The sequence below is a fragment of the Phytohabitans aurantiacus genome, assembly GCF_027923225.1.
Lineage (GTDB): Bacteria > Actinomycetota > Actinomycetes > Mycobacteriales > Micromonosporaceae > Phytohabitans > Phytohabitans aurantiacus.
In genome coordinates, this window is record NZ_BSDI01000007.1 from 56,796 (window position 1) to 112,064 (window position 55,269).

Consider the following 55,269-nt stretch of genomic DNA (forward strand, 5'->3'; position numbering starts at 1 on the left):
TACAGCCGTAGCCACCTCATCGGGCGCTCCTGCTCAGCAGCCCGTCGAGGTCTTCGCAGGCCAGGGCGGCACGCCGCACCGCCGCGACGCGGGCCGCCGCCTCGCTCTCGGGCAGGCTCCGCAGGCCCCGCCACAGCGTCACGGCCTCGGCGTTGACCTCGGCCTCCTCGTCGGCGTACTCGGCCACCGGCTCCCGGCCCATCAGCCAGTACCCGGCCGCACGCGCCACCGGCGTGCTGCTCGCGCCGACGCAGCCGTGCGTGTTCGCGCCCGCCGCGTACAACATCGCGGGCAGCACGGTGGCCTTGTGCGCGAGGTGGCCGTACTTGTCGACCCGGACATTGACCAGCACGACGTCGGCCCGCCTCGGCGGCGACGTATCGGGATAGTAGGTGGTGGTGTCCTCGTGCACGGTCGTCGGCGGGTCCGGCAGCTTCGCCAGCATCGCCAGGGCCTGCTCGGCCAGCGGGGTCACTTCGGGCAGCAGCCCGGCGTGCACCCGGCTGACGCACACTCGGGGAGCGTTGTCGGCGCACACCAGCTCCTGCGCGACCGGGTCGACCGGGTGCGCGACGAACTCGTCGTCGCGCGGAATGAGCACGATCGCCACCACGGCGCCGAGCACCGCCGGCAGCAGCGCCGCCACCCGGCCGCGCCAGCCGCCGGAGGCGAGCAGGAGCGCGGCGGTGCCGGCGAGCGCGGCCAGCCAGACCGCCTGAGCGGCGCTGACCCGCCCGTACACCGTCTGGTAGTCGGTGTACTGGCCCATGCCGTACATCGGTGAGAACACCAGGGACAGCCACTCCCGTTGACCGGCGCTGAGGGCCATCAGCAGTCCGATGCCGGCCACGGCCAGCGCGGGGGCGGTCACCGGAGACGGCAGCAGGCGCCCGATCGCCAGCCCGAGCCAGGCCGCCGCGACCATCGCCAGTCCCCCGACGGCCGCGATGACGAAGGCGGTCGCCGGCAGGTAACCGGCCGTGCCGATGATCCACGGCACGCCCACCGCGATCATCGCCAGGTAGGCGCACACGACCGCGACGCCCATCGCGCCGAGGGTCGGCATCATCCGCTGAGCTCGCGGTCGCGCGGTGCTCGCGAACAGCTCGGCCACCTTGGACCGGTGCTCACGGCGGGCCTGCCAGGCTCCGGCCGCCAGCGCCAGCGGCCACAGCAGCACCAGGTACTCCCGTTGCGCCATGGCCAGCGACATCCACCCGGTGGACCACCGTTGCGGTGCGGCGTAGAGCAGGACGGCACCGGCCAGTACGAGGATGAGTACGGCTCCCACAGCGGCGGAACGGCGCAGTTCGATACCCAGGATGCGCCTCACTTGCCCGCCTCCGCCCGGTGCCGGCGCAGCAGCGCCGAGTATCCCCGCTCCGCGGGGCTGTCGCCGGCGTCGCCGGCGCCGCCCTCCGCGATCAGGCTGTCGGGCGTGCCCTGGTGCACCAGCCGACCCTCGTTGACCAGTACGACGTCGGTGCAGGCGGCCACCACGTCCTCCACCAGGTGCGTGGAGACCAGCACGCAACTGTCGACGCCGATGTCACGCAGCAGCTCGCGGAAGTCGAGGCGCTGCTCGGGATCGAGACCGACGGTGGGCTCGTCGAGCAGCAGCACCTCCGGGTCGTTGACGATCGCCTGCGCGATGCCGGCGCGGCGCAGCATGCCACCGGACAGCGTCTTCATCCGCGCACCGGCCTTGGCGGTGAGCCCCACCCGGTCGATCGCCCGCTGCACCGCGCCCGGCACCATCGTCTTGGGCATCTCCTTGAGCCACGCCATGTACTCGACGAACTCGCGCACCGTGAACCGCGGGTAGAACCCGAACTGCTGCGGCAGGTATCCCAGCCCACGCCGCACCCGGCGCAGGTCGGCGCGGCCGTCGACCGACTCGCCGAGCAGGGTCAGCCGCCCACCGGCCGGCTTCACGACCGTGGCCAGCGCCCGCATCAGCGTGGTCTTGCCGGCGCCGTTCGGGCCGAGCAGGCCGTGGACGCCCACGCCGAGAGCCAGGTCGAGCCCGTCGACGGCCAGGTGCCGTCCGGCGCGTACCCGCAACCCCTCGGCCTGTACCGCCCAGGGATATGTGGTGGGGGCCGTCTCGGCCGCGCTCACCATGCGCATCATCGATTCCTCCAAGAGACTCATGAATGGCTGGACAGTCGCCGGAAGCTGTCGGCGCGCGCGCCGATGAACCCGGCCAGCGCGACGGTGGCCAGCGCCCACACGCCGGCACTGCCCGGGCGCAGAACCACGGGCAGGCCAGCGGTGACCAGGCTGGGCAGCACCACGGCCAGCACCCACACCGCGACGAGCCCGACCGCGGCGCGGCGTACGCCCACGAGCGCGCCCAGCGCGATGGTCGCCGCGGTGAACGCCAGGCACGGCAGCAGCACCAGCGCCAGCGACAAGCCCGTGCCGGCACCCGCGAGAACGAGCGCCGGGACGACCACGGCCAGCACGGCCACAGTGCGCCGCAGCAGCATCGTCAGGCCGGCGGCCGGCGTACCGGCGATCAGCTCCCAGGCCGGATCCTGGCGCCGGCTCCAGGCGACCGCCACCCCGGGCAGCGGCGCCACCGGCGCGAGCAGCAGCACCAGCGAGGGCAGGCCGGGTCGCACCGACTCCAGCAGGACCGCGCAGCCCAGTACCACCACCGTCATGGTCAGCCACGGCAGCAGCGCCCACACCAGCCACCGGCGCCGCACCGCCGACCACGGCCGGTGCGGGCGGACCGGTGCGGGCCCGGCGGCGATGCCGCGGTCCAGATCGGCGGCGACCCGATCGAGCAGCGTCCGGGTGTCGCCCGTGGTGCTACCGGCCAACCGGGCGCGGCAGTCCGCGCACGTCTCCAGATGCACCTCGACCGACCAGACCGTGGCCTCGTCGAGCCCCGGCCCCCCGTCGGCGTAGCGGGCGATCACGGCAAGGTTCGGATGCGTCGTCACGACAGCGCCTCCCGCAGAACGATCCGAGCACGACGCGCGCGGGACTTCACCGTGCCTTCGGGCACACCCAGCAGCAGTGACGTCTCCCGAACCGAGAACCCGTCGAGCACCAGCGCCCTCAGCACCTGCCGCAACTCCGGCGGCAGCACCAGCAGCGCCTGCTCCAACTCCTGACCGACCCGCCCGGCCATCACCTCATCTTCGGCGGCCGGCGCCGTCGCGGCCTCCATCGGCACCGGCGGCGCCTGCGCCTGCCGGGCCCGCCGGCGAAAGGCGTCCACCAGACGGTTGGCGGCGATCGTCCACAACCAGCCAACGGCACTGCCCTTGGCGGCACTGCCAGCGAAGCTACCCGCCGCCCGCCAGACCGCCAGATACGTTTCCTGCAACACGTCGGCGACCACTTCGGCGTCGGCACACCGCCGCCGCAGCCGCACCGCCAGCCACGGCGACGTCCGCCGATACAACTCGTCGAACGCGCGCCGGTCGCCACCAGCGGTGCGGCGCACGAGTTCCTCCTCGTCGACCGCGTCCAGGCTTCGTCTCACACCAGAAAAGACGACCCCCACCCCTCACCCGGTTCTCCAGCACATGTGACCCCGGTCACCCCTCCCCCTTCCGCCCACTCCCGGCTGTCCCGGCACTCCCGTCGCTCCCGGCACTCCGGTCGCTCCCGCCGCTCCGGCGCTCCCGGCACTGCCGTCGATCAAGGGCAAAGGCACGTGGTTCGATCTCTTTCCGCGTGTATTCGCCCTTGATCGATGCGACTTCCCTTGATCGACGGCGAGGACGGAACCTACGCCGCGCCGCGCGGAGCGCGAGCCCACCCGCGGCCAGGCGCGAGCGGAAGACGGCGTTCTTGCGGCATCCGGAGCCCTCAGCGCTTCCCGCAATTTCGAGCTACCGCGACGCTCGTCGCGGGCAGGACCGTCGCTCCCGCGGCCTCACCCGCCGCGGTTCACAACCCGGCTCAGATCGCCGACGACGAGCATCAACTGGAGGGGCAGTTCCTTGTCTTGGTGGCCAACCTCCGCGACGATCCCGCGGGCACCGACCTGCCAGACGTCGACTTCGAAGAACCACCCTGCCAGATACTCGAACAGCGCACTGCCCGGCTCGTCTGGTGGGTTATCGTCGAAGTACGGTCGCAGATCCTTCCGCTGTGGCACTCCATAGTGGACGGAGATGGCTTGCGCCAGCCTGGCACGGTCGGCTTCGAATTCGGCGAGCACCGGACCGAAGACCTCGTCGCGGGTCTCGTCGTCCCAGAAGTCCTGACTCACGCGCAAATCAACGTGATGCGGCTCCGGCGCACTCCCACCGCCGGTTTCAAAAGGCTTCAGCAGCAGCTCGTCCAGCGTGGCGATCCATTCATTCACCCCGGCGACACTAGCTCAGGGGCGCGCGGTCGGCGGCGGCGAGGCGGGCCGCCTCGCGCTCAGCGCTCGCGTTCGGTGTGCCCGCACGGGAACCCGCCAGCTTCGCCCGGACGTGCTCCGCGACCGTGATCGGGGCGTACCGCGCCGGCTCGCCCTCGGCCAGGCAGGTGGGCAGCGTGGCGATGACGGCGTCGATGTTGCCATCGTGGAAGTACGCCGCCGAGCGCCGCCGCCGGATCGTACCGTCCACAATGGGCGGCTTCACACGGTGCAGTGTTGACAGCCAGCGTTCGTTGGTCCAGCGGGCGGTAAGGTCGCCGAGATTGACCAGCAGCGCGCTCTCGTCGGGGCACACGTCGTGCCACACGCCGCGAGTGTCGAGCACCTGCAGCCCGGCGATCCGATCGGCCCACAGCACGGTCACGATGCCGTAATCGGTGTGCTCTCCCATCCCGATGAGGTCGCCGTGGCCGGTGTAAGTATCGGGTGGCAACGCGTAATTGTTCATCCGCAATACGTCAAGCGAATGGTCCGTGAACGCGTCGAAGAAACCCGCCGGCAGCCCCAGCGCGTCGGCGAAGACCCGGGTCAGCGTGCGGGCGACCCGCTGGGCCTCGGCGAAGTAGGCACCGACCTGGCTGGCGAAGGCGTCGAGCTCAGACGGCCAGACGTTGTCGGCGTAGTCGGTTTCCGGCAGTGTCAGATGTGGATACGTGCGCGCCGGTACGCCGACGTTGAACGCCTCGAAGTAGTCATTCATGCGGGCCGCCGACTCCACACCCAGGCTCAGGCTCAGCGACTCGGCCTTCGGCGGGGTGTAGCCGCGGTTGATCGCGGGCGGGCAGCGGTACCCGTTCTTGACCTCCAACGGCAGGCCGAAGAACCCGTCGATCGCGCTCGCGAGCCCGGCGGTCACGTGCTCCGGCACGCCGTGGCCGCGGATCTGGAAGAAGCCGACCGTGCGGCACGCCTCGTCGATCTGCGCCGCGACCCGCGTGCGAGCCACATCGTCCCCGCCCCGCACGTACGGCCCGATATCCACGCTCGGCACCACAAACGACCGCTCCACCATGACCTCAGCGTAACCCTCCATGATCACCGCGTCGCGAATATAACCCCTGGATTATCGGTCACCCTGCGAAGCCGGCGTTGTTCCGCCACCCGCCAGCCTCAATGCTGGACCTGAGCGGCACATCGACGAGGCAGGGAGACCGATGAACGACATGCGGGCCATCGCGGATCGGGTCGAGATCGAGGCGTTGCGCGCGGAGGTCACCGACGCGGTGATGATGCGCGACTACGACCGCGTCGCATCACTGTTCACCCCGGACGGCGCCATCCGGTGGCCGCACATCAGCAAGGAGTTCGTCGGCCGGGAGGAGATCCGCGCCGGCATCGAGTGGGGGCAGGGACTCTGGGAGTTCTTCGTGCAGCACGCCCACCCGGGCATCATCCGGCTTGACGGCGACACCGCTGCCGGCCGCGCCTACATCCAGGAGTTCGGGCGGATGCACGACGGTAGGTCGCACCTGAACTATGCCCTTTACCACGACCGATACCAGCGCACCGCCGACAGCTGGAGGTTCAGCGAGCGAGTCTATGAGGTCAGGTACTTCGACTCCACCGCGCTGGCCGGCTCGGCGCCCTCCGCCACAAGTTAGGCGATCGGCGTGTCGTGCCGGCGTGTCGTACTTCGGGGCGGTGATCTTCGCACGGATGTACGAGAATTGATGTGTGCGAGAGGCGTTGGAGCAGCTGAGGGAGATCGCCGGGCAGTGTGCCGGCGCCCCGGTGTGGTCGCTGCCCGACGCCGACCTCGTCTGCGCTGTGCGCGCGGTCCATGACGCGGAGCAGATGCTGGCGGCGGTCAAGCTGCATCTGGTGCGGGAGATCGACGGCCGGAGCCTGCCCATCGCGCAGGAGGCGGCCAGCACCGCTGTGTGGTTGCGCGCACGTCTACAGGTGAGCATCAATACCGCACGCCGGATGGTTGATTTGGCGCGGGTGCTGGATGAGCGGCCGGTGCTGGATGCCGCGTTGTCGAGCGCGGCGGTCAACGTCGAGCAGGCGCAGGTGGTTGCCAAGGCGGTCCATGACCTGGCTGGCGAGGTGTCGCCGGATGTGGTGGATCTGGCCGAGAAGACCCTGATCGCAGAGCACGCCGACCAGGAACCGGCCGTGTTGCGAAAGCTCGCCGACCGGATCCTGGCGTATGTGGCGCCAGAGGTGGCCGAAGACGCCGACCGGCGGACGGCGGAGCGGGATGAGAAGCGGGCTGAGCAGACGCGGGCGTTCACGTTGACCAACAACGGTGATGGCCGTTTCCGGGTCACCGGCTGGCTCGACGCCGAAGCTGCCGCGATCGTCGACGCCGCGTTGGATCCGCTGTGCAAGCCTGACCTTGACCGCACACCGGCCCAGCGGCGGGCCGACGCCCTCGTGGAAATCTGCCGACTCGCCCTGCGCACCGAACAACTGCCGGACAACGGCGGTGACCGGCCACAGATCGCCCTCACCGTGCCGTATGACGTGGTCCGTAAGCAACTGAGCCACGGGCAGCTCGACACCGGGGAGCGGCTCACGGCGCAGCAGGTGCGGCGGCTGGCCTGCGACGCTCGCATCCTGCCGGTGGTGCTCGGTGGTGACGGGCAGATCCTCGACGTCGGGCAGTCACGGCGACTGTTCACCGGGCCGCTGCGGCGGGCGCTGGTCGTCAGGGATGGCGGATGTGCGTTTCCGGGGTGCGACCGGCCGCCACAGTGGTGCGACGCGCACCATATTCGGCATTGGGCAGACGGTGGACCGACCAGCCTCGGCAACGGTGTGCTCCTGTGTGGACATCATCATCGGCTCAACCACCGTGGGGAGTGGCAGGTGCGGATGGCCGGCGACGGCAGACCCGAGTTTATTCCACCAGCCTATGTGGACAGTGAGCGTAAGCCCCGTCGCAATGTCTACCACCGGCGGACGTAGGAGCACGTGGGGGCGCGGAGGGTTAGGCCGCGGGAGCTACGGTCTTGCGCGCGACGGACGTCGCGGTAGCTCGAAAGCTCTGTAAATCTCAGCGTTCGGGTTCGAGTACGCGGTTCACCCTGCCCAGTGCTTCCTCTGGACAGACCGGTGCGGTCGACCGGAGTCGAGGCCGTTAGTACGAACGGACCCTGACCTGGTGGCCGTCCTGCTCGACGTGGATGGTCAGGCGGCGCCGAGGGTCTCCGGCGACCTCGGCGCTGTCCAGGCTGGCGCCCACCTCGACGGCGCTCGGGTGCACCCTCAGCAGCCGGGCCACATGGTCCTTGGCCGCGATGACCGGCACGTGGTCGCTGCCCCGCGATCCCGCCGGCAGGACGTAGACCGGCGCGACCCGGTTGGGGAACCGGTCGGTGGCGTCCACCTCGTCGACGGTGAGCACAGTGGACCCGTCGACGGTACGGGACAGCCCGCATCCGTCCACATAGATCAGATCGCGCAGGAAGGTTCGGCGGTCGGCGTGGGATGCCGCCCCGTAGCCGTACAGCGGCAGCAGGATCTCGACCATCCGCATCGCCGCGAGCACCCGGCCGTCCATCTGCAGCTGAATGTCGATCTCCACCAGCAGCGGGTTGTCTTTGTCGAACCCGGCGAACCGCGCCTCGGCGACCACCGTGCCCGCATCCGGCAACGACTCGAAAAGCTCCAGACCGCGCAGCCGGTGCGGGACTCCGACCCACCCGCTGGTCACCTCCGGCGCCCAACGGGACAGGTCATGGTGCGGGATCGCGTGCAGCGCCGCGTCCAGCAATCCTTGGTTCAACTGCCCTCGTGGTACCCGTCCGCGGCCGGCGTCGAGCACGCCGGTACAGCCGGTCGGGCCGATCCACACCGATGTCAGGTACTGGAAGGCCGGCCCGTGGAATATCGCACCGGTCTCGTACGGGATCGGAGCCGGCGCGGCCCCCGCCAGCGGCGCGAACGGCGCGGGGCGCGCACCTGGCGTGCCCAGCTGTACCGTCCCCGTCGCCACCACATCGAAGGCTGGATCGACGGAGCTTTCCGGCGCGGTCAGCAGGCGCACCCGCGGTCCGTCCAGCTCCACACGTAACCGAACCGGCTCCTCCACCGGCAGCCAGCGCCGCAGCCGCACGTCGTACACGCCGAGCACGTCCTGCCCGGAGTACGATGCCGCCGCCGAGGCCAGCGCGTCCACAATCGACATCATCGGCAGCGTCGGCACCGTCCACGATGGGCAGTGGTCGTTCACCCAGGTGTCCCGTGCCGGGTCCAGCACCCGGTCGACGTGGAGGCTCGGATCGTCGGGGACGACGCGCACACCGAGCCCCGTGGCGTGGTAGATGCGCCGCCCGTCGACCCACAGCCAGGCGTCGGCGACCGCGTACCGGCCGCGCGCGTCCTCGGCGTACTCCAGGATCTCCATCTCCACCGTCACCAGGCCGTCGCCGGGCACGACCTGTCCCCGGTACCGCCAGGTCAGCTCGCGGCCCGGCATCACCGGCTCGAACCGGGGCCGTCGCAGGCCAACCAGCGCGCCCCGCCGCACCAGGTAGTACCGCAGCAGCTGGCACATGGCCTCGATCCCCAGGGACCCCGGCCAGACCGGGTCCTGGAAGAAGTGGCACTTGAAGAACCACTCCCCCGCGTCGACGTCCTTCTCAGCCCGCAGCAGCCCGAGCCCGGCCCGGCCGCCGTCGGGCCGGTACCCGGTGACCCGGTCCAGCATCAGCAGCATCGGCCCGGCCAGACGCACGCCAGCATCCGGCAGCGGGACCACCTCGCCGCCGTCGAGCCGGTACCGGTCCAGCTCCTCTGTGGACGGCGGCATGCCGACCTGGTTGTCGAACGCCTCCTGCGGGAAGAACCCGAACACCGCGGTGAGCTCGAAGACGGGCACCCCATCGGCCAGGCAGCGGATGCCGAACCGCTCCACGACGACGTCACCTTGCCGCGCGACGCTGAGCAGCTCGACCTCGCTGCGCAGGCACCGGGTGCCGGGCCGCACCTCGCCGAGTACCGTGCCGGCGCCGTCCAGGTTCCGGAAGCGCAGGTCGGCGTCGGCGTCCCGGATGCTGCCAACGTAGGCCGCCAGCCAGCCGCACGGCTGCAGTACCACCTCCATCAGCACCGCCATCGGCATCGTGGGGCAGTCGTTCTGCTCGAAGAACCACACCTGCTCCGGTACGTCGTACTCGGCTACGGCCCGGGTGCCGACGCCCAGCTCGCCGGGCGCACCGTCGACCGCGACGATCCGGCTGACCATCAGGTACGGCGGGCCGGGCAGCCGGCACACGCGCGGGCTGGCGTCGACGGAAGCGTCGCCGACCACTTCGGACGGCCGGCCCCAGGCGGAAGCGAGCAACTGCCGGTACCCGTGCACGACCGTGCCCGGTGGCTCGTCCCGGTGTTCCGCCAGGCCGCCGAGCAGCGCCAGCGGGACCACCTCGCCGGTGGCCTGCACGCGCGGCGGTCCGAGCTGCCGCCAGTGCTCCAGCGGCCAGTCCGCCACCAGCCGCAGCGCCGCACCCCGAGCGTGCAGGACGGGTACGCCGTCCACTGTGCACAGGTCCCGACGTGGTCGGGCACGACGCACCGGTACTCGTCACGCAGCCCGCCTATCACGCGCCGCCAGCCGTAGCTCCAGCTCGGATTGCCGTGCAGCATCAGCACCGGCGGTCCGTCACCCTCGTCGAGGTAGTGCTGGCGATATCGTCCGTGGTCGAACCATCGAGAAACGAACGGGTAGTCCGCGGGCCGTGGGCCCGATAGCGGCCAGATATTGACGTCTGCCATGACATCGCCCCCGCGGCCACGCTAACCCGGAGCCGCCGTGAAGTCCACGTCTCAACAAGGCACAGCATTGCGCGATGCGGAAATGAAGCTGATATGAAACAGCCGTTGGGCAACATCGATCGAGGCTTCCGAACCGCACGAAGGTCACCTACCCGGGAAGATGTCCGCGAGTCCACAATGGTCGGTCGTGCCGGCGGCCGCGTGCGGCGGCGCCAGCGTCGGTGATCTGTCCAAAATGGACGACTGCGCGGAGGCGGCGCGCCGCTCCTGGGGCCGCTCGCGACGGCCCATCCGTCCCGTGTACCGTCGAAACGGTGCTGCGTGGTGCCGCCCGGCTGGCGGGCCAACTGATTGTGATCGCGTGCCTCGGATACCCCCTGGGCGGCTGCTCCGGCGGGCCCGCGGGTCCGGCGGCCAGCGCACCGCCGACCGCGCCGGCGGCCCCACCGAGCGCGCCGGCGGCGACCGACGCGTCCCCGAGCCCGGCGGTCACCCGCATCGGAAACGCCACCGCCGCGCCACCGTGGCTGGGAACGCGCCCCCTGCCGGTGGGGCCCGACGGGGTCGTCGCCGCCCAGGACACGCCACCCGAGCTGCGCAACCGGTCGATCATCACCGTCGACGACCTTCCGCCGCCGGCCGACGGCCGCTTCCACGCGACCGTGACAGCGGTACCGGCCAGCGTGCTCGCCCGGTCCAGCTGGACCAGGAAGTGCCCGGTGGCCGCGACGAGCCTGCGGTACGTCACGGTCGGCTTCCGCGGCTTCGACGGGCGCGCCCACACCGGCGAACTGCTCGTCAACGCGCGGGCCGCCGACCAGCTCGTCACCGTGTTCAGGAAGCTCTTCGCCGCCGGCTTCCCGATCGAGCGGATGCGGATCACCAGCGCCGCCAAGCTGAACGCGGCGTCGACGGGCGACGGCAACACCACCGAGTCGTTCGCCTGCCGGCCGGTACGCGGACAGGCGGCCTGGTCCCAGCACGCCTACGGGCTGGCCGTGGACCTCAACCCGTTCCAGAACCCGTACCAGAAGGGCCGGGTAGTGCTGCCGGAGCTGGCCACCGCCTACCTCGACCGGGGCGATGCTCGGCCCGGGATGGTGCGGCCCGGCGGTCCGGCCGTGAAGGCCTTCGCCGCGATCGGCTGGGGCTGGGGCGGCGACTACGGATCGCTCAAGGACTACATGCACTTCTCCGCCACCGGCGGCTGAACTACGCCGCTACCGGGGCGGCCACAGGGCGTCGATGCGGGCCACCGACCGGTCGATCTGGGCGGCGGTGATCTGGCCGGCCTTGACCATCGACACGACCTTGTCGACGATCCGCTCGACGATCGCCGTGTCGTAGACCGCCTGGTTGCAGTAGACCAACTGGTCCACGCCCGCCTGCAGCGCGTACTGGAGGGCCTCGTCCCGGTCGTAGCGGCTGGTAACGGCGACCGCCTGCATGTCGTCGGTGACGACGACGCCGTCCCAGCCCAGCTCGCCGCGCAGCATGCCGGTGACCACCGCGCGCGACAGCGACACCGGCCGGTTCCGGTCGAGCTTCTTGTTGAGGAAGTGGGTGACCATGACCGTGTCCACGCTGCCGGTGTTGATCAGCTTCCGGAACGGCTCGATCTCGGTGCGCGTCCACGTGTTCGTCACGTCGACCGCTTCGAAGTCGGTGTTGCCGGTGGCGCTGCCCAGCCCGGGAAAGTGCTTGATCGACGTCTTGATGCCGGCCCTGCGGTACGCGGCGATGGTCTCGGTCGCGCACGCGACCACGACGTCCGGATCGGCGGAGAACGCCCTGTCCAGCAGCGCGACCGCCGGGTTCTTCGGATTGACCGCCAGGTCGACGACGGGTGCGAAGTTGAGGTTGACCCCGATCCCCGCGAGGCTCCGCGCCATGCCCTCCGCCCAGCCACGGGTGACCGCCGCCGAGTCACGCGCGCCGATCTCGGCCTGCGACCGGGTGGCCGGAAATCCGTTCGACGGCCCGAGCCTGGCGATCTTGCCGCCCTCCTGGTCGATGGCCACGATCAGCTTGGCGGGCGCCGCCTCCCGCAGCGTCCTGATCAAGGCGGTGACCTGCTGCGGAGAGTTGATATTGCGCCTGCCGCCGGACTGCTGGTCACGGTCGAACAGGATGACACCACCCAGGCCCTGCTCACTGATCGCCCGCATGATCCAGTCGCCGGATCTGACCTGGTCGCCACGGAAGCCCACGATCAGCATCCTGGCGATCTTCTTACGCAACGCCGCATTATCAAGGCTGGGCGACGCGGCCGGCGTGCTCGCGGGCCCGGCCGGCGCACTCGTAGCGCTGGGCGCCACCGGTGGGGTCGTGCCGCCGCCGTCGCCACACGCGCCCACCCCGGCAGCCACCACGGCCGACCCGATGCCCGCCAGCAGCCCGCGGCGCGTGACCTCACGCCCCGTCACCGCCCCCACGCTACCCGCAGCGTCCGCGCCATACCGGACCTAGACCAGACATTGGGCTGCCGCGACGTCCGCCGCGGGCGAGACCGCTGCTCCCGCGGCCTCACCCTCCGCGCACCCACAACCCACCGGCCGCCCCCAGGTGGGGTGGTGCTGCGCAGCCTTGCTCTGCTTCCACACAGAAAACGCCCGGCGTCCGGACAACGGACGCCAAGGTGCCGCAACGTGCGGCACCCCGGGTCGGCACGCCGATCAAGGGCAAATGCACGTGGTTGGATCGCTAAACCGCGTGCATTCGCCCTTGATCCATGCAGTTGCCCTTGATCGGCGCGCAGAGCGCAGGGCGCGGCGACACACCGCCGCCAACCCCTCAAACCCGGCGGCCAGCCCCAGCCACGACGGCGCGCCGCCTCACACCCGCGGACCTCTTTCGTCTCACGACGCCCACCGATCGCGGACACCCGCCGATCAAGGACATTCGCACCGATCAAGGCCGAATACACGCGGAAAAGAGATCGAACCACGTGCATTCGCCCTTGATCGACGAGCAGACGGGCCGAGCGGCGGCGAGGGGCACAAGCGGAGGGGCGGGGCTAGAGGTGGTCGCGGCGGCGGGTCAGGGAGGCGATCTCGGCGGTGTTGCCGGCCAGCTCGATGGCCCGGTCGTACGCCGCGCGCGACTGCTCGCCGCGACCCAGCCGGCGCAGCAGGTCGGCTCGGGTGGCGTGGTACGCGTGGTAATCCGCCAGCTTGTCCGCGAGCCGGTCGACGGCGGCCAGTGCCACCTCCGGACCGTCGAGCTCGGCGACCGCGACGGCCCGGTTGAGGGCGACGATCGGCGAGGGGTCGAGGCGGACGAGCTGGTCGTACAGGGCGACGACCTGCGACCAGTCGGTGTCGCGGGCGTCGCGGGCGGACGTGTGCACGGCGTTGATCGCCGCGAGGATCTGGTAGCGCCCCGGGGCCTCCCCCGCGGCGAGACGCTCGCGGACCAGCCGGTGCCCCTCGGCGACCAGCGTCGCGTCCCAGGCAGCACGGTCCTGCTCGTCGAGGGTGATCAGTTCGCCGCTGGGCGATACCCGGGCGGCGCGGCGGGCCTCGATGAGCAGCATCAACGCCAGCAGCCCGGCCACTTCACCGTCTCGCGGTATCAGGGCACGGATGAGGCGGGTAAGCCGGATCGCCTCGGCGGTCAGGTCGTGCCGTACCGGATCGGTGTCGGAGCCGGTCGCCAGGTAGCCCTCGTTGAAGACGAGGAACAGGACGGCGAGCACACCGGAGACGCGCGCCGGAAGATCCTCCGCGGACGGCACCCGGTACGGGATGCGAGCTCCCTTGATTTTGGCTTTCGCGCGGGTGATCCGCTGCCCCATGGCGCTCTCCTGCACCAGGAAGGCTCGGGCGATCTCGGCCACGGTCAGGCCACCGACCATGCGCAGCGTCAACGCCACGCGGCTCTCCATGGCCAGCGCCGGGTGGCAGCAGGTGAAGACCAGCCGGAGCCGCTCGTCGTCGATGGCGCCGAGAGGCTCGGGAGGGTCGTCGTCGTACAGCATCTGAGCCTCCTTCTGCTTGTCGTCACGCCTGCTCTCGCGCCGGATCCGGTCGATGGCCTTGCGGCCCGCGGTGGTGGTCAGCCAGGCGCCGGGGTTGGGCGGTACGCCGTCGGCCGGCCACCGCTCCACCGCGGTCGCGAACGCCTCGGCGGCCGCCTCCTCGGCGATGTCGAGGTCACCGAAGCGCTTGGCCATGGTGGCGACCACCCGCGCCCACTCCTCACGGTGAGCCTGGGTGATCGCCTCCTGGACGTCGGCCACGTTCACAGGAACGGCCGCACCTCGACCCTCCGGTTGCAGGCTTTCGACCCCTCGGCGGCGAGCTTGAGCGCCACGTCCAGGTCGGGAGCCTCGAAGACCCAGAAGCCGGCGAGGTACTCCTTCGTCTCCACGAAGGGCCCGTCGGTGAACAGCGCGTCCCCGCCGCGGTTGTCGATGACGGTGGCCGTGGCGGGCGAGTTGAGCCCGCCCGCGAAGACCCAGTGGCCCTCGGCCTTGACCCGGTCGTTGAACGCGTTGATGGCGGTCATCTCGTCCGGGGTGGCCGAGTTGGTCTTGTCGTCGACCACGGAAACCATGTACTGCATCGGACGATCATCTCCTAGCCGTGATGCCGTTAGGGGTGGCCCTCTCACCCCTGCTACGAACGGCTCAACCCCGATCCGACACCGGTGCCCGGATTTTTTTCGAGGAATCCGTCATCGGGGGAAGAAGGGCAGGTCGATGTAGACGCGATCGGCCGCGGCGAGGATCTTCGCGGCGTCGTCGACCGGCGGGTGGATGTGCTGGTTGATCCGCTTCTTGACGGCCGCTCCGTCGACGCCCGAGGCCATCACCCGGCGGTCCCAGCCCCGAGTGAAGATCGCGCCGGCGCCGCCGAGGTCGAGGCAGGTCACGTACGGGCCGGGGGTGAACTCGCGCAGCGGTACGCCGAGCAGGTCGGCCGCCGCGTTGTACCCGGCGACCTTGCCCAGCGGCGTGGCGTGCTGGCACGCCTGCATGACGGTGTGCTCGGCGTCGAACGCCGCCGCGGCGGTGTCCCCGGCGACGAACACCTCGGGCAGGGCGCGCAGCCACCGGTCCACCGGCACCCGGCCGAGAAGGTCGAGCCTGCCGGAGACCTGCCGGGTGAGCTCGCTGGCCCGCATCCCCACCGACCAGACCACCGCGTCCGCCTCGACCGTGGTGCCGTCGCCGAGCACCGCGTACCCGTCGCCGACCCGCGTCACCGTCGTACCCAGGCGGCGTTCGACGCCCAGCGTGTCCAGTGCCGCCTCGATGTGCTCGCGGGGCCCCGGGCCGAGCTGGTGCCCGACCACCTCCGAGCGGTCCACCAGCAGCACCCGGCCCCGGGCTGCCAGGGCGGTCGCGGCCTCCAGGCCGACGAACCCGGCGCCGACGACCACGGCGGAGTACCCCTCGCGGCCACGCAGGTGCTCGGTGAGCCGGCGAGCCCCGTCGAGGGTGTCGATGTCGAAGAGGCGTTCGGCGCCGGGCAGGCCCTGGGGCGCGACGAGTTTGCTGCCCGCCGCCAGTACCAGGCGGTCGTAGCGGACCTGCTCGCCACCGGCCACCACCACGCGGTTGCCGGTGTCGATGGTGCTCACCGTCGCCCGCAGGTGCTCCACACCGATCGGTTCGAGTATCCGGCGCAGTTCCACCGTGGCCAGGTCCGGCTCCGGCTCGTACAGGCGCGGTCGCAGTACCAGATGCTCGTTTGGCGCGATGAGCGTGACGCGCAGGTTTGCGTCTCCCCGCGCGAGCGCCGCGCCCGCCGCGCCCCAGGCGCCGGCGAACCCACCTCCGATGATCACTACGTGTGCCATCCTGCCGTCCTCTCCGCATCGCCTCCGGAAATCGGAGGGTCCGCAGGGAGTCAAGATGGCGGGCTCAGATGTGACCGAGCTTCTCGGGATTGGCCAGTCGCCTGAACTCCGTGATCCGCCCGTCGACGATCTCGACGGTGTCGAGCCAGACCAGCACGCCGCCGTGGTAGGTCGCCAGGGCCGGGCGCCCGTTCACCTCGACGATCCGGAACGCGTCCGGGCGCCTGATCTCGACCTGCCGCACCGCCAGCATCGCGATCGGCTCGGCGCCGTGGACCGGCCGGCGCGCGGCGGTCACCTTGCCGCCGCCGTCGGCGACGTAGACGGCGTCGGGGTCCAGCAGGGCGACCAGCCGGTCCATGTCGCCCGTGTCGGCGGCCGCCTTGAACGCCCTGAGTACCCGCTCAGTCTCGGACCGGGAGGCCCGCGGCCGCTCCTCCACCGCGGCGACCCGCGCCCGCGCCCGGGAGGCGAGCTTGCGGGCGGCGCCGGGCGTGCCGCCGAGCACCTCGGCGATCCGGTCGAATGGGAAGTCGAACACGTCGTGCAGCACCAGCGCGACGCGTTCGGCGGGGCTGAGCGCCTCCATGACCACCAGCATCGCGGTGCTCACCGACTCGTCCATGACCACCTGGGCGGCGGCGTCGGGCCCGGTCAGCAGCGGCTCGGGCAGCCACGGGCCCACATAGGACTCACGGCGGACCCGCGCCGACTTCAGCACGTTGTAGGAGGTGCGGGCGGCCACGGTCACCAGCCACGCCCGCAGATCCCGCACCCGCGACAGGTCGGCGGTGGCGGCGCTCAACCAGACGTCCTGCGTGACGTCTTCGGCCTCGGTCACGGTGCCGAGGATCCGGTACGCCGCCCCGAAAACAGCCGGCCGATGAGCCTGCCAGTCCGCCTCCGCCAGCGCCACCGTGGAATTCTAAGGGGGTGAGTGTTGATCTGATCCTGCTCGACGGGGTGTCGTACCGGGGGCAGGAGGTCGCCGGGCAGCGGATGCGTGGGCTGCTCGCGCTGCTGGCCGGCGATCTGCGTACCGGCTGCAGCACCACCCGGCTGGTCGACGGGCTGTGGCCGGACGAGCAGCCCGCGAACCCGACCAAGGCGCTGCAGGTACTGGTGTCGCGAACGCGGGCGCAGCTCGGATCGGGGCTGATCGCCAGTACCGCCACGGGATACCGGCTGGCCCTCGAGGAGGACCAGATCGACAGCAGCTCCGTGCTGCTGCGCGCCGCGGCGGGTACCCGGCAGTTGCGGGCCGGCGACCACGAGGCGGCGCTGGCGCACGGCGAGGCCGGCCTGGCGCTGTGGGACGGCGCGCCGCCCGACGGTGCCGCGGTCGACGACCCGGTACAGGCGCTGCGGGCCGAGCGGGTGACGGCGTACCGGTCGCTGCGCCGCACCCGGGCGCTGGCCCTTGCCCGGCTGGGCCGGCACGGCGAAGCGGTCGAACCCCTCGCCGCGCTCGCCGACGAGCTGCCCCGCGACGAGGAGGTCCTGCTGGAGCTGCTGCGCTGCGAGGCGGCCACGGCCGGGCCCTCGGCGGCGCTGGCCCGCTACGACACCTACCGCCGCTCGCTCCGCGACGAGCTCGGCACCGACCCCGGCACGGCGTTGCGAGACGCGTACCAGCGGCTGTTGCAGGGCGACGCGCCGGTGGTACGGCAGGGTGTCGCGTCCGAGCCGAACCCGCTGCTGGGCCGCGCCGAGGACCTGGCCGCCGTGGCCGCCACGGTGCGCCGGTCCCGGGTCACGTCGATCGTCGGACCGGGTGGCCTGGGCAAGACCCGGCTGGCCAACGCCGTCAGCCGGGACGCCGAGCAGCGGGTCGTCCACGTGGTGCCGCTGGCCGCCGTCACCGCCGACGAAGACGTCGCCCGGCAGGTGTCCACCGCTGTCGGCGCCATCGAGCCGCCGCCGTCCGCGCCGACCGCCGCGCCGGACGTGGTCGGCCGCATCGCGGCCGCGCTGGGCGCCGGTCCGGCCCTGCTGGTACTGGACAACTGCGAGCACGTGATCCGCGGCGCCGCGCAGCTGGTACAGGCGCTGGTGTCGGCGTTGCCGCAGCTGCGCGTGCTGACCACCAGCCGCACGCCGTTGGGCCTGTCGTCGGAGTCGGTGTACGCGTTGCCGGAGCTGAGCCTGCCGACCATGGCCGAGCTGTTCACCCAGCGTGCCAGGGCCGCCCGCCCCGGTGTCGAGCTACCCCCCGACGCGGTCGCCGAGGTGTGCGGCCACCTCGACGGGCTGCCGCTGGCGGTGGAGCTGGCGGCGGCGCGCGTGCGGGTGATGACGGTGGCCGAGATAGCCGGCCACCTGAGCGACCGGTTCGGCCTGCTGCGCGGCGGTCCGCGCGACGCGCCCTCGCGGCACCAGACCCTGGACGCGGTCGTCGGCTGGAGCTGGAACCTGCTCGATCCGGCCGGCCAGGCGGCGATGCGCGCGCTGTCGGTCTTTCCCGGCGGGTTCACGGTCGACGCCGCCCGGCGCCTGCGCGGCGGCGACGTCCTGCGGGCGCTGGAGGACCTGGTCGACCAGTCGCTACTCAAGGTCGTCGACACCGCTTTCGGCGTGCGGTTCTCGATGCTGGAGACGGTGCGGGAGTTCAGCGCGGCGCAGCGGGCGGTGGCTGGCGAGGACGACCGGGTCGCCGACGGGTTCCTGGGCTGGGCGCGGGACTTCGGGCTGGCGCACTACGAGGCGGTGTTCGGACCGGCCCCCGGTCCCACGTTGGCGCGGATCAGGGCCGATCAGGACAACCTGTCGCAGGCCCTGCGCCAAGCCATCGCCCGGGCCGACGGCGCCACGGTGGCGTCGACGACGGCTGTCCTGGCCAGCCTCTGGGTGGTCAAGTCGGACTACGCCCGGATGCTGGCGCTGGCCCGCGAGTCCAGCTGGGTCCTGTCGCACTACCGGCCCGGCCCGGACCTCGTGGAGGTCACCCGTGCGGCCGCCGCGCTGTGCACGGGGTTCATGTTCAGCGCCGAGCGGCCGCGGGCGATGCGGTCGCTGGTCACGCTGCGCCGGCTCCCGCCCGCACCGCCGGACACCCTGCTCCGGGCCACCGCGGCCGTGCTGGCGGCGTTGCCGGAGCTGCTGGCCGACGGTGGCGCGGGGCTGCACGAGCTGTGCGAGGCCGGCGAGCCTCTCCTGGCGGCGAGCGCCAACGCGGCCGCCGCCTCCTTCTGGGAGTACCAGGGCCAGCTCGACCGCGCCCTGTCCGCCGCCGAGCGCGCGCTCGCGGGCTATGAGGCCGGTTCCGCACCGTGGGCGCTGCTGGTCTCCCATGCCCGGGTCGCCGACCTGCACGGTCAGGCCGGGCGGGCGGCCGCGGCGCTACCCCACCTCGAGATCGCGACGCGGATGCTGGACGAGGTCGGCATCCGCGGCGAGGCGCTGGGCGTCCGGCTCGGCCTGGTACTGGCCAACCTGCAGGTCGGCGACGTCGACAAGGCCGAGCGGCTGCTGGCCCTGTTGGGGCCCGACCAGCCCGAGGACGCGGTAGAGGTGCGCTCCTTCGACAACGCCGTGCGCGCGGAGATCCTGCTCGCCCGTGGTCAGGTCGACGCGGGCCTGCGGATGTGGCGGCGGGTGGCCGGACTGGTACGCGAGGCGGTGGACCGTGGCGACGTACCGGGCATCGAGGGCTGGGCCCTGGAGGTCGAAGCGGCGACCGTGATGGCCCACGTCCACCACGACCGGCTCGCCCTCGTCGCACCGCTCGCCGACGCGCTACCGGCCCGGCTGCCCCCGCTGCTGGCCACGCTCGCCGTCGCCCGCACGTACCTGCTGGGGTTGCCGGTGGCCGGCGCGCTGCTGCTCGCACTGGCCACAGTGGACCTGAAACGGGGCGCGGCCACCTCCGGCGCGCGGCTGACCGCGCTGGCCGAACGGTTCTACTTCTTCCGCGGCTACCGGTCCAGCATGGCGCACGAAGTGATCCGCCGGGCCGCCGAAGACGCCGACAAGGCGGCGTACGTGGAAGCCATGTCCACGTACGCCGCCCTGAGTAACGAGGAGCTGCCCGAGGCCGCGCTGGCCGCCCTGCGGGATCGCACTCAGTCCTGACGGTTGTAGAGCTTGCGCGCCCACAGGTAGCCGACCAGCGCGATACCGGCCGACCAGGCGACGGCGCCGAACCCGTTGGCGCCGATCCCGGTACCCAGCAGCAGCCCGCGCAGGGTCTCGATGACGGGGGTGAACGGCTGGTAGTCGGCGAACCAGCGCAGGCCGGCCGGCATCGAGTCGGTGGGGACGAACCCGCTGCCCAGCAGCGGCAGGAACACCAGCGGCTGCGGCATGTTGCTGGCGCTGTCGATGGTCTTGGCGACCAGGCCCATCGCCACGGTCAGCCAGGTGAGGGCGAAGGCGAGCATCGCCAGGACACCGGCCGCCGCGAACCACTCCACCACGTTCGCGTCGGACCGGAACCCGATGGCGAACGCGACCGCGAGAACCACCGCCACCGCGAAGAAGGTCTGCAGCATCGCGGCGACGACGTGGCCGGTCAGTACCGATACCCGGGCGATGGCCATGGTCTTGAACCGGGCCACGACGCCTTCCATCATGTCCATCGCGACCGAAACCGCGGTGCCCATCGCCACCATGGCCACCGCCATCAGGATGATGCCCGGGGTCACGTAGGCGACGTACTCGCTGCGGCCGCCCGATCCGGCGCCCAGCCCGTCGCCCAGCGTGCCGCCGAAGACGTAGACGAACAGCAGCAGGAACACCACCGGCAGGCCGACCAGTTGGATGGTCAGCGACGGGTACCGCCGCATGTGCTTGATCCGGCGGCGAACCATCGTGGTCGAGTCCCGCAGCGCGTATGACATCGTGCTCATCGCACGGCCTCCTTCTTCTTCTCCGTCAGCGTGAGGAACACGTCGTCCAGGTCAGGGGTGTGCACGGTCAGCTCCTCGACCTCGATCGAGGCGTCGTCCAGCCGGGCGAGTAGGGCGCGCAGTGAGTGGACGCCGCCGTCGTGCGGTACCTGCAGCACGAGCGCCTCGTCGTCGCGGCCCGCCACGCCGAGCGTCCGGGCCGCCAGGTCGAGCTCGGCCGGGTCGGTGAAGCGCAGGTTGACGTGCCCGCCGGGGATCTGCCGCTTGAGCTCCTCCGGCGTGCCCTCGGCCACCAGCTGGCCCTGGTCCAGCAGCGCGATCCGGTCGGCGAGGTGGTCCGCCTCGTCCAGGTACTGGGTGGTCAGGAAGATCGTCACCCCGCCGGCCACGAGTTCCCGGATGATCTGCCACAGGTCGCGGCGGCTGCGCGGGTCCAGGCCGGTGGTCGGCTCGTCCAGGAAGATCACCTGCGGTGAGCCCACCAGCGTCATCGCCAGGTCCAGCCGGCGCTGCATGCCGCCGGAGTACGTGGAGGCCGCCTTGCCGCCCGCCTCCACCAGGTCGAACCGCTCCAGCAGTTCCGCCGCCCGCCGGCGCCCCTCCCGCCGGTCCAGGTGATGCAGGTCCGCCATCAGCAGCAGGTTCTCCTCGCCGGTCAGCAGCTTGTCCACCGCCGAGAACTGCCCGGTCACCCCGATGGCCGCCCGTACCGCGTTCGGCTCCCGTACCGGGTCGTGCCCGGCCACCCGCATGTCGCCGCCGTCGGCGCGGATCAGCGTCGACAGGATCCGCACGACCGTGGTCTTGCCGGCACCGTTCGGGCCGAGCAACGAGAAGATCTTGCCTTGGGCCACGGACAGGTCGATGCCGTCGAGCACGACCTTCTCCCCGTACTTCTTGCGCAGCCCGCGAACCGCGATCGCCGGCTGGGTGATGTTCGCTGTCATGCCCGGAACGGTCCCCCGTGCCGGTTTCACGGTGGCAACGCGGCGGCTACACGCCATGTTCTCCCAGGTCAAAGGCGTGTAGGTCTTGCGAACACCGATGAAATCGGCCTACAGTTCGAACACCTGTACGCCAGTCTTCTCCTGGCGCGCGCACCACCGCGATCAGAGGAGCCTGATGACCACCGGCCCCGCCGAGCACGTGCCACCGCCCGGCGACCCCACCACCACGGCCCGGCCGCGGCTGACCGACCTGCCCACCGGCGTCACACCCGCCGGCGCCGTCACCGCACGCCCCGGCGCCGACCGGGGCTATCCCGCCCCGCCCCCATTGGCAGAGCTCCTGCCTGGCGGCGTGTTCCGCCGCGGCTCCAGCGTCGAGATCCTCAACTCCGGCTCGTTGATGCTCGCCGTCATCGCCGCCGCCATCGCCGACACCCGCTCCTGGACCGCCGCCGTCGGCATGCCCGACCTCGGCTGCCTCGCCGCCGCCGAACACGGCATCGACCTCAAACGCTTCGCCCTCGTACCCCACCCCGGCGCCCACTGGCCCACCGTCGTCGCCGCCCTCGTCGACGGCTTCGACGTCGTCGCCGTCCGCCCACCCTCACCACTCACCGGCCCAGAACACCGCCGGCTGGCCGCCCGCGTCCGGCAACGCGGCGCACTACTGATCGCCACCCAACCCTGGGACAACCCAGACGTCACCCTCCGCGTCACCAACCAACGCTGGTACGGCCTCGGCCAAGGCACCGGACGCCTCAAGTACCGCACCGCCACCGTGACCATCGAAGGACGCGGCGCCCTCAACCGCGCCCGCGAAATCACCCTCTGGATGCCCTCCCCCAACGGCGACCCCATAGCCACCTACGACGGCACCGGCGAACAGATCTCCCCCGCATCCCCAGCCATCCGCACAATCGCCTAACCCCCACGCGCCGCACCCCACCCGCGCGCACCGCCCCGCGCCCGCGCCCGCCCCGTCCCGCGCGCCGCGTCCCGCCCCTGTCGCCCCGCGCGTTGCGTCCCGCGCCTGCCGCCCCGCCCGCTGCGCCCCGCGCGCGCCACGCCCGCCAGCCCCGCCCCGCCGGCTCCGCGCGCCCCGCGACCGCCGGCTCCGCGCGCCCCGCGACCACCGGCCCCGCGCGCTGCGTCCCGCGCCTGCCGCACCGCCCGCTGCGCCCCGCGCGTCGATCAAGGGCGAACGCACGTGGTTCGATCTCTTCTCCGCGCGCGTCCGCCCCCAGACCAGCCCGACACGGCGTGTCGCCACGCCCGTCTCGCCGATCAAGGGCGAACGCACGCGCTTTGATCTCTTTTCGCGTGCATTTGGCCTTGATCCATGCAGATGGCCTTGATCGGCGAGCACGGACCGGCGCCGGCGACGCACGACCGTTACCGTGACACGCTCGCTCACGCTGGGAGAACAGCGATCAAGACCCAGAGCTACCGCGACGTGCGTCGTGGTAGCGGCCGTGGCTCCCGCGGCCTCACCCCGCGCGTCCCCACCAGCCCACCCCCACCCTCGGCCTGCGGCCGCCGAGATCGGGCAACCGCGAGCGCGGCTTGGTCGTGAATCGACGGAGGGCAAGGCCGCGGGAGCGACGGCATGGCCCACGGCGCACGTCGCGGTAGCCCAAATCCCGATCCTGATCTGATCGAATCCGGCGGCACGCCCCCCAACGTCCGGCAGACCATCGCCGATCAAGGGCATTCGCATGGATCAAGGGCAAATGCACGCGGAAAAGAGATCCAACCGCGTGCATTCGCCCTTGATCGGCGCGCCGGGCGTGGCGACACGCCGTCACGGGCCGGCCTGGGAGCGGACGCGGCGCGGAAAAGCGATCCAACCGCGCGCGTTTGCCCTTGATCGGCGCGCCGGGCGTGGCGACACGCCGTCACGGGCTGGCCTGGCGGCGGACGCGGCGCGGAAAAGCGATCCAACCGCGCGCATTCGCCCTTGATCGGCGCGCCGGGCGTGGCGACGCGCCGTCACTGGCGGGCGGCGGCGCCAGGGAGGGACGGGCGCGGGCTGGGTTGCCCCTCTTTCACCCACTTGTGGGTGGCCACACCGGACAGCAAAAAGCAGGGAGACCAACTCCCTGCCCTCTTTAACGTATAGCGCACCCGGGGCCTTGCGGCAAGACCCGGGTCGTGCAGCAGAATTCCGGCCTAAGCCAAATCGGCGCATCAATGGGGGATTCATGTTTGACGTGATCATTGCTGGCGGCGGACCGACCGGCATGATGCTGGCCAGCGAGCTGCGGCTGCACGGTGTGCGGGTGCTGGTGCTGGAGAAGGAGATGGAGCCGACCAAGCAGGTTCGCGCGCTCGGCCTGCACGTGCGCAGCATCGAGGTACTGGACCAGCGCGGCGTGCTGGACCGGTTCCTCACACACGGCAAGCAGTATGCCCTCGGTGGCTACTTCGCCGGCATCGCCAAGCCGTGGCCCGACCGGATGGACACCGCACACTCGTACATTCTCGGCATGCCGCAGACCGTCATCGACCGCCTACTGGCCGAGCGCGCCATCGAGCTCGGTGCCGAGGTGCGGCGCGGCAGCGAGGTGGTCGGGCTGACCCAGGACGGCGACGGGGTGACCGCCGAGCTGGCCGACGGCACGCGGTTGCGCGGCCGCTATCTCGTCGGCTGCGACGGCGGCCGCAGTACCGTTCGCAAGCTGCTCGGGGTCGACTTTCCCGGCGAATCCGCCAGCGTCGAGTGGTTGCTGGGTGAGCTGGAGGTCACCGCGTCACCGGAGACGATGAGCGCCGCGGCGATCGAGCTGGGCAGCCCCGCCCTACGTTTCGGCCCCGCACCCCACGAGCCGGGCGTGTACCGCATCGTCATGCGCGCCGAAACGGTGAGCGAAGACCGCATGGTCCCGCCGACCCTCGAAGAGTTTACGCAGCGGATGCGGGCGATCGCCGACACCGACTTCGGCGCGCACTCACCGCGCTTCCTGTCCCGCTTCGGCGACGCCACGCGGCTGGCCGAGCACTTCCAGGTCGGCCGGGTGCTGCTGGCCGGCGACGCGGCGCACGTCCACCCGCCGTTGGGCGGGCAGGGGCTCAACCTCGGCATCCAGGACGCGTTCAACCTCGGCTGGAAGCTCGCCGCCGCCGTCAACGGCTGGGCGGCGGACGGGCTGCTCGAAAGCTACGAGGCCGAGCGCCGCCCGGTGGCCGCGGACGTGCTGAACAACACGCGCGCGCAGTCCGAGTTGCTGTCCACCGAGCCGGGTCCGCAGGCGGTGCGCAAGCTGCTGACCGAACTGATGGACTTCGAAGAGGTCAACCGGTACCTGATCGAGAAGGTCACCGCGATCGGGGTTCGCTACGACTTCGGCGAGGGGCACAGGCTGCTCGGCCGCCGGCTGCGGGACATCGGGTTGAAGCGGGGACGCCTCTACGAGCTGACGCACGCCGGCCGCGGCCTGCTGCTCGACCAGACCGGCCGGCTCTCGGTGGCGGGCTGGGCGGATCGGGTCGACCACGTGGCCGACGTCAGCGACGACCTCGACGCGCCCGCCGTGCTGCTGCGGCCGGACGGCCACGTGGCCTGGGTCGGCGACGACCAGCACGACCTGCTCGACCACCTGCCCCGCTGGTTCGGCGCCGCCGCCGGCTGAGCTTCACGAGTCGCGGTGGCGCGGCACCCGGTACCGCTCGGCGAATCCGGAGTCCTGGGCCCACAGCGCGGGCGTTCCCCACAGCGCGACGCTGATCGCGGCCTCGTCGGGTGTCGTGATTGGACAGCCGGGCGCGAGATGGTGGTGGCGCGCGCGGGCCTGGTGCAACAAGCGTTCGCCGGCGGTGGTCTGCCGCGGGATCTCGCAGACCGCGGCGAAGATCGCGAACGCGGGGATCAGGGTGCCGATGGTGAGGACGATCGCCACCGTCGACTGTGGATCGTATGACCACACCAGCGTCGTCAGCGTGAGGGCGACGCCCCACCACACGATCGCCAGCAGCAGGGCCAGCGCCGCCAGGCACCCTCGCTCGCCGGCCGAGACCGCGCCGGGCGTGGCCACGATCCAACCCGCCCGGCGCACGCGGTGGGCCAGCGGGTCGAGCAGCGGCGAGACCGCGTCGTGCAGGGAGACCGGGTACCGCCAGCGCTGCTCAGCCGCCCGGTGGATGGCGACTTCCAGGGCGGGGCGATCGGTGGGCCGCGGGCCGGTGGCGGTGAGCGTGCCGTCCGCGTCGGCGTCGATCAGGGCGGCCCGGCGCAGGGCGGCGACCGCCGGCCCGAGCGCAGCCAGCGCCGACCAAGGATGGCGGCACCCACGGGCAGCGCCATCGCGGCGAGCGCGATCGCCGGCGTCATGGCCGAGATTATGACCCCAACCACGAGGGAGCCGCGAGCTGCCGCGTGTCCGCTGGGAGCGCATACGCGTCATGCTGACGGAGGCACGCCGGGCGGGTGTCGACCGAGGATCGGTGTATCCGATCGATCCAGGAGGTTCTCCCATGTTTATCGCCATCCTCGACTTCCACACCACCGCCACCGACCGGCCGACCGCCCTCGCCCAGCTCGACGGCGAGAGCGCAGAGGTTCGCGCCATGCCGGGCAACATCGCCTTCCGGGTCTACGCCTCGCGCGACGACCAGACCGGGGTCGCCGTGGTGCACGAGTGGGAAAACGAGACCGCGTTCGCCGGCTACCTGGGCTCGGAGGCGTTCGCACGCTCGGGTGCCGCGCTCCGGCCGATGATGACCGGAGCACCGGTGAGCCGGCGCTTCAGTGCCGCACTGCTGGAAACCGTCGCGTGAGCGGCGCCCCGGCAGGCCAATCCTAGGATTGGCCGGTGACACGCAAGGCGTACAGCTTCGTCCGCACCTTTCCGGCGGAGCCCGCGCGGGATCTCCGCGTGGATCGCCACTATCTCCTGTGCGCCTCCGCCGGTGCCCTCCGCCTTGAGGCGGAGGGCGAGGCGTGGTTGCTGCCGCCGGCGCGGGCGGCCCTGATCGAGGCGGGCCGGCCGATCAGGGTGAGCATCCCGCAGCCGGTGACGACCGCGTCGGTCCTGTTCGACGTCGGCTTCGCACCGGTACCGCCGGCGCCGCTGTCGGTGTTCGACCTCGACACGCTGGCACGGGAGCTGGTGCGGGAGTGCGGCGCGTGGGGCGTCAGCGACGACCCTCTCCCGGCGTACGCCGAGACGCTGTTCGCCGCGCTGGCCGCGGTGGCCTGGCGGCTCGCCGAACAGCCGAGCCCGGTCGTCGTGCCGGCGGGGCGATCGCCGGAGCTGCGCCGGGCCCTTCGCCTGACCGAGGAGCGGCTCGGCGCCGATGTGCGATTCGAGGAGGTGGCGGCCGAAGTCGGTCTGGTACCGCGGTCGCTGGCACGCCGTTTCGAGGATGAGACCGGCATGACGTGGCGAGCGGTCCTGCGCCGGATGCGGGTGCTGCGTGCGATCGAGCATCTCGCGGCGGGAGACACCCCGGTCACCAGCATCGCGTTCCTGGTCGGCTACACCTCGCTGTCCGCCTTCAACGCCGCGTTTCGGGAGCTGACCGGCCGCACGCCCACCCAGTACCGGGCCAGCTTCCGTCCCTGATACGCCGTCACGAACGGTTGGACTTGGGCTGCCAGCCGGCGGGTGGGTCTTCGCCGACCAAGCCGTCGACGGCCTCGCGGAGCAGGTCGGCGTGCCCGGTGTGCCGGCCGTACTCCTCGATCAGGTCGCAGACCAGCCGGCGCAGGTTGGCGTGCTGCCCGTCCGGCGTGTGCACGTGGACGAGCTGGTCGAGTCCGCCGTCGGCCAGAGCCGTGGCGAGCGTGGCACGGGACCGTTCGATCGTGCTGTCCCAGAGCGCGTAGAGCTGTTCGGGGGTGTCGTCGGCCGCCGAGCGGAAATCCCAGTCGGTGTCGTCGGTGTCCCAGTCGACGGCGTCCCACGGCGCCGGCAGCGGCGCGCCGCTGAGCTTCGGGCCGAACATCTGCTCCTCCGCTCGCGCGAGGTGCTTGAGCAGGCCGCCAAGCGTCAGCTCCGAAGGACCGAGGCGGGCCCGCAGGCCGGCGGCGTCGAGGCCGTCGGCCTTCCAGCGAAATGTCGTACGCAGGCGGTCCAGCGCACCCACGAGGTGCTCGGCCTCGGTGCCGGCCAGCGGCGGCTCCCACCAGTAATCCGGGTTGGTCATGGGAGCCACCGTAGAAGCTATTGCGGACATTCTGCGTCCGGATCTTGCCTACTCGACGACCAGCTTGACCGGGATGTTGCCGCGGGTGGCGTTGGAGTAGGGACACACCTGGTGGGTGGCCTCGACGAGCGTGCGGCCCACCTCGGGCGACACCCCGTCGGGCAGCGCCACCCTCAAGGTCACGTCGAGCTGGAAGCCGCCCGCCCCGTTGGGCACGAGCTTGACCTCGGCGGTGACCGACGCACCCGTGGCGTCGACCCGTTGGCGCCGTGCCACCAGGCCCAGGGCTGAGGTGAAGCACGCCGCATAGCCCGCCGCGAAGAGCTGCTCGGGGTTGGTGCCCTCACCGTCGCCGCCCAGCTCCTTCTGCAGTACGAGCTTGACGTCCAGCTTGCCGTCGGACGTGGTGGCCCGGCCGTCGCGACCCGTGGAGGTAGCGACCGCGGTGTAGATGCTCATATCTTCCTCCCCTACCAGACAGACAGATCTGTCTGCCGTCGTTAAAGGAGAGACTAGACAGACCTGTCTGGTACTGTCAACCCGTGAGCACGCCCACCCCGCAAGGTCCGGCCCGTAACCGCATCCTGGCCACCGCCACGCGGTTGTTCTATTCCGAAGGCGTGCACACGGTGGGCATCGACCGCATCATCGCCGAGGCGGCCGTCGCGAAAGCGACCTTCTACCACCACTTTCCGGCCAAAGACGAGCTCGTCCGCGCCTACCTCGAAGCGGAGTTCGCACGCCAGCGCGGCGCCATCGACGCGCTCCGGGCCGCCATCGGCGACCCCATTGCCACCCTCGTGAAGATCTTCGAAGGCCTCGGTGACAACGGCGCCAGCGCCGCGTTTCGTGGCTGCCCGTTCACCAACGCGGCCGCCGAGTACCCGGACCCGGCCCATCCGGTGCGGCAGACCATCGCCGAGTACCGCCGCTGGTCACACACCCTCTTCCACGACCTCCTGGCCGGCAGTGGCCACCCCGACGCCGACCGCACCGCCACGATCCTCATGATGATCCGCGACGGCATCGTGGTGGGCAGCGACCTCGACGACCCGAAGGCACTCCGCCCCGCGATCGGCGAGGCGGTCGACCGCGTACTCCAGCGCTGACCCCGGGTTAGGTTGAGACGTGTCCCGCGGTCGAGACCGGCCCGCTCGTGTCCAGGACGTGCACGAGCTGGCGATGCGCATGCCCCACGTCACCGTCGACTACGGCACCGGCGACAACCCGATCTACCAGGTGGGCGGAAAGTCGTTCATCTTCTTCCGCAACCCCCGGCCAGACGCCGTCGACCCCGACACCGGGAAACGCTATGACGACGTGATCGTCTTCTGGGTGGAGTCCGAAGCGGACAAACAGGCGCTGATACAGGACGAGACGTCGCCGTTCTTCACCACCGCCCACTTCGACGGCCACCCGTCGGTACTGCTGCGGGCGAGCCGGATCGGCGAGCTGACCCGAGCCGAGCTGGCCGAGCTGGTCCAGGACGCCTGGCTGTCCCGCGCCTCAGCGCGCCGGGCGGCCGCCTGGCTGACCGCACACCCGCCGGCCTAGGTCGCACATGGAGATACGCGCGGACGACGACTGTCGCCTGTGGACAGCCACCGCCGGTGATGGCGACCCACTGGTTCTCTGCCACGGCGGGCCGGGCATGTGGGACTACTTCGACGACCTCGCCGGCATCCTGCGCGCCACGGCCCGGGTCGTCCGGTGGGACCAACGCGGCTGCGGCCGCTCCCAGCGCGACGGCCCCTACTCGGTAACGCGATCCATCGCCGACCTCGACGCGGTACGCGACCAGTTGGCCGGGCCGCGAACGGCGCTGCTGGGCCACTCGTGGGGCGCGCACCTGGCGCTGCGGTACGCCATCGAACACCCCGAACGCGTCAGCCACCTGATCTACGTCTCCGGCACCGGCATCGACCCCGAACGCGCCTGGCACCCGCACTACGAACGGAACCTGCGGCTGCGACTCGGAACCCACCTGGACCGTTGGAAGGCGCTCGGCGACCGCGACCGCACACCGGCCGAGGAGCGCGAATGGGCGACGCTGCAGTGGTCGGCCGACTTCGCCGACGACAGCAAGGCGCTGAGCCACGCCGCACGCATGGCCACACCGTGGCTCGGCATCAACTACGACTGCAACCGGGCCATCAACGCCGAGGTCAAGCAGGAACTGCGCACCAACGACCTCGCGGCGCGGTGCCGGACGCTCGATGTACCTGTACTCATCGTTCACGGCACCGAAGACATCCGTCCTCAATGGGCGGTCGACTCCCTGCACGAAGCCCTACCCCACGCCGAACGCGTAACCCTCACCGGCGCCGGACACCTACCGTGGGTCGAGGCCCGTGACGCCTTCAGCCGAGCCGTCGCCACGTTCCTGGCGGGAACCACGCCCGGCAGATGACAGGTTTCTTGCGGCCAGGCCCTGGGCCTGCCCGGTGTGTACGTCGATTACCCACTCCCAGCCTGGCTTGGCCGTTGGGCCGAACCGCGGGTCACTGACGTCGTCATCGTCACGCAGGGCCCGCACGTACGCCCGGTCCTGGTCGATCTGCGCGCGTAGCTGCTTGGCTCCGCCGGCGGATCCGTGGCCCGGGACGAAGAAATCGACGTCGCTCGCCAACCCCTCGAACAGTCGCAGTGTGGCGAGGTAGTCCTCGATCGGATCGGCGGCGCTCAGATCGAGCATCGGAACCAGCACATCAGAAAGCATGTCGCCGGCGACGAGAACCCCCGGTTCCTCGACCAACAGCGCGGCATGGCCCTGGGAATGCGCCTGATGCTCGATGACCCGGACCGTGGGGCCATCCCAGGGAATCCGCACGGCTCCGGCGGGCAGATCGGTGATGAGGCCGAAGAGGTCCAGCGGCACTTCCTCGGCGATCTCCGGCGGCAACCCCTCGGTGACACCGGCTTTCCAGTCCGCGTTCGACCGCAGGTCTCGCATATCGGCCGCGCAGCGGGCTGTGCCGTAACGGGGCGCGTCGCCGAGTTCGGCGTGCCAGAGCACGTGGTCCCAGTCGGGATGTGTCGAGAAGCCAGCCACGACGGGCTGATCCAACTCACGAAGGTCGTTGGCGAGGCAGATCATTTCGCCGCTCGTTATTCCGGCGTCGACGAGCAACACCCTCCGCGACCTGCCTCAGCATGAGAACGATCATACGAGGTGGTGGTCGTAGGCGAAGGCGGCGGCGGATGTGCGGGTGCTGACGTCGATTTTGGTGAAGATGTTGCTGAGGTGGCGGCTGACTGTCTTCTCGCTCAGTACGAGCAGTTTGGCGATCTCGGGGTTGGTCTTTCCGGCCGCCACCAACCGTAGGACCTCGACCTCACGTTCGGTCAGTCCATTGGGGAACGTCGGGTGGATGAGCGCGGCCACCTCTCGGGCGGCCGGTTCGGCACCGAGGTCGGCGAAGGCGCGCTGCGCGGCGGCGAGTTCGGCGAGTGCGGTTTCGTCGTCACCGAGTGCGCGCAGGGCTCGCCCGAGCAGCGTGCGGCAGTACGCGATGTCGTAGCGTGCCTCCAGCCGTTCCCAGACGGTTCGCTCGCGGCGGAGCAGCGGTAGTGCAGCCGCCGGATCGCCGGCGGCGAGTGCCACGTCGGCGCGGGCGTGGTCGGCGCGGGCCTGGACCGGTGGGCAGCCGAACGTCGCGGCGATCGACCGCAGCTCGTCGGCCAACCTGGCCGCCTCGTCGTGGTGGCCGCCGGCGAGGAGGATCCGCACCGCGGCCGGCAGCAACGCCGACCGGTGGACCGGGCCGGCTGTCTCGCTGAGCCTGCGTCGCGTCGCGGCGACGGCCGCCGCGGTGCGGCCTTGGGCGAGCCACAGCAGCGCCAGCCCGGGCTGGGGTTCGTACCCGAAGGCGGATGCCCGCTCGTACGCCTTCGCGGCCGCGTCGAAGTCTCCCCGCATCCGCAGCACGTCGCCGCGTTCGGTCATCGCGAGCCCCGCGGCGTCCATGGTGCGGGCGTCCTCGTACCGCCGCACCGCGAGGTCCAACTCGGTGAGGGCCTCGTCGAAGGCGCCCTGCGCACGCATGATCTGTCCACGGTGGACGGCGCACTGGCCGGTGAACGCGACGAGACCGGACTGTTCGTCGCACCAGGCCGTCAGCGCGGACGTCCACCGGGCGGCCCGGTCGAAGTCGGAGATCTCCTGGCAGCCCTCGATCATGGTGCAGTACACGTTGCCGGCGAAGATCGTTGAGACCTCGCCGGCCGCGACGCCCACCATGGCCTCGTCCAGCAGCGCCAGACCCTCCTGAACGCGCCCGAGGTACAGGAGGATCCGTCCCTGGCCGGACAGGCCCATGGCGACGAGATCGGGGTCCGTGTAGCGCCGGCCGTAGTCGGCCACCTGCTCGGCCAGTTTCAACGCGGTGCCGAGGTCACCGGCGAAGATGTGCCGGAACATGACGTGGATGAGCACGTAGCCGCGCTCGACGAGATCGCCGGAGACGCCGGCCAGCAGGCGCTCGGCGCGGCCGACCCACCCGCCGCCGACCGCGGCCTCGCCGCTGCTCTGCAGCACCAGCCCCAGCCAGAACGCCACCCGGACGGCCGCGGGCACGTCGCCGGTGTCGATGTGCAGCTGGTAGGCGCGCTGCAACGCCTGCACGCAGTCGTTGCGACGGCCCACGAGGTACGCTGCGGTGGCCAGCCGGCCGAAGTCGTCGGCGTCGAGCGAATCACCGCTGGCCCGGGAGAGGCTGCCGTACGCCGCCAGCCACTCCCGGCGGTCGTAGGCCGCCCTGGCTCGCAGGAGATCATCGACCACGCTCATGGCTGCCCCCAGTGGATCAGCGTACGCCTTCCGCGTCCGCCACGGCGGTGCTTGCCGGCGCGTCGCCCGCGCGGGCGACGATCTGGCGCGCGACATAGTCCGCGTCCCGGCCGATCCCCGGAAAGACCATCGAGGCGAAGGCGTACTGGAACGACAGGCCGCAGAAGAACAGGCCCGGTGCCAGGTCGACGACGCCGCGGTACTCCACCGGCCAGCCGCGCTCGTCCATGACCGGTAGCCGGATCCAGTCGAACACCTGCCGGAATCCGGTGCACCAGACGACATTGCTGACGGCGAGCACGGTGCCGTCGTCCAGTACCGGCTGGCCGTCCACGACCCCGGTGACGCGGGCCGGTGTCCGCGTCACGCCGCGACGTTCGAGGTCCGACGGCTTGATCCGCAGGTGTGGCCCGCCGTGGAACCGCACCTCCGGCATCGCCTTGCGCCCCATCGGCGTGCGGCGTGTCAGTACGTGCCGGAAGACGAAGATCACGACCGGCAGCATCAGGTGCGCGCGCCGCGACTCCGGACGGAACGGGATGTTGCCGCGGCTGGGGCCGCACAGGGTCGTCGGGCGCGTCGGGGCGAGCTCGTAGGCGATGTCCTGACCGGAGTGCGAGGCCCCCACGACCAGCGCCGGTCCCGGTTGCAGTTGCGCGGGCCGCCGGTACTGGCTGGAGTGCAGTTGCGTGATCTCCGGAGCCAGTTCAGCGGCGAACTCGGGCACGTTCGGCGTACGCCCGAAGCTGCCGGTCGCCACGACGACGTTGTCGCAGCTGATCGTCGCGCCGCCGATCGTCGCCTCGTATCCGCCCTGTGGCCGCGGCCGGAGCGCGTCGACGCGCGTGTTCGTGCGCACCGGCAGGTCGAAGTGCAGCGCATAGCGCTCCAGATAGTCGCCGACCTCGTCCTTGCCCGGAAAGTGCCAGCGCGCCGCCGGGAACGGCATGCCGGGCAGCCCGTCGTACTTGGCCGGCGTGTACAACCGCAGCGTGTCCCACTGCTGCCGCCAGTTGTCGCCGATCCGCTGGTTGCCGTCGACGATCAGGAACTGCCGGCCGCGCCGCTTGAGGTGGTAGCCGGTGGACAGCCCGGCCTGGCCGGCACCGATGATCAGAGTCTCGACGTACTGGGAGTTCATGATCGCCTCCTGGAAACTTGTGTTGAGGCGACGCTAAATGCCTGGTCAGCGATGCCGCGTCGGGCGATACACCCATCCCTCCAGGCACTCGATGGGGCGATCGGTACCGCGGCCCGGACGGCGACGAGCGCTACGGCAGCCCATAATTGGCCTGTATCGAGCGCACCGGCGTGGCACGATTCTTCGATGCTCGAACGGCGTTCCACGCAGCAGATACGCATCGTGCATCTGACCGAGCCGGTGTTCCGGGCACTCGCTGACGGTGACCTGGCAGGGGCGAACGCGGTGAGCCCGGTGCCCCTCACCGCGCACTTCGTCGACCCCGGGTCGATAGGGGTGTGGCGCATGCGCCGCGACCAGGCCAAGGAGGACCCGGCCAGTCCGGAATGGGTCACCGGTGTCATCTGGGACGAACGGGAGCAGGTCGCCGTCGGGCACGCCGGCTATCACGGGCCACCGGATTCGTCGGGGATGGTGGAGATCGGCTATACCGTCGACCCGGCGTACCGGCGGCGCGGCTTTGCCCGTGCGGCGCTGGAGGCTCTGCTCGACCGGGCCGCTCGCGACCCGCGGGTGCGCACGGCGCGGGTGACCATCCGTCCCGACAACGTTCCCTCGTACCAGCTGGTGGCGCAGTACGGCTTTGTCGAGGTTGGCGAGCAGTGGGACGATGAGGACGGCCTGGAGATCATCTACGAGCTCGACGTCCAAAGCCCGGCCTGACGGTACGCCCTACACCGGCGCTGCCTGCTCGGTGTCGCCGAGGGAGATGAGCAGCCGCCGCAGCAGGCCCGCCAACTGGTCGCGTTCGGCGGTCTTCAGTCCCGCCAGCAGCAGCTGTTCGTTGGCGACGTGCTCGGTCACGAGCTGGTTGACCAGGTCTTTGCCCGAGTCGGTCAGCGATATCAGGACCCGCCGGCGGTGGCTCGGGTCGACCGCACGATCGACCCAGCCCCGGTCGACGAGCCGGTCGATGCGGTTTGTCAGCGCGGCCGAGCTCACCATCGCGGCCGTGCTCAGCTCCCCCGCGTTCAGGACGTGCGGCGGACCCGCCCGTAGCAGGGTCGCCAGCACGTCGAACTCCCACGCTTCCACGCCACGCGCCGCGAAGTGCTCCTTGAGAGCGCGTTCGAGCAGGCGGGATGCGCGCGACAGGCGACCGATCACTGCCATTGGCGAGCAGTCCAGGTCTGGCCGGACGGTTTCCCACGCCCGCATGATCGCGTCTACGCCGTCCTGACGTTCATCCATCGATTCATCCGTCCTCGCGTGGCATCCGCCACACTTTAACACTTCGACGTCGAAAGGTTTGACGTCGCGACGCGGACTGGTCTAAATTTTCGACGTCGAAGTTTTCGATGGGGAGGATGAACATGAAGGTTCTCGTACTCGGCGCCACGGGGTACGTCGGCGCGGCCGTGGCAGACCACCTGGCGGACGCCGGCCACGAAGTCGTCGAACTCAGCCGTACCGCCCGGCCGGAGCGGCCCCGCCAGCAGCGGATCGCCGACCTGGCCGATCCGCGCGCCCTGACCGCGGCGGTGACAGCGGACATCGACGCCGTCGTCCACGCCGCCACACCCACGGGCGACGCCGGCACCGACGCCGCCGCGGTCGACGCGCTCACCGCACCCCTGCGCGGCACAGGGCGGCCGTTCCTCTACACCAGCGGGATCTGGGTACTCGGCCCGACCGGATCTGACCCGGTCGACGAGACCACGCCCACCAACCCGATCCCGATCGTCGGCTACCGCCCCGCGATCGAGCGCCAAGCCCTCGCCGCCCACGAGCACGGCGTCCGCTCGATCGTGATCCGTCCAGGGATCGTGCACGGCCGGGGCGGTGGCATCCCAGCACTCCTGGTCGACCTGGCACGCCAGCACGGAGCGCCGCGGTACGTCGGCGACAAGCAGGTGCGGTGGCCGGCCGTACACGTAGACGACCTGGCCGACCTGTTCGTGCTCGCGCTGGAACGCGCGCCCGGCGGGTCGATCTGGCACGGCGTGGCCGAACCAGCGGTGTCCGTGGTCGACCTGGCGGCCGCCGCCGGATCCGCCGCCGGGCTCACCGCCTCCCCGCAGGCGTGGCCCGTCGAGCAGGCCAGCGCCGCCCTCGGCGCACCGTTCGCCGCCGCCCTCGCCCTGAGCCAGCACATCAGCGGGGACCTCGCACGCGACAAGCTCGCGTGGAAACCGGACCGCGTCGACGCGGTCACCGACCTGCGTGCCGGCTCGTACCGGTAGCCCCACCCGATCCACATTCACGGAGGAAGAAAGATGGACATCCAGGTCTTCGGCGCGAACGGCGGCCAGCAGGCGGACGTCGACGCGATCGTCCAGCTCGTCGCCGAGGTCGAGCGCGCCCAGCAGAACGAACTGCCCACCGAGTTCATGAGCCTGTTCCGGAAGCAGGATCCGGTGTGGACGACCGCGCACGGCAAGCGCCTGTCCGGCTGGGACAACATCAGCGAGTTCACGCACAAGGTGCTGCCCGGCGCGATGCGGCAGTCGACCGCGCGGTACGAGGTCGTCCGCGTGCTCTTCGTCCGCCCGGACGTCGCCGTGGTCAACGTCCACCAGCGGCCGGTCACGCTCGACGGCGAGCCCATCGACTCTCAGCCCGAGGGCCGGCCCCTCTACGTGCTGAGCAAGGAGGACGGCCGGTGGTTCATCGCCGCCGCACAGAACACCCAGGTCCACGCGGGCTGACAAGGCCTCTCTTGTGGCTCGGGCGCCCGGCGCCGTAACCTGGCCGCACCAGCACTCGATGCGTATCGACGATTCGCGGCCGGAGGTGTGATGGCGGCATTCACCAGCAAGGATGTCGCCCGTATCGCCGGTGTCTCGCAGAGCACCGTGTCATACGTGATGACCGGCAAGCGACCGATCTCCGAGCGCACGCGGAAGCGGGTGCTGGACGCGATGGAGCAGCTCACTTACGAGCCGCACTCGGGCGCCCGGGCCCTGGCGGGACGCCGCACCCAGGTCGTCGGCCTGGTCGTGCCGTTCGGGGCCGACGGCCAGATCTTCGGTTTGCTTCCGTTCATCGAGACCATCGCCAGCTCGGCCCGCGCCCACGACCACGAGGTGCTGCTCGTGACCGCGGACGAGGGATCGGCGGGGCTGCGACGCCTCGCCGGCCGGGCCCTGTGCGACGCGATCATCATGATGGATATCGAAGAGCACGACGACCGGGTCCCGGTGGCCGCGGCGCTGCCGGTTCCGGTCGTGCTCATCGGTGTACCGGCCGACCCGGCCGGGCTGCACTGCGTCGACCTCGACTTCGAGACGGCGGCCCGGATGGCCGTCGACGAGCTGGCGGACACGGCGCACGACGAGATCGTCGTGTTGGGCTACCCCGCCTCGGCGATGGAGCGGGGGCTCAACTTCGTCGGCCGCGTCCTGCGGTCGGCGCGGCAGCGGGCGCGGGCGCGCGGCGTACCGCTGACGGTGATCGAGCCGGTCGAGCATGGGCAGGAGGCCACCGCTGAGGCGGTCGATCAGCTCCTCGCGCGGCGCGGCGGCGGTCGTCTCGGAGTGGTGCTGCCGCACAACGATTCGATCGGGCCGATCCTGCGCGCGCTGCGCACGCGTGACGTGCTGCCCGGCCGCGACATCTCCGTCATCGGAATCAGTCCCGACCCGCAGGCCGAGGAGTCCGATCCGGCGTACACGAATGTCTCCGAGGAGCCGCGCGACGTCTCGCGGCGCGCGATGGAGACGCTGTTCTGGTTGCTCGATCCCGCGCCGGGTGTCGAACGTCCCGGCGTCGACCTGGTAGCGCCGCGACTCATCCGTCGTTCGACCGTCATGCCGATCCCCTCCAACTGATCATCGGTGGCTCGGCCGCCGTTTCATTTTCCGCATCGTCGATACGTATCGAGGATCAGAGAAAGGGTCACGATGACAACTGGAGACGCCGGTCCGTTGCGGGTGACCGTATGGGGCGAGAACCGCCACGAGCAGATCGAGGAGCACGTGGCGAGGATCTACCCGAAGGGCATGCACGCGACGATCGCGGAAGGCATCGCGGAGAACCTCGGCGACGGCTGCGCCATCCGTACCGCCACCCTCGACGACCCCGAGCACGGGCTGACCGAGCAGGTGCTGGCCGGTACCGACGTCCTCACCTGGTGGGGTCACGCGGCGCACGACGAGGTCGCCGACGACGTGGTCGAGCGCGTCCACCGCCACGTCCTGTCCGGCATGGGGCTGGTCGTGCTGCACTCCGGGCACTGGTCGAAGATCTTCACCAAGCTCATGGGCACCAGCTGCACGCTGCGCTGGCGCGACGAGCACGACCGGGAGCTCATCTGGACGGTCGACCCCACCCACCCCATCGCCCAGGGCGTGCCGCACCCGCTGATCATCGAGGAGGACGAGATGTACGGCGAGTTCTTCGACATCCCGGCACCGGACGAGTTGGTTTTCGTCAGCTCGTTCAGCGGCGGGGAGGTGTTCCGCAGCGGCTGCACCTTCCGGCGCGGCCACGGCAAGATCTTCTACTTCCGGCCCGGAGACCAGGCGTACCCCACGTACCACCACAAGGACGTGCGCCGGGTCATCGCGAACGGTGTCGCCTGGGCCCGCAGCGACCGGCCGGAGCGGAGCCATCCCGTGCTCCTGCGGTACGAGACCGGCGAGTTCTTCGCCGGCCAGGGCTACACCGGACCGCTCCAGTGAGGTTCCGTACCGTCCCCTCCGGCGCGGCGGACCCGCTCCGGGTGGTCATCGTCGGCGCCGGCGGCATGGGCCGCGCCTGGCTGGCGACGGTCGCCGACTCCCCCGACACGACGCTCACCGGCATCGCCGACCTGGACGTTGCCCTCGCTCGCCGCGCCGCCGACGCGGCCGGCCTGCCGGACCTCCCGGTCGGCACCGACGCGGTCGCCCTCGCCCGGCAGACCGGCGCCCAGGCGATGATCAACGTGACCGTCCCGGAGGCGCACCACCCCGTGACCACCGCGGCGTTGTTCGCGGGGCTGCCGGTACTCGGCGAGAAGCCGGCCGCGGAGAACGTCAGCAGGGCGCTGTCACTGGCCGCCGCGGCCGAGGTCACCGGCGAGCTGTTCATGGTCAGCCAGTCCCGCCGCTGGAATCCGCAGCTGGCCAGGTTGCGGGAGATGGTCGCGCGGCTCGGCCGGATAGGGACGGTGAGCACGTCGTTCTTCCGGTCCGAGCGGTTCGGGGGATTCCGCGAACGGATGGCCTATCCGCTCCTCGTGGACATGGCCATCCACGCCTTCGACTCGGCGCGTTTCCTGCTCGGCGCCGAGCCGGTGACGGCGTACTGCCAGTCGTACAACCCGCCGTGGAGCTGGTACGCGGGGGACGCCAACGCGACCGTGGTGTTCGAGATGGACGGCGGCACCCGATACGTCTACGACGGCAGCTGGTGCAGCCCCGGCGCGCCCACGTCGTGGAACGGCGCCTGGCGGGTGAGCGGCGAGATGGGCACCGCCTCCTGGGACGGCGACCACGACCCGATCCTCGACGCCGAGGGGCAGACTGGGCAACCGACCGGCCCGCCGTACTCCGGGATCGCCGGCGCGTTGCAGGTGTTCGTGCGGGCGCTGCGGACCGGCGAGCCACCCTCCGGCGAGGTGCACGAAAACGTGATGAGCCTGGCGATGGTGGAGTCGGCGGTACGGTCGGCGGCGAGCGGCCGGCTCGAGCGCGTGGACGACGTGCTCCGCCAGGCCCACGCGCAGGCCCTCCGAGACGAGACCCGGGCCGAGGTACGCGACGCGCTCGCTGGTTGGTCCTCGGCCCGGGATGCGCTGACCGGCGTCAGCCGGTCGAGGTCAGCAGGAACTGGTCGGCGCTGATGTGCCCCCAGCCACCGGTGTTGTTGTCGACGATCTGGATGCGCGCGGTGCGGCCCCTGAGATCCCCAACGTCCCAGGTGGCCCACCGCAGGTACTCCTCGTCGCGGCCGGTCGCCGTGCGCACGATCTGGCCATCGACGAGGAGGTTCACCGAAGTGGCGTACCCGGCGCCGTTGGGATGGTTCCCGCCGCCGATGAGAAACTTGAGGTACCGCTGATTGATCTTGAACGTGGGTGACGTCAGGAGGCCGGTGCTGGCGTCGCCGCCGAGGTAGGTGTTGACCAGGCCGTCGCCGAGGTATCCGCCGACCGGCTGCTGATCCGGCAGTGCCCCGGTCGCCGGTGCCGTGCCGAACGCGGTGCCGGTGCGGGTCCACGTGCCGTAGGTGCCGTTCTCGAAGTCGGCCAGGACCGTTCCGGTCGGCACCGGCTGCGTGTTGACGCTGTTGAGGGTACGGATGGTCAGGTTGGCGAAAGTGGCGCTGCCGCCGTCGGTGTAGAGGGCGATGCCGTTGTCGCCCGGCGCGGCGAACACCTCACTGGAATGCGCGTACTTGCCGTCGTCGACGAACACCTCGATGCTCGTGCGGTCGACCAGGATGCGCAGCCGGACGCTCTTGCGCGCGGGATCGAATGGCGACTTGCTTTCCAGGAAGCGGCCGGAGGTGTCGGGATGGTTGGTGAAGCCGCGGTTGAGATAGGTGTAGTTGCCGAAGACACCGACGTCGGCGTGCCGGGAGCCGTCAGCGGACTTGCGTAGTTGCAGGCCGACATTGTTGAGCTGGCTCCAGCTGATGTCGGCGGTCAGCTCGTACGCGTCCCCCGCGTAGCTGAGCGGCAGGTTGCCGTTGACCTGGACGGTGCCGAGGCTGGTCGTGCCGGCGACGATGCCGCCCAGGCCGTCGACCGGTTGGGAGACGAGGCTGTAGCCGCCGCCGGCCTGCCGCTTGAGCTTGACTTCCCGCACGATCGAGTTGGTGCCGTTGAAGCCGTCGTTGGCCCAGGTGGGTGTGTTGGCCGCGTAGTCCCAGTTGTTCATCCAGCCGATGGCGTACCGGCTGCCGAGCGGGTTGGCGGGATTTTCCCAGGTGACCGCGGCGTACCAGTCCCAGCCGTAGTCGAGCCACTGGTGCGTGCCCTCCTGCTGGAATCCGTTGCCGGTGAAGGTACCGGTCCAGTAGGCGTACGTGTTGGGTTGGCCGATGTGCTTGCCGTTGGCCGAGGCGCCCAGAACCCACTTGGTGGTGCCGTCGTCGGCGACCATCTTGAACAGGTCGGGGCACTCCAGCACACCCAGCCCGGGCATGTACCACTCCCCGGCTCGTTGCCAGGTCTTGAGGTCGGTGGAGGTGTAGAAGCTGAGCCGGTCGTTCTCCGCGAGGACGGTGACCCAGCGGTTGCGCTCGCCGTCCCAGATGGTCTTCGGGTCGCGGGAGTCGACGCGGCCAGGGTTGGGAATGACCGGGGCGGCGCTGTACGGCCGGAAGGTGGCGCCACGGTCGGTCGAGTACCAGAGAAACTGGGCCTGTGCGTTGTTGCCGGCCGCGTGTTCCTGGGTGGCCAGCACGACCACGGCGTTCCGGCCGAAGCCGGCGGTGTTGTTGGCGTCCACGACCGCCGAGCCGGACCAGATGCTGCCGTTGACGGTGGTGTCTTTGGGTACGGCGACGCCGCGGTCGGTGAACCGCACCAGGTCCGTGGTGGTGGTCCGTCGCCAGGCGGTGTGGTTCGTGCGCGGGTAGTCGTTGTTGTAGAGGTAGTAGTAGTGGAACTGCCCGTCGAGGTAGATCGGGCGTTGCGGGTCGTTCATCCAGTAGTCGGGAACGGTGTGGTGATACGCCGGCCGGTACGTGGTCGCCGCGACGGGTGCCGCGTCGATGTGTTCCACCGGTGTCACGGACGCGAGCAGCAGAGCGGCGGCGAGGAGGAGCGACGGTCTCATGGGATGACCTCACTGTCGAGCGGGTCGGCGCTACTGGGCGCCGGGTGTTCGAAGCTGCCAGGCGGTGACTTCCGCCTGGGTTCCTGGTGCGCCCCGGACGTGCAGGACCGTGTCGTGGGATGTGGATGCGGGATAGAGCCGTTCGGTGAAGACGACTCCGTCGGGCAGGAACAGCTCGACGATCGATCCGTCGAGCAGCAGACGAACGTCGACCACGTTCGTGTGCGGCGTGACGCGGCCGGCGGCGGCGCGTGCCGCCCGATCCGCGTGATGAACCCGCCGTCGCAGATCCACCTGGCCGGTCGCTGGGTCGACCGTCACCGTGAGCTCGTCGCCGGAGCCCAGCGCGAGCGTCGCCGGGCGGTCGGGTGGGCAGTGCAGGCGGATCTCGATGTCGAGCGGGCCCGAAGGTAGGAGCAGGCTCTCCTGGGCGCCGAGCACACGCGTGGTGGCGGCGCCGCGCAGCGCGTGCAGTTCTCGCGCCGGTGCGGTGACGAGGCGACCGGCGGCGTCGAGCGACAGCTCGCGCGGGAGGGTCAGGGCGCCGGCCCAGCCGGATGCCAGGACGTCCGTTTCGCCACGGTCCTCCCAGGTCCAGCCCCACATCAGGGTCCGGTCGGGTGCGGGCAGCACGGCGGGCGCGTAGAAGTCGCGGCCGGAGTCGACCAGCCCGCCGTGGGTGGGGGTGAAGCGTGGCACGCCGCCGGACACGTCGAGGTCTCCGGCGAGGTAGGCGACCTGTCCCAGTACCTCGTCTGTCCACAGTGACACGATGAGCACCCAGCGGTCTGCCAGGCGGACCAGCTGCGGGCATTCCCAGATGTCCGCGGGCGCGTGCGCCTTGGCCACCGCGTCACCGGTGTCCAGCAGCGGTCCCAGGTACGTCCACGCGCGCAGGTCGTCGCAGGCGTAGAGGAGCACCGTGGCCGCTCCCCCGCCGGCCAGGCCCGCGCCGACCAGGGCGTACCGGCGTCCGTCCACAGTGAACACGAACGGATCCCGGTACCCGAGCAGGTCGAGTCCTTCGGGTGGACGGGCGGCCGCGGCGGGTTGTTTGGACCACGATCGCAGCGTGTCGTCGTCGGCGGTGGCGAGGCACACGCTGGCGTCGAGGACACCGTCGCCGATTCCGGTGTAGACGGCGGTGGGAACGCCGGCGTCGTCGACGACACAACCGGACCAGCAGCCGCCCGCGTCGAGATGGCCCGGCGTCGGGGTGAGCGCCACGGGTTCGGTTCGCCAGCGCAGCAGGTCGGTACTGCTCGAGTGGCCCCAGGCGATCTGTGCGTGCACCGGAGCGGACGGATTGTGTTGGTAGAACAGGTGGTACGTGCCGTTCCATCGGAAGGGGCCGTTGGGATCGTTCACCCAACCGGTGGGGGGCCGCACGTGCAGGACGGGGAACGCGGGCTCGACGGTCATCCCTTCACGCCCGTGGAGGCGATGCTGTTGACGAAGGCGCGCTGGAAGGCGAGGAACAGCGCCAGCACGGGAAGGGTGATGAGCGTCGAGTACGCCATGATCTCGCCCCAATGGACTTTGAGTTGGAAGAAGTAGGAGGCACCGACCATGACCGGCCGCAGTTCCTCGGTCTGCACGACCATCAGTGGCCACAGGTAGGAGTTCCACGCGGGCAGGAAGGTGAGGATCGCGACAGTGGCGATCGCCGGCCCGGACAGCGGCATGACGACGGTGCGATAGATGCGGAACCAGCCGGCGCCGTCGACCCGGGCGGCCTCGTCGAGCTGGCGCGGGATGCTCTGGAAGTACGAGTAGAACAGGTAGATGGAGAAAGCGTTGGCGACGAACGGAATGACCTGGACACGGTAGGTGTCGAGCCAGCCGGTGCTCCACGTCAGTCGCAGGCCGTTCATGGTGAGCCAGGGCAGCTTGTCGACCCACCAGACGAGCGGGAGCGCGAACGTCTCGAAGGGCACCACCAGCGTGGCGATGACGACGCTGAGCGCCAGGCGGCTGCCCCGCCACGACAGCCGGGACAGCGCGAACGCGGCCATGCTGTTCACCAGGATGCCGAGGGCGACCGTCACCAGTGAGATGCCCAGCGAGTTGAGCAGAAACCGTGCGGCGGGCACCGTGTCGAAGACGCCGGCGTAGTTGTCCAGCGAGATGTCGCCGACCGGCAGGAAGGCGCGTACCGATCCGATGTCCTTGAAGATGTCGGTGTCGGGCTTCAACGACGAGACGAACATGAACAGCAACGGGAAGGCGAACAGGGCGGCGCACAGCAGGCGGGCAGCGAGTACCGCCGCGCGCACCCTGGTGGAGCTCCTGCGGCGCATTGTCAGGCGCTCCTCTCGCGGGTGAGCCACCGCTGGATCAGCGAGACGGCCAGTACCAGTAGGAAGAAGACCAGCGAGATGGCTGACGCGTACGCGGTCTGCTGCTGCTGGTAGCCGACGCGCACGGCCTGGAAGACCACTGTGGACGTGGCGTCCAGCGGTCCGCCGCCGGTCATGACGTGGATCTGGGTGAACAGGCTCAGCGCCGCGATCGTGATCGTCACCAGGATGAAGGTCCGGGTGCTCCGCAGGCCCGGCCAGGTGATGAACCGGAACTGGTGCCACCTGCCGGCACCGTCGATCTCGGCGGCCTCGTACAGCTCACCGGGGATGGTCTGCAGGCCGGCGAGCCAGATCACCATGTGGAAGCCGACCGCCTGCCACGCCGACATGAACATGATGGCGGGAAGGGCGGTGCTGGTGTCGTTGAGCCAGTCGACGCGCACCACGTTGCCGGTCATCCAGTGCAGCATGCTGTTGACGAGCCCGTCCGGCTGGTACATGAATCGCCAGAGAATCGACACGACCACAATGGACGTCACGACCGGTACGAAGTAGAGCATGCGAAACAGGTTCGTGCCGCGCATCTTCACGTTCACCAGCACCGCCAGCAGCAGCGCGAAGCCCGACTGGGCCGGCACGATGACAGCGGCGAAGAACAGCGTGTTCCGCAACGAGGTCCAGAACACCGGATCATCGAGCAGCCGCTGGAAGTTTTCCAGCCCGACGAACTCCAGCGGCTTCGGGCTTATCAACCGGGCATCGGTGAAGGAGAGCGCGAAGCCCAGCGCGACCGGTACGAAGAAGAACAGGATGAGCAGGACCCCCGCGGGGGCGACCATGAGCAGCCCTGTCCGCCCCTGGCCGCCCCCTTGCATTCGAGCGCGCATGTCCGCTCAGAAGCCGTAGTAGTCGTTGGACTTCAGATCGCGGTCGATCTCCGCGACCGCTCGGTCCAGGATCTGCTTGGGGTCACCGCCGGCCACGATGTCCTGCGTCGCCTTCGCGAACGTGGTCGTCAGGTACGGGTATCCGGGAGTCGGCGGGCGTACCATCGCCAGCTCTTTCGACTCGTCCAGGAAGAACCGCTTCTCCCCACCGGGCTGCCAGCCCGGGACCAGCGCGGCGGCCTCCTCGCTGGCCGGGATGACGTTCTGCTTCTGGGCGAACGCCGCCATGTTCTTCGCGGTCAGCGACGTGCGCAGGTACTCCATGGCGGTCGCCTTGTCCGGGCAGCTGCTGCTGACCGCCCACTGCCACGAGCCGCCGCCGACCTTCGCCCCGTTGCCGAAGTCCGGCGGGGGCAGTACCACGCCGTCGTCCACTTTGCTCAGTGAGCCGGAGTTCCAGATGCCGGACCAGACCATCGCCGACTTGCCGTTCACGAAGTCGGCGAACGCGTCCGCGCTCGACTTCTGCGGCGAGTAGCCCTTCTTCACCAGTCCCTGCATCCAGGTCGCCCACGCCAGCGCCTTGTCGCCGTTGAGCACGCCACTGGCCGACTTGTACGAGGTGCGGTCGATGAGGTCGCCGCCGAAGCTCTGCAGGAACGGCGAGTAGCCGTACGTCCACCACTCGGTTCCCGTGTCGCCGGTGCCCAGATCGAACGTGATCGGGTACTTGCCGCCCGCCTTGACCTTCTGCAGCGCCTGGTCGAACTCGGCGCCCGTCCACGGTTGTTCGAGAGTCGGCACGCGTACCCCGGCGGCGGTCAGTGCCGACTTGCGGGCGAACAGTCCGAGCGCGGCCTCGTAGTAGCCCACCGAATACGTCTTGCCCTGGTACTTGCCGACCGTGCTGGGCAACTGCTTGGCCAGCAGGTCATCGGGAATGTCCAGCGGCTCCAGATAGCCGGCGTAGGCCCAGTTCGGCACCGTGGGCGCGTCGGTGTCCAGGATGCACGGCAGTTTCTTCGCCGTGGCGGCCGACACGACCGCCTCGTTGTACGCGGCCTGCGGGAAGGCCCGGACGGTGACCTTCTTGTCGGGGTGGGCCGCGTTCCAGTCAGCGGCGATCTGCTCGACGACCGCCAGCTCCTGCGGGTTGCCGGCGTTGTGTGTCCACAGTGTCAGGCTGTCTCCGGACGAGCCGCCCGCATTGTCGGAGCCGCACGCCGCCGCGGCGGCCACGAGCGCGGCCGCGACGCCCCATCTCAATGTTCTTTTCGCCGACATTCTCATTCTATGCTACTCCTCACAAAACGGGTACAGCAGGCATCGCTACGCCTGAGGCGTAGTGGACAAAGCACTATGGCGGGATGGAGTGTCCGATCAGGACACGGGCGGTGCCACCGACTCGCGCCGGACCAACGGGCACGGCAGGACCGCCCGCTCGACGGGCGCGTTCGGATCGAGAATCCTGGCGATGAGGGCGTCGACCGCCCACGCACCCATCGCGTAGTGGGGCAAGGCGACGGTGGTCAGCCCCGGCAGCAGTCCCTCACTGATCTCTTCCTGGTCGTCGAAACCGACAACGGACAGATCGGCGGGGATACGTAACCCGAGCGCGGAGGCCGCCTGGTAGGCGCCCATCGCGACACGGTCGTTGAAACAGAACAGGGCACTGGGACGCTCGCGCCGGCTCAGCAGCTCGGACGCGGCGGCGTATCCCTCGCGGGAAACGGGGTGCGTCGACACCACGAGCCGCGGGTCGAAGGGGACGTCGGCTTGGCGCAAGGCTTTCTGGTACCCGGCCAGCCGGCCCGAGGTGGCGGGGATGTCGAGGTTGCTGTTGACGAAGCCGATGCGCCGATGCCCGTGGTCGAGCAGCTCCTTCGTCGCCAGGTAGGCCCCACCCTCCTCGTCCGGCACGACCGAGGGCAGGTTCGCGCTGTCGTCCTCGGCGTCCAGCACCACGGTCGGCACCGTCCGCAGCTGGTCCGGCACCCGCACGACGCGGTGGTACATGGTCGTGTAGAGCACGCCGTCCACCCGGCTCTGGAGCAGCGCCGAGATCTCCTTACGCTCCAACTCGGGATCGAGCCCGGTGTTGAGCAGCATCAACAACCAGCCGTGCTTGCTCGCCGCCTCCTGCGCGCCCAGCACCATCCGCCCGGCGAACGGCGTCGTGGTCACCTCGTCACCGAGCAGTCCCAGGGTGTTGGTGCGCTGGGCCCGCAGTTGGCGCGCCACCTCGTTGGGCACGTAGCCAAGACGCTCCGCGGCCTCGTGGATCCGCTGGCGTGTGTCGGCGCCAACCCGTGCCGAGGCCACGTTGTTGAGCACCAGGGACACCGTGGTCACCGACACGCCAGCGGCCTCCGCCACCGTGCGAATCTTCACCTTCGGCTTCTTCATCCCACACCTGCCAAACCCTTTTACCACTGTCAGTGAACACACTCTGAGCTTGATAAAACGGTTTGTCAACGACGCCAACCGGCCGTTACACGACCGTAACATTTAACCCCGCGACAGCGTGCCGCCACGCCGCTTCCGCCGATCAAGGGCGAACGCACGTGGTTGGACCTCATTTCCGCATGCATTCGCCCTTGATCCATGCGAACGCCCTTGATCGGCGGCCGCACAAACCCGCGGGGCGCGCGCCGCGGGTTTGTGCGGCCGCCGGTCCGGTCCAAGCGGGACCTTTGGTCCAAATCCCCGTCTGAGCTGCCGCGACGTGCGTCGTGGGCGAGGCCGTTGCTCCCGCGGCCTCGCCCTCCGCGGCACACGACCAACGCCTGCCGCTGCCTGGCGATAGAGGCGGCTTACAGTGGCGGTGTGCGGATCAGGATCGAGGGTCGCGACCTGCCCGGGCGGCGGGCCGGTGTCGAGGCTGACTCGCTGAGACTGCACAACGTGCACGTGGGGGTGCAGCGCGCGGCCGAGGTGGTCGACCGGGTACCGGCCAGCGCCGCCGAAGCCACCTGGCAGTTCGACATCACCAGCCGCGAGGTGGACGGGCTTCTCGATGTCGGCGGCCCCTGGGTTCATGGCCGGCCGGGTGCGCGGTTTCTCTACCTGAGCTGGGGTGCGGTGACGGACAACCGGTTCGAGATGTTCCGGCGGGCGAAGCTGCTGTTCGGTGACGTCCCGACCGATCTGCTGCGTGTCGCGCACGAAGGTGCGGGGGTGTTGGTCGGCCGGCTCGGGCTGACCGACGCGAAGGGCGGACCGCTGTGCGCCAGGGTCCGCCCACCAGACATCGAATGGACCGTGCGGTAACGCGGGGTCAGGGCGTCCAGGTCCAGTGGTACCGGAGTTCGGCCCGCCACGGCTTCGGGTAGAACTGCTGGACGATGAACGCCATCCCGATCCCCTTGGCCAGGTACTGGTCGCGGTCGAGGACGCGGCTGATGGGCTGGCCCGGGCGGCCTCTGTTGTCCCACCACGACTCCCACTGCTTCACGCAGGTCTGGGCACCCAGGTACTGGTTGGCACACGCCGCCGGCGGCGACCAGATCTGGGTGTGCCCGAAGTCGATGACCCTGCCGCTGGATTTCTCGGTTATCGTGCCCCACGCCTTCAGGCAGTACGCCTCGCCCGGGACCGTCCACTGTGCATAGTGCTGCCGCCCGCCGTCGGACGGCAGCGCCTTGAGGTTCTCGCACCTGGCGTCGCCGATGAGTTCCCGGGTGACCCGCTGCGTGTAGTAGGTGCCGTTGTCGGACCAACCGTCGAGCAGGAGCCAGTCGCCGGAGCGTACGAACTCCTCGGCGCCGTCCGGCGGCCAGTTCGCGGGATCGCCCCAACTGATCGCCGACTCGGTGGCCGAGCGCGGGTTCCACGCCCACTGGCCACCGGCCCGGCCATCCGCCCAGAACTGCCCCGCGCTGCGCTCGAAGACGCGCGAGAACTGGTCGTACGTCGCGGCCGCAGCCCGTGCCGGCGTCGCCGCGCCAGCGATCAGAAGCGCCATGACTCCGGCTGTTGCCGCACCCTTGAGCAAGCCACTGAACATGCCAGCATCATTCCTGGGCGCGCTTACAGAGGACTGTCATGACACTTGCGTGACGCGGTCTGCCGTGCGCCCCAGCGCCAGAAGGCGAGTCCGCTGTTCGTGGCGACGGATCAGGACGACGCCCAGCGCGAACGCCAGTATCGGGATGAGGGCCAGGATGGCCCACTGCGCCGCCGCCAGCGGGACGTAGCCGATGCGCACGTACGAGTCCCGCCAGCCGTCGAAGCCGTACTCGGCGGTCGCCAGGGTGGCGGCGACCGGGGCGAGCAGCACGATGATCCGGAGCCGGAGCGGCGGCGCGAGCCGCCACGACGCCAGCACGATCAGCAGGCCGCCGGCCAGGTAGGACGCGGTGTCGATGGGCCGGAAGTACGGGCCCACGACGACCCTTCCGTCCGCGAGATGGCCGTACCCGCCAACGACGGCGGCGGCCACGGATCCGAGCTGAGCCACCAGCACACCCGCGGTGACGAGGGCGACCCGTCGCACCCCGAGCACGGCCACACCGTGGCGCGGTGGGGCGGGCACGGTCAGCGCGACGGCGGTCACCACGGCGAGGGTGAACGCCCACAGCGTGAACACCGCCGACGTCGGGGCGTCGGAGTACCGCGTCACCAGCAGCGCCGTCTCGCCGGCCACGGCCAGCCACGCGACGCCGGCCGCCACCCACCGGAGCCCGGTCGCGGCGGCGACCGCGACAAGTACCCAGGGCAGCAGCCGGAGCCACTGCTCGGGCGCCGGCCCGCCGAGGTGGTACCCGCGACCGGCGGTGGCCAGCCGCAGGCCGACCAGGAGCAGTGCGCCCAGTACGCCGGTGGCGGCCGCCGCGTCGCGCCACTCGGCGGTGGCCAGGCCGCGCGCGGTCAGGCCCACCCGGTGGCGCGCGGCCGAGAGCAGCAGGTCGACGGTGTCGACCGGGCCGGGCCGTCGCTGGCCGGGTCGGGCGCCGGCCAGGAGGGTGTCCAGCATCTCCTCCTCGTACGCCCGGCGGTGCTCCCACGGGTACCAGCGCAGCATCCTGCGGTACCGGGCTTCGAGATCGGCGCTCACGCGGCACCACCGCCGAGAGCGGCGAGCCGGGTGGTGGCGACGGTGGCGTTGTGCCGCAGCCGTTCGGCCTCGACGGCCAGCCGGTCGGCCCCTGCCGTGGTGAGGCGGTAGTACCGGCGCAGTCTCGACTGCACGACCTCTTCCCGGTCGATCTCGATCAGCCCGTCGGAGCGCAGGCGGTCGAGCACCGTGTACAGCGTGCCGGCGCGCAACCGCACCCGCCCGTCCGATATCCGCCGCGCGTCCTCGATCATCCCGTATCCGTGCTGCGGCTGGGCCGCGAGCGCGGTGAGGATGAGGAACGCCGGCTCCCCCAAGGTCAGGTTTGCCATGCGGGGCATCATATACCGAACTTTGATATATGCAGCCCCCTGTACTCCTACGGGTCGCGACGTGCCAGTTCAGCGACCACCGTCACCCGGCGGACCGTCTCGCGCAGCTCGTCGCGAAAGTCCGCGCGGCGCTGGCGAAGGTCTGGCGCGCTCGGGTCGAGAAGGCCGCGGTGCCGGGTCAGCCGCAGCGCCGGCTTGAACAGCTCCAGCGACACCGACTCCTCGCTGGCCAGCCGGCCCTGCAGCGCCCACTGCCTGCCGACGCGCAGGCACTCGTCGAGAAACCGGGGCTCGTCGACCTCGTCGTCGTCCCAGGCCGCGAGCCGATCGGCCACGAGGTGGTACGCGTCCAGGAACGGCCGCAGCACCAACGGGGCGACCAGTGGCCTGCCCTGCTCCAGCCATCGGCGAGCGTCGGCCGGGGTGAACTTGTGCAGCCCGTCGCCTCCGCCCGGCTCGATGATCGCCAACTCCAGTGCCATCTGCTCGGCGAAATCCCGGCGCCGCGCGAAGAAGAAGTCGAACTTCAACAGGTCACGCAGCCGCAGCGCCTCGTCGGTCGCCGTGTCCAGGCCGTCTTCGCCGCCTTCGGTCGCGGCGACCAGCGCCAGTTCCCCGATCGCCCGGTCGACCAGCATGTGGATCGCCGTGTTGCGGTAGAACGCCGCCACCAGGTGTTGACCCTGACCGATCGCCCAGACCGTCTCGGTGCCGCCGTCGTAGCTGGCCAGCACGCCGGAGGCGACCAGCTCCTGCAACGTGCGGCGGACGGTGGCCCGGTCGGTGAGGTTCGCCGCGCCCGCGACCGGCCAGCGCCGGGACTCGATGTACCCCGCCATCGGCGCGACCGTGGCCAGTACCCCGTCGAGGGTGAGCGCCCGGTCAGCGGCCAGCATGGCGAGGCAGACGACCGCCGTGACGGTGACGGGGGTGGTCTGGTTGATGCGGTGCGAGGTGTCGAGGGCGATCCGCTCGACGACGTGCCGCCCCTGCTGGTCCGCGCCGCGCAGCTCGGCCATCCGCTCACGCAGCGGCACGGGCTCGCCGAAGTCAAGGTAGGCCCGGCCGAGGCGGTTGGCCTGCAGCCGGGCGAAGTTGATCAGCCAGCGGACGTCTTCGGGCCGCTTTCTGGCACCGCGTGCCTCGGCGGTCATCGCGCCGACCTCGTGCAGCTGCTCGTACACGATGGACACCGGCACGATCAGCGCCTCGGCGTCGGGGGTGGCTTCGATCGCGTCCACCACGTAGCGCACGATGCCATACGTCGGTGGCCGCAGCTTGCCCGTGCGGGTCCGCCCGCCCTCGATGGACCAGCTCAGATTCTTGCGGTTGCGGATCAGCTGGCCGATGTAGGCGCGCAACGCCAGCTTGTACACCGGCTGGTCCTGCGTCGACCGGCGAATGTAGACGATGCCCGAGCGGCGGGCCAGGTGGTTGACGGGGAAGAAGTTCAGGTTCGCCCCACCCAGGGTGTACGCCGGGCTGAGCCCGTGCCGCTCCAGCGCCACCGGCACCGCGGCGCCGTCCAAATAGGAGCGGTGGGAGAACAGGAACAGCAGCGAGTACTTGCGGTCCAGCCGCTGCAACCGGCGCGCGGCCTCCTCGTCGACCAGCAGCTCGTGCGCGCGGAACATCCACGTCGTGAACCTGGACCAGGCGCTCATGGCCCGCGCGCTGTGCATCGCACCCATCTCGCGCAGATAGCCGGCGGCCTCGGCGGTCACCTCGCCCGGATCCCGGCCCAGCGAGCGGGCCAGCTCGGCCAGCCGCCCCGCGAACGCGTCATCGGCCAGCAGCTCGACGACCTCAGGAGTGTCCGATGACATCAACCACCTCGCCGGTGAGCGTGATCACAGTGTGCCGTGGTCAGTCTGGAAGCACAGAGCACGCGGCGTCAAACACATGATGTGGATCACAGCTCCGTGCCGTCACATTCGGCACGGCAATCCCGTCCTCGACGCGTACAACCAGTCTTGCAACCCGGAACCAATCTTGCCGCTAGGGATAAGGACACCATGTTCGCTGCCTACGTCACCATCACCATCGTCGGTTCGGTCTTCACCGCCATCGCCGCCGGCACCTACCTGATCGGCCACGACTACCCCAAGGCCCAGTTGGACATGAAGCGCCTCCCCCACTCGTGGATGCCGCGGTTGGGCACGCTGCTGGCGGCGGGCTCCCTGGGGCTGCAGGCCGGGTTCGCCGTGCCGGTACTGGGCAACCTGGCCGCCGCCGGCCTCGTGCTGTACTTCATCGGCGCGCTCATCGCCCACCTGCGCGTGGGCTCGCGCCAGCTCGTCGGCTGGGCCATCTTCTTCGCCACCTCCGTGGCGGCGCTGGTCGTCAACCTGGGCCACCACGGCCCCTGGTGAGAACCCGGCAGCGGCTCAGCCGTCGGCCAGCCGCCCGGTGATCAGGAACTGCATCTGGACCTCGTGGTTCGGCGCGACGCCGTACCGCTGGTCCAGCTCGTGGATCGACGCCAGCGGCGTGACCGTGACCCGCTGCAGGCCCGCGCGTTCCAGTACCGTCGCGGTCTGCTCGATCGACCTGGCGGCGGCCAGCGGCAGCGCCGCGCGGACCTCGGCGTCGTAGAAGCCGGCGAAGTCCTCCGACGCGTTGTCCAGGCCGTTGGGGAACCAGGTGCTGTCGACCGCGGCGACCACGCCGCCTGGGCGCAGCAGCCGGGTCCAGTTCGCCACCGCGGTCTCCGGCTCGCGCAGTGTCCACATGAGATACCGGCTGGTCACCGCGTCGAAGCTGGCCGCCGGGAAGTCCGGCGAGACGGCGTCGCCGAGCCGAAACGCGGGTCCATTGGGGATGGTCGCGGCGTGCCGGCGGGCCCGTTCGAGCATCCCTTCGGCTAGGTCGATGCCGGTGACGCGGTGGCCGAGCCGGGCCAGGACCATGGCGACCTGACCGCTGCCGGTGCCGACGTCGAGCACGTCCAGGGGCGCGGGCGGCAGGGCCGCGTCCCAGACCCGCGCCCAGGCCCGGTCGTCGTCGGCGAGGCGGTCGGGGCGCTGCTGGTACTCGTCGTAGCCGGGCGCGCGTCCGGTCCAGTAGGCGTTGATGCGGTCCTGTGCGCTCATGCGGCGGCCTCTCCTTCGGCAGGGATGGGGTGGAACAGCAGGTGCAGGTCGCCCTCGATATCGAGGCGCCGGATGCCGATGCCGTAGACGGGTTCGAGTACCGCCGGATCGAGTACCCGGCCGACCGGCCCGGCCGCGACCACCCCGCCGCGCCCCAGCAGCACCAGGTCGTCGCAGTAGCGGGCCGCGAGGTTGAGGTCGTGCAGCACGACGACCGCGCAGGTGCCCAGCCCGCGAACCAGGCGCAGGATCTCGTGCTGGTACCGGATGTCCAGGTGGTTGGTCGGCTCGTCGAGCAGCAGGTGGGTTGCCTCCTGGGCGAGGGCGCGCGCGATCAGTACCCGCTGGCGCTCCCCGCCGGACAGCCCGGCGAACGCCCGCGCGCCCAGGTGGGTGGCGCCGACGCGGGCCAGGCAGCGGGCGGCGATCTCGTGGTCGGTCCGGCGGGTGCGCTGAAACGTCGACAGGTGCGGGCCGCGGCCGAGCAGCACCATCTCCGCCACGGTGAGCGCGGTCTCGGCGCCGGTCTCCTGCACCACCACGGCCATCCGCCGCGCCGCCTCTCGTGGTGTCAGGGCGGACAGCTCGTCACCGTCCACTGTGACCCGTCCGGTGGGGCTGCGCAGCGCGGCGTAGAGCAGCCGCAGCAGGGTGGTCTTGCCGCTGCCGTTCGGGCCGATCAGCCCGAGCACCCGGCCGGGCCGGGCGGTGACGTCGACGCCATCGATCACGGGGTTGGCACCGTAGCGCCAGCTGACCCCGCTCGCCTCGATCACGCGCCCGGCTTGAAGCGCTTGACGATCCGCTCCAGGCCGTCGACCGACAGCGGCGAGGGCGGCTCGGTGAAGTTGAACAGCTGGGTCATGACGTTGCCGGTGCGGACGGCGTTGAGCTTCTCCGCACCGGGCAGCCCGGTCAGGGCCGCCTCGACCGCCTTCGGGTCGCCGTCGCTGTGCAGCAGGATCAGCACGTCGGGGTTGCGGCCCAGCAGCTCCTCCAGGGTGACCTCGAAGACCCGCTCCTTGCTGCCGGCGAACGCGTTGGTGAACCCGGCCGCCTCCAGCTGCGGATGCGCCATGCTGGCCGTGCCGTACGCGTAGGTGACCCCGCCGCCCACGGTCGGGTACAGCACCGCGGCCGTACGCCCGGACGCCGGGCCGGCCTCGGTCTGGATCTTCGCCATCCGCTCCTTGAGCGCGGTCACCGCGGCGGCGGCCTGGGCGCCGCGGTCGAAGACCTTCCCGTACGTGTCGAGCTGCGCGTAGATGTCGTCGAACGTGGGCACGCTGGTGCTGCCCGGGCACATCGCCGGCTCCTCGATCAGCGGGATGTTCACGCCGGCGAGGGTGTCGCGGGACAGGTTGTCGACCTCGCCGAGTACCAGGTCCGGCTGCTGGCTGATCACGATCTCCTTGGAGATCTGCAGATGGCCGCTGGTGTCGGTCTTGTCCGTCAGCAGCGGCACCTTGTCGAGCTCGGCGAGCGTCGCGGCGTCGTAGTACTCCTTCGGGTACTGGCCGGCTCGGGCGGTCACCCGGTCCATGACGCCGAGCGAGTGCAGGTACGGCACGGCGGCGCTCTTGAGCAGGACGACCCGTTGGGGCGGCGCGTCGAAGGTGACCTTCACGCCGCAGTTGGTCATGGTGAACGCCGCCTGTTCTTCGGCGGCGCCGCCGCACCCCGCGGCGAGCAGGACCGTGACGGCGAGAAGCCGCGTTGCCTTCATGGGATTCCTTTCACGCATTGGCCGCGTGCAGGCGGCGGATCAGGATCAGCAGGAACGGGGCGCCGAGCAGCGAGGTGATGATCCCGATCGGGATCTCCTGCGGGGCGAGCAGCACGCGGGCGATGACGTCGGCCCAGACCAGCAGGATCGCGCCGAGCAGCGCCGCGGCCGGCACCACGCGCACGTGCGGCGCGCCGACGATCCGCCGGGCGAGGTGCGGCACGACGAGCCCGACGAAGCCGATGCTGCCGGCGGCCGACACCAGCACGCCGACGCAGAGCGAGACCACCACGAGCAGCCGCATCCGGTACCGA

Annotated in this window: 55 protein-coding genes (2 of these 55 running past the window's edge); 19 read left to right on the forward strand and 36 right to left on the reverse strand. The window is 70.7% G+C overall.

Annotation, left to right across the window (positions count from 1 at the left end):
* The 7 genes from QMG73_RS07955 to QMG73_RS07985 form a co-directional block, all read right to left on the reverse strand.
* Window positions 1–20: the 5' portion of a hypothetical protein gene (locus QMG73_RS07955; RefSeq protein WP_281893462.1), read on the reverse strand. 574 nt of this gene lie to the left of the window's left edge; 20 of the gene's 594 nt are visible here — the first part of the coding sequence; it begins with the start codon at window positions 18–20; the stop codon falls past the left edge of the window.
* Window positions 17–1,333: an MFS transporter gene (locus tag QMG73_RS07960; protein WP_281893463.1), complete on the reverse strand. Its 1,317-nt coding sequence runs from the start codon at window positions 1,331–1,333 to the stop codon at window positions 17–19. Before QMG73_RS07960 ends, QMG73_RS07955 begins: the two co-directional genes overlap by 4 nt.
* Window positions 1,330–2,130, reverse strand: coding sequence for an ATP-binding cassette domain-containing protein (locus QMG73_RS07965; RefSeq protein ID WP_281894356.1), 801 nt, complete (start codon window positions 2,128–2,130; stop codon window positions 1,330–1,332). Before QMG73_RS07965 ends, QMG73_RS07960 begins: the two co-directional genes overlap by 4 nt.
* Before the next feature lie 20 nt (window positions 2,131–2,150).
* Entirely contained in the window at window positions 2,151–2,954 is an 804-nt protein-coding gene (locus QMG73_RS07970) for a cupin domain-containing protein (RefSeq protein ID WP_281893464.1), read from the reverse strand.
* The gene (locus QMG73_RS07975; protein WP_281893466.1) at window positions 2,951–3,502 is read right to left on the reverse strand and encodes an RNA polymerase sigma factor; all 552 of its coding nucleotides are present in this window, start codon (window positions 3,500–3,502) and stop codon (window positions 2,951–2,953) included. Before QMG73_RS07975 ends, QMG73_RS07970 begins: the two co-directional genes overlap by 4 nt.
* 396 nt (window positions 3,503–3,898) lie before the next feature.
* On the reverse strand, window positions 3,899–4,333 hold the full coding sequence (locus QMG73_RS07980; protein WP_281893468.1) for a hypothetical protein: 435 nt from the start codon (window positions 4,331–4,333) through the stop codon (window positions 3,899–3,901).
* Between the two features lie 10 nt (window positions 4,334–4,343).
* A complete protein-coding gene (locus QMG73_RS07985; protein ID WP_281893469.1) occupies window positions 4,344–5,405 on the reverse strand; it encodes an isopenicillin N synthase family dioxygenase in 1,062 nt (353 codons plus the stop codon).
* Window positions 5,406–5,547: 142 nt separating this feature from the next.
* On the opposite strand from QMG73_RS07985, the gene QMG73_RS07990 reads away from it, so the two are divergent.
* Window positions 5,548–5,994, forward strand: coding sequence for a nuclear transport factor 2 family protein (locus tag QMG73_RS07990; RefSeq protein ID WP_281893471.1), 447 nt, complete (start codon window positions 5,548–5,550; stop codon window positions 5,992–5,994).
* Window positions 5,995–6,067: 73 nt separating this feature from the next.
* Complete coding sequence (locus QMG73_RS07995) at window positions 6,068–7,306, forward strand: HNH endonuclease signature motif containing protein (protein WP_281893472.1); 1,239 nt, start codon at window positions 6,068–6,070, stop codon at window positions 7,304–7,306.
* Window positions 7,307–7,478: 172 nt separating this feature from the next.
* Here the strand turns inward: QMG73_RS07995 and QMG73_RS08000 are convergent, their stop codons facing one another.
* Window positions 7,479–9,917, reverse strand: coding sequence for a polyketide synthase dehydratase domain-containing protein (locus QMG73_RS08000; protein ID WP_281893474.1), 2,439 nt, complete (start codon window positions 9,915–9,917; stop codon window positions 7,479–7,481).
* A gap of 514 nt (window positions 9,918–10,431) precedes the next feature.
* Between QMG73_RS08000 and QMG73_RS08005 the strand changes: the two genes are divergently transcribed.
* On the forward strand, window positions 10,432–11,328 hold the full coding sequence (locus QMG73_RS08005) for a M15 family metallopeptidase (RefSeq protein ID WP_281893476.1): 897 nt from the start codon (window positions 10,432–10,434) through the stop codon (window positions 11,326–11,328).
* Between the two features lie 9 nt (window positions 11,329–11,337).
* Here QMG73_RS08005 and QMG73_RS08010 read toward each other — a convergent pair whose 3' ends face one another.
* The 5 genes from QMG73_RS08010 to sigJ form a co-directional block, all read right to left on the reverse strand.
* Window positions 11,338–12,543: a glycoside hydrolase family 3 N-terminal domain-containing protein gene (locus QMG73_RS08010; protein ID WP_281893477.1), complete on the reverse strand. Its 1,206-nt coding sequence runs from the start codon at window positions 12,541–12,543 to the stop codon at window positions 11,338–11,340.
* Between the two features lie 590 nt (window positions 12,544–13,133).
* Window positions 13,134–14,357: an RNA polymerase sigma factor gene (locus QMG73_RS08015; RefSeq protein WP_281894358.1), complete on the reverse strand. Its 1,224-nt coding sequence runs from the start codon at window positions 14,355–14,357 to the stop codon at window positions 13,134–13,136.
* Between the two features lie 2 nt (window positions 14,358–14,359).
* The gene (locus QMG73_RS08020) at window positions 14,360–14,683 is read right to left on the reverse strand and encodes a YciI family protein (protein ID WP_281893479.1); all 324 of its coding nucleotides are present in this window, start codon (window positions 14,681–14,683) and stop codon (window positions 14,360–14,362) included.
* A 111-nt stretch (window positions 14,684–14,794) separates the two neighbouring features.
* The gene (locus QMG73_RS08025) at window positions 14,795–15,922 is read right to left on the reverse strand and encodes an NAD(P)/FAD-dependent oxidoreductase (RefSeq protein WP_281893481.1); all 1,128 of its coding nucleotides are present in this window, start codon (window positions 15,920–15,922) and stop codon (window positions 14,795–14,797) included.
* A gap of 64 nt (window positions 15,923–15,986) precedes the next feature.
* On the reverse strand, window positions 15,987–16,838 hold the full coding sequence (gene sigJ, locus QMG73_RS08030) for an RNA polymerase sigma factor SigJ (protein ID WP_281893482.1): 852 nt from the start codon (window positions 16,836–16,838) through the stop codon (window positions 15,987–15,989).
* A gap of 17 nt (window positions 16,839–16,855) precedes the next feature.
* Between sigJ and QMG73_RS08035 the strand changes: the two genes are divergently transcribed.
* Window positions 16,856–19,993, forward strand: coding sequence for an ATP-binding protein (locus QMG73_RS08035; protein ID WP_281893483.1), 3,138 nt, complete (start codon window positions 16,856–16,858; stop codon window positions 19,991–19,993).
* On the opposite strand, the gene QMG73_RS08040 is transcribed toward QMG73_RS08035, so the two are convergent.
* Both QMG73_RS08040 and QMG73_RS08045 read right to left on the reverse strand, forming a co-directional pair.
* The gene (locus QMG73_RS08040; protein ID WP_281893485.1) at window positions 19,984–20,769 is read right to left on the reverse strand and encodes an ABC transporter permease; all 786 of its coding nucleotides are present in this window, start codon (window positions 20,767–20,769) and stop codon (window positions 19,984–19,986) included. The genes QMG73_RS08035 and QMG73_RS08040 overlap by 10 nt on opposite strands.
* Window positions 20,766–21,716: an ATP-binding cassette domain-containing protein gene (locus QMG73_RS08045; protein ID WP_281893486.1), complete on the reverse strand. Its 951-nt coding sequence runs from the start codon at window positions 21,714–21,716 to the stop codon at window positions 20,766–20,768. Before QMG73_RS08045 ends, QMG73_RS08040 begins: the two co-directional genes overlap by 4 nt.
* Before the next feature lie 175 nt (window positions 21,717–21,891).
* Here QMG73_RS08045 and QMG73_RS08050 point away from each other — a divergent pair, with 175 nt between their 5' ends.
* On the forward strand, window positions 21,892–22,641 hold the full coding sequence (locus QMG73_RS08050; protein WP_281893487.1) for a hypothetical protein: 750 nt from the start codon (window positions 21,892–21,894) through the stop codon (window positions 22,639–22,641).
* A gap of 1,276 nt (window positions 22,642–23,917) precedes the next feature.
* A complete protein-coding gene (gene rox / locus QMG73_RS08055; protein WP_281893489.1) occupies window positions 23,918–25,345 on the forward strand; it encodes a rifampin monooxygenase in 1,428 nt (475 codons plus the stop codon).
* Window positions 25,346–25,348: 3 nt separating this feature from the next.
* Here the strand turns inward: rox and QMG73_RS08060 are convergent, their stop codons facing one another.
* The gene (locus QMG73_RS08060; RefSeq protein ID WP_281893490.1) at window positions 25,349–26,107 is read right to left on the reverse strand and encodes a TIGR04222 domain-containing membrane protein; all 759 of its coding nucleotides are present in this window, start codon (window positions 26,105–26,107) and stop codon (window positions 25,349–25,351) included.
* Window positions 26,108–26,186: 79 nt separating this feature from the next.
* Between QMG73_RS08060 and QMG73_RS08065 the strand changes: the two genes are divergently transcribed.
* Together QMG73_RS08065 and QMG73_RS08070 are read left to right on the forward strand one after the other, a co-directional pair.
* The gene (locus QMG73_RS08065; RefSeq protein WP_281893491.1) at window positions 26,187–26,489 is read left to right on the forward strand and encodes a putative quinol monooxygenase; all 303 of its coding nucleotides are present in this window, start codon (window positions 26,187–26,189) and stop codon (window positions 26,487–26,489) included.
* 35 nt (window positions 26,490–26,524) lie between these two features.
* On the forward strand, window positions 26,525–27,277 hold the full coding sequence (locus tag QMG73_RS08070; protein WP_281893492.1) for an AraC family transcriptional regulator: 753 nt from the start codon (window positions 26,525–26,527) through the stop codon (window positions 27,275–27,277).
* 7 nt (window positions 27,278–27,284) lie between these two features.
* On the opposite strand, the gene QMG73_RS08075 is transcribed toward QMG73_RS08070, so the two are convergent.
* Both QMG73_RS08075 and QMG73_RS08080 read right to left on the reverse strand, forming a co-directional pair.
* On the reverse strand, window positions 27,285–27,860 hold the full coding sequence (locus QMG73_RS08075) for a mycothiol transferase (RefSeq protein ID WP_281893493.1): 576 nt from the start codon (window positions 27,858–27,860) through the stop codon (window positions 27,285–27,287).
* A gap of 48 nt (window positions 27,861–27,908) precedes the next feature.
* Window positions 27,909–28,319 (reverse strand): organic hydroperoxide resistance protein, encoded by a 411-nt coding sequence (locus QMG73_RS08080; RefSeq protein ID WP_281893494.1) that lies wholly within the window; start codon window positions 28,317–28,319, stop codon window positions 27,909–27,911.
* A gap of 83 nt (window positions 28,320–28,402) precedes the next feature.
* Here QMG73_RS08080 and QMG73_RS08085 point away from each other — a divergent pair, with 83 nt between their 5' ends.
* From QMG73_RS08085 to QMG73_RS08095, 3 genes are read left to right on the forward strand one after another with little or no spacing between them, the layout of a single operon-like run.
* Window positions 28,403–28,969, forward strand: a complete 567-nt coding sequence (locus tag QMG73_RS08085; protein ID WP_281893495.1) for a TetR/AcrR family transcriptional regulator — start codon at window positions 28,403–28,405, stop codon at window positions 28,967–28,969.
* A 19-nt stretch (window positions 28,970–28,988) separates the two neighbouring features.
* The gene (locus QMG73_RS08090; protein WP_281893496.1) at window positions 28,989–29,414 is read left to right on the forward strand and encodes an MmcQ/YjbR family DNA-binding protein; all 426 of its coding nucleotides are present in this window, start codon (window positions 28,989–28,991) and stop codon (window positions 29,412–29,414) included.
* A 7-nt stretch (window positions 29,415–29,421) separates the two neighbouring features.
* A complete protein-coding gene (locus QMG73_RS08095; protein ID WP_281893497.1) occupies window positions 29,422–30,270 on the forward strand; it encodes an alpha/beta fold hydrolase in 849 nt (282 codons plus the stop codon).
* Here the strand turns inward: QMG73_RS08095 and QMG73_RS08100 are convergent.
* Genes QMG73_RS08100 through QMG73_RS08110 form a run of 3 tightly spaced genes read right to left on the reverse strand, consistent with a single transcriptional unit; the run spans window position 30,193 to window position 33,790 of the window.
* A complete protein-coding gene (locus QMG73_RS08100) occupies window positions 30,193–30,993 on the reverse strand; it encodes an MBL fold metallo-hydrolase (protein WP_281893498.1) in 801 nt (266 codons plus the stop codon). The two genes, QMG73_RS08095 and QMG73_RS08100, sit on opposite strands and share 78 nt — an antisense overlap.
* Before the next feature lie 30 nt (window positions 30,994–31,023).
* On the reverse strand, window positions 31,024–32,649 hold the full coding sequence (locus QMG73_RS08105) for a LuxR family transcriptional regulator (RefSeq protein ID WP_281893499.1): 1,626 nt from the start codon (window positions 32,647–32,649) through the stop codon (window positions 31,024–31,026).
* 16 nt (window positions 32,650–32,665) lie between these two features.
* Window positions 32,666–33,790 (reverse strand): flavin-containing monooxygenase, encoded by a 1,125-nt coding sequence (locus QMG73_RS08110; protein WP_281893500.1) that lies wholly within the window; start codon window positions 33,788–33,790, stop codon window positions 32,666–32,668.
* Between the two features lie 186 nt (window positions 33,791–33,976).
* Between QMG73_RS08110 and QMG73_RS08115 the strand changes: the two genes are divergently transcribed.
* Entirely contained in the window at window positions 33,977–34,513 is a 537-nt protein-coding gene (locus QMG73_RS08115; protein ID WP_281893501.1) for a GNAT family N-acetyltransferase, read from the forward strand.
* Between the two features lie 9 nt (window positions 34,514–34,522).
* Here the strand turns inward: QMG73_RS08115 and QMG73_RS08120 are convergent, their stop codons facing one another.
* Window positions 34,523–35,041 carry a MarR family winged helix-turn-helix transcriptional regulator gene (locus tag QMG73_RS08120; protein ID WP_281893502.1) on the reverse strand — a complete coding sequence of 173 codons (519 nt, stop codon included), beginning with the start codon at window positions 35,039–35,041 and terminating at the stop codon, window positions 34,523–34,525.
* Between the two features lie 122 nt (window positions 35,042–35,163).
* Between QMG73_RS08120 and QMG73_RS08125 the strand changes: the two genes are divergently transcribed.
* The 5 genes from QMG73_RS08125 (at window position 35,164) to QMG73_RS08145 (ending at window position 39,617) form a co-directional block, all read left to right on the forward strand.
* Window positions 35,164–36,033, forward strand: a complete 870-nt coding sequence (locus QMG73_RS08125) for an NAD-dependent epimerase/dehydratase family protein (RefSeq protein WP_281893503.1) — start codon at window positions 35,164–35,166, stop codon at window positions 36,031–36,033.
* Between the two features lie 33 nt (window positions 36,034–36,066).
* A complete protein-coding gene (locus QMG73_RS08130) occupies window positions 36,067–36,498 on the forward strand; it encodes an SgcJ/EcaC family oxidoreductase (RefSeq protein ID WP_281893505.1) in 432 nt (143 codons plus the stop codon).
* 90 nt (window positions 36,499–36,588) lie between these two features.
* Window positions 36,589–37,620, forward strand: a complete 1,032-nt coding sequence (locus QMG73_RS08135) for a LacI family DNA-binding transcriptional regulator (protein ID WP_281893506.1) — start codon at window positions 36,589–36,591, stop codon at window positions 37,618–37,620.
* A gap of 72 nt (window positions 37,621–37,692) precedes the next feature.
* Window positions 37,693–38,472, forward strand: coding sequence for a ThuA domain-containing protein (locus tag QMG73_RS08140; protein WP_281893507.1), 780 nt, complete (start codon window positions 37,693–37,695; stop codon window positions 38,470–38,472).
* Window positions 38,469–39,617 carry a Gfo/Idh/MocA family protein gene (locus tag QMG73_RS08145; protein ID WP_281893509.1) on the forward strand — a complete coding sequence of 383 codons (1,149 nt, stop codon included), beginning with the start codon at window positions 38,469–38,471 and terminating at the stop codon, window positions 39,615–39,617. Before QMG73_RS08140 ends, QMG73_RS08145 begins: the two co-directional genes overlap by 4 nt.
* On the opposite strand, the gene QMG73_RS08150 is transcribed toward QMG73_RS08145, so the two are convergent.
* The 6 genes from QMG73_RS08150 to QMG73_RS08175 form a co-directional block, all read right to left on the reverse strand.
* The gene (locus QMG73_RS08150) at window positions 39,580–41,559 is read right to left on the reverse strand and encodes a glycoside hydrolase family 32 protein (RefSeq protein WP_281893510.1); all 1,980 of its coding nucleotides are present in this window, start codon (window positions 41,557–41,559) and stop codon (window positions 39,580–39,582) included. The genes QMG73_RS08145 and QMG73_RS08150 overlap by 38 nt on opposite strands.
* Before the next feature lie 30 nt (window positions 41,560–41,589).
* Window positions 41,590–42,981, reverse strand: a complete 1,392-nt coding sequence (locus tag QMG73_RS08155) for a glycoside hydrolase family 32 protein (RefSeq protein WP_281893511.1) — start codon at window positions 42,979–42,981, stop codon at window positions 41,590–41,592.
* Window positions 42,978–43,859: a carbohydrate ABC transporter permease gene (locus tag QMG73_RS08160; protein ID WP_281893513.1), complete on the reverse strand. Its 882-nt coding sequence runs from the start codon at window positions 43,857–43,859 to the stop codon at window positions 42,978–42,980. The genes QMG73_RS08155 and QMG73_RS08160 overlap by 4 nt, the downstream gene beginning before the upstream one ends.
* A gap of 2 nt (window positions 43,860–43,861) precedes the next feature.
* Window positions 43,862–44,749, reverse strand: a complete 888-nt coding sequence (locus tag QMG73_RS08165; RefSeq protein WP_281893514.1) for a carbohydrate ABC transporter permease — start codon at window positions 44,747–44,749, stop codon at window positions 43,862–43,864.
* A gap of 6 nt (window positions 44,750–44,755) precedes the next feature.
* The gene (locus QMG73_RS08170) at window positions 44,756–46,033 is read right to left on the reverse strand and encodes an ABC transporter substrate-binding protein (RefSeq protein WP_281893515.1); all 1,278 of its coding nucleotides are present in this window, start codon (window positions 46,031–46,033) and stop codon (window positions 44,756–44,758) included.
* Window positions 46,034–46,129: 96 nt separating this feature from the next.
* Entirely contained in the window at window positions 46,130–47,155 is a 1,026-nt protein-coding gene (locus QMG73_RS08175; RefSeq protein WP_281893516.1) for a LacI family DNA-binding transcriptional regulator, read from the reverse strand.
* A 420-nt stretch (window positions 47,156–47,575) separates the two neighbouring features.
* Here QMG73_RS08175 and QMG73_RS08180 point away from each other — a divergent pair, with 420 nt between their 5' ends.
* Entirely contained in the window at window positions 47,576–48,019 is a 444-nt protein-coding gene (locus QMG73_RS08180; protein WP_281893517.1) for a DUF5990 family protein, read from the forward strand.
* A 7-nt stretch (window positions 48,020–48,026) separates the two neighbouring features.
* Here the strand turns inward: QMG73_RS08180 and QMG73_RS08185 are convergent, their stop codons facing one another.
* Genes QMG73_RS08185 through QMG73_RS08200 form a run of 4 tightly spaced genes read right to left on the reverse strand, consistent with a single transcriptional unit; the run spans window position 48,027 to window position 51,963 of the window.
* The gene (locus QMG73_RS08185; RefSeq protein ID WP_281893518.1) at window positions 48,027–48,755 is read right to left on the reverse strand and encodes a hypothetical protein; all 729 of its coding nucleotides are present in this window, start codon (window positions 48,753–48,755) and stop codon (window positions 48,027–48,029) included.
* A gap of 36 nt (window positions 48,756–48,791) precedes the next feature.
* Window positions 48,792–49,805: a hypothetical protein gene (locus tag QMG73_RS08190; RefSeq protein WP_281893519.1), complete on the reverse strand. Its 1,014-nt coding sequence runs from the start codon at window positions 49,803–49,805 to the stop codon at window positions 48,792–48,794.
* On the reverse strand, window positions 49,802–50,137 hold the full coding sequence (locus tag QMG73_RS08195) for a PadR family transcriptional regulator (RefSeq protein ID WP_281893520.1): 336 nt from the start codon (window positions 50,135–50,137) through the stop codon (window positions 49,802–49,804). The genes QMG73_RS08190 and QMG73_RS08195 overlap by 4 nt, the downstream gene beginning before the upstream one ends.
* Before the next feature lie 47 nt (window positions 50,138–50,184).
* Entirely contained in the window at window positions 50,185–51,963 is a 1,779-nt protein-coding gene (locus tag QMG73_RS08200) for a lysophospholipid acyltransferase (RefSeq protein WP_281893521.1), read from the reverse strand.
* Window positions 51,964–52,152: 189 nt separating this feature from the next.
* Between QMG73_RS08200 and QMG73_RS08205 the strand changes: the two genes are divergently transcribed.
* Window positions 52,153–52,509, forward strand: a complete 357-nt coding sequence (locus QMG73_RS08205; RefSeq protein ID WP_281893522.1) for a DoxX family protein — start codon at window positions 52,153–52,155, stop codon at window positions 52,507–52,509.
* Between the two features lie 15 nt (window positions 52,510–52,524).
* Here the strand turns inward: QMG73_RS08205 and QMG73_RS08210 are convergent, their stop codons facing one another.
* The 4 genes in view from QMG73_RS08210 to QMG73_RS08225 are tightly spaced (at most 41 nt apart) and all read right to left on the reverse strand, a layout consistent with a single transcriptional unit that may run on beyond the window.
* Window positions 52,525–53,229 (reverse strand): class I SAM-dependent methyltransferase, encoded by a 705-nt coding sequence (locus QMG73_RS08210; protein WP_281893523.1) that lies wholly within the window; start codon window positions 53,227–53,229, stop codon window positions 52,525–52,527.
* On the reverse strand, window positions 53,226–53,960 hold the full coding sequence (locus tag QMG73_RS08215) for an ABC transporter ATP-binding protein (protein WP_281893524.1): 735 nt from the start codon (window positions 53,958–53,960) through the stop codon (window positions 53,226–53,228). Before QMG73_RS08215 ends, QMG73_RS08210 begins: the two co-directional genes overlap by 4 nt.
* Window positions 53,961–54,001: 41 nt before the next feature.
* Window positions 54,002–54,955, reverse strand: a complete 954-nt coding sequence (locus tag QMG73_RS08220; RefSeq protein ID WP_281893525.1) for an ABC transporter substrate-binding protein — start codon at window positions 54,953–54,955, stop codon at window positions 54,002–54,004.
* 10 nt (window positions 54,956–54,965) lie between these two features.
* A protein-coding gene (locus QMG73_RS08225) for a FecCD family ABC transporter permease (RefSeq protein ID WP_281893526.1) crosses the window boundary here: on the reverse strand, window positions 54,966–55,269 show its 3' end. Its footprint extends 800 nt past the window's final position; only the last 304 of its 1,104 coding nucleotides appear in the window; its start codon lies beyond the right edge, outside the window — the gene reads right to left on this strand; its stop codon occupies window positions 54,966–54,968.

Bases quoted from the DNA above. Each gene is read 5' to 3' on its own strand.
- QMG73_RS07965 (WP_281894356.1), bottom strand. From the start codon at position 2,130: ATGCGCATGGTGAGCGCGGCCGAGACGGCCCCCACCACATATCCCTGG.
- QMG73_RS07985 (WP_281893469.1), bottom strand. From the start codon at position 5,405: ATGGTGGAGCGGTCGTTTGTGGTGCCGAGCGTGGATATCGGGCCGTAC.
- QMG73_RS07990 (WP_281893471.1), top strand. From the start codon at position 5,548: ATGAACGACATGCGGGCCATCGCGGATCGGGTCGAGATCGAGGCGTTG.
- QMG73_RS08020 (WP_281893479.1), bottom strand. From the start codon at position 14,683: ATGCAGTACATGGTTTCCGTGGTCGACGACAAGACCAACTCGGCCACC.
- QMG73_RS08025 (WP_281893481.1), bottom strand. From the start codon at position 15,922: ATGGCACACGTAGTGATCATCGGAGGTGGGTTCGCCGGCGCCTGGGGC.
- QMG73_RS08040 (WP_281893485.1), bottom strand. From the start codon at position 20,769: ATGAGCACGATGTCATACGCGCTGCGGGACTCGACCACGATGGTTCGC.
- QMG73_RS08045 (WP_281893486.1), bottom strand. From the start codon at position 21,716: ATGACAGCGAACATCACCCAGCCGGCGATCGCGGTTCGCGGGCTGCGC.
- QMG73_RS08050 (WP_281893487.1), top strand. From the start codon at position 21,892: ATGACCACCGGCCCCGCCGAGCACGTGCCACCGCCCGGCGACCCCACC.
- rox (WP_281893489.1), top strand. From the start codon at position 23,918: ATGTTTGACGTGATCATTGCTGGCGGCGGACCGACCGGCATGATGCTG.
- QMG73_RS08060 (WP_281893490.1), bottom strand. From the start codon at position 26,107: ATGCGCTCCCAGCGGACACGCGGCAGCTCGCGGCTCCCTCGTGGTTGG.
- QMG73_RS08065 (WP_281893491.1), top strand. From the start codon at position 26,187: ATGTTTATCGCCATCCTCGACTTCCACACCACCGCCACCGACCGGCCG.
- QMG73_RS08075 (WP_281893493.1), bottom strand. From the start codon at position 27,860: ATGACCAACCCGGATTACTGGTGGGAGCCGCCGCTGGCCGGCACCGAG.
- QMG73_RS08080 (WP_281893494.1), bottom strand. From the start codon at position 28,319: ATGAGCATCTACACCGCGGTCGCTACCTCCACGGGTCGCGACGGCCGG.
- QMG73_RS08095 (WP_281893497.1), top strand. From the start codon at position 29,422: ATGGAGATACGCGCGGACGACGACTGTCGCCTGTGGACAGCCACCGCC.
- QMG73_RS08105 (WP_281893499.1), bottom strand. From the start codon at position 32,649: ATGAGCGTGGTCGATGATCTCCTGCGAGCCAGGGCGGCCTACGACCGC.
- QMG73_RS08110 (WP_281893500.1), bottom strand. From the start codon at position 33,790: ATGAACTCCCAGTACGTCGAGACTCTGATCATCGGTGCCGGCCAGGCC.
- QMG73_RS08115 (WP_281893501.1), top strand. From the start codon at position 33,977: ATGCTCGAACGGCGTTCCACGCAGCAGATACGCATCGTGCATCTGACC.
- QMG73_RS08120 (WP_281893502.1), bottom strand. From the start codon at position 35,041: ATGGATGAACGTCAGGACGGCGTAGACGCGATCATGCGGGCGTGGGAA.
- QMG73_RS08125 (WP_281893503.1), top strand. From the start codon at position 35,164: ATGAAGGTTCTCGTACTCGGCGCCACGGGGTACGTCGGCGCGGCCGTG.
- QMG73_RS08130 (WP_281893505.1), top strand. From the start codon at position 36,067: ATGGACATCCAGGTCTTCGGCGCGAACGGCGGCCAGCAGGCGGACGTC.
- QMG73_RS08135 (WP_281893506.1), top strand. From the start codon at position 36,589: ATGGCGGCATTCACCAGCAAGGATGTCGCCCGTATCGCCGGTGTCTCG.
- QMG73_RS08140 (WP_281893507.1), top strand. From the start codon at position 37,693: ATGACAACTGGAGACGCCGGTCCGTTGCGGGTGACCGTATGGGGCGAG.
- QMG73_RS08150 (WP_281893510.1), bottom strand. From the start codon at position 41,559: ATGAGACCGTCGCTCCTCCTCGCCGCCGCTCTGCTGCTCGCGTCCGTG.
- QMG73_RS08155 (WP_281893511.1), bottom strand. From the start codon at position 42,981: ATGACCGTCGAGCCCGCGTTCCCCGTCCTGCACGTGCGGCCCCCCACC.
- QMG73_RS08160 (WP_281893513.1), bottom strand. From the start codon at position 43,859: ATGCGCCGCAGGAGCTCCACCAGGGTGCGCGCGGCGGTACTCGCTGCC.
- QMG73_RS08165 (WP_281893514.1), bottom strand. From the start codon at position 44,749: ATGCGCGCTCGAATGCAAGGGGGCGGCCAGGGGCGGACAGGGCTGCTC.
- QMG73_RS08170 (WP_281893515.1), bottom strand. From the start codon at position 46,033: ATGTCGGCGAAAAGAACATTGAGATGGGGCGTCGCGGCCGCGCTCGTG.
- QMG73_RS08175 (WP_281893516.1), bottom strand. From the start codon at position 47,155: ATGAAGAAGCCGAAGGTGAAGATTCGCACGGTGGCGGAGGCCGCTGGC.
- QMG73_RS08185 (WP_281893518.1), bottom strand. From the start codon at position 48,755: ATGTTCAGTGGCTTGCTCAAGGGTGCGGCAACAGCCGGAGTCATGGCG.
- QMG73_RS08195 (WP_281893520.1), bottom strand. From the start codon at position 50,137: ATGGCAAACCTGACCTTGGGGGAGCCGGCGTTCCTCATCCTCACCGCG.
- QMG73_RS08200 (WP_281893521.1), bottom strand. From the start codon at position 51,963: ATGTCATCGGACACTCCTGAGGTCGTCGAGCTGCTGGCCGATGACGCG.
- QMG73_RS08205 (WP_281893522.1), top strand. From the start codon at position 52,153: ATGTTCGCTGCCTACGTCACCATCACCATCGTCGGTTCGGTCTTCACC.
- QMG73_RS08210 (WP_281893523.1), bottom strand. From the start codon at position 53,229: ATGAGCGCACAGGACCGCATCAACGCCTACTGGACCGGACGCGCGCCC.
- QMG73_RS08220 (WP_281893525.1), bottom strand. From the start codon at position 54,955: ATGAAGGCAACGCGGCTTCTCGCCGTCACGGTCCTGCTCGCCGCGGGG.